This window comes from Streptomyces liliiviolaceus (assembly GCF_018070025.1).
Classification (GTDB): domain Bacteria; phylum Actinomycetota; class Actinomycetes; order Streptomycetales; family Streptomycetaceae; genus Streptomyces; species Streptomyces liliiviolaceus.
Genome location: NZ_JAGPYQ010000001.1, coordinates 1542340 through 1599775 on the forward strand (window position 1 = coordinate 1542340; position 57436 = coordinate 1599775).

Annotated in this window: 47 protein-coding genes and 2 pseudogenes (2 of these 49 running past the window's edge); 26 read left to right on the forward strand and 23 right to left on the reverse strand. The window is 72.3% G+C overall.

Features of this window, described 5'->3' with window-relative positions:
* On the reverse strand, positions 1–60 hold the start of the coding sequence (locus tag J8N05_RS06850) for a helix-turn-helix domain-containing protein (protein ID WP_210881559.1). The gene continues 1284 nt to the left of window position 1, outside the view; 60 of the gene's 1344 nt are visible here — the first part of the coding sequence; it begins with the start codon at positions 58–60; the stop codon falls past the left edge of the window.
* Positions 61–528: 468 nt separating this feature from the next.
* Between J8N05_RS06850 and J8N05_RS06855 the strand changes: the two genes are divergently transcribed.
* Genes J8N05_RS06855 through J8N05_RS06865 form a run of 3 tightly spaced genes read left to right on the forward strand, consistent with a single transcriptional unit; the run spans position 529 to position 2939 of the window.
* Entirely contained in the window at positions 529–1539 is a 1011-nt protein-coding gene (locus J8N05_RS06855; protein ID WP_210881560.1) for a permease, read from the forward strand.
* Between the two features lie 38 nt (positions 1540–1577).
* Positions 1578–2315, forward strand: coding sequence for a TIGR03943 family putative permease subunit (locus tag J8N05_RS06860; protein ID WP_210890049.1), 738 nt, complete (start codon positions 1578–1580; stop codon positions 2313–2315).
* Positions 2316–2372: 57 nt separating this feature from the next.
* Positions 2373–2939, forward strand: coding sequence for a hypothetical protein (locus J8N05_RS06865; protein ID WP_210881561.1), 567 nt, complete (start codon positions 2373–2375; stop codon positions 2937–2939).
* On the opposite strand, the gene J8N05_RS06870 is transcribed toward J8N05_RS06865, so the two are convergent.
* The 3 genes from J8N05_RS06870 to J8N05_RS06880 form a co-directional block, all read right to left on the reverse strand.
* Positions 2923–4773 carry a SpoIIE family protein phosphatase gene (locus J8N05_RS06870; RefSeq protein ID WP_210881562.1) on the reverse strand — a complete coding sequence of 617 codons (1851 nt, stop codon included), beginning with the start codon at positions 4771–4773 and terminating at the stop codon, positions 2923–2925. The genes J8N05_RS06865 and J8N05_RS06870 overlap by 17 nt on opposite strands.
* An 83-nt stretch (positions 4774–4856) precedes the next feature.
* Positions 4857–6704 (reverse strand): transglycosylase domain-containing protein, encoded by a 1848-nt coding sequence (locus tag J8N05_RS06875; RefSeq protein ID WP_210881563.1) that lies wholly within the window; start codon positions 6702–6704, stop codon positions 4857–4859.
* The gene (locus tag J8N05_RS06880; RefSeq protein WP_210881564.1) at positions 6701–7879 is read right to left on the reverse strand and encodes a sigma factor-like helix-turn-helix DNA-binding protein; all 1179 of its coding nucleotides are present in this window, start codon (positions 7877–7879) and stop codon (positions 6701–6703) included. Before J8N05_RS06880 ends, J8N05_RS06875 begins: the two co-directional genes overlap by 4 nt.
* Positions 7880–8064: 185 nt before the next feature.
* Between J8N05_RS06880 and J8N05_RS06885 the strand changes: the two genes are divergently transcribed.
* Entirely contained in the window at positions 8065–8574 is a 510-nt protein-coding gene (locus J8N05_RS06885) for a SigE family RNA polymerase sigma factor (RefSeq protein ID WP_210881565.1), read from the forward strand.
* Entirely contained in the window at positions 8564–9451 is an 888-nt protein-coding gene (locus tag J8N05_RS06890; protein WP_210881566.1) for a L,D-transpeptidase, read from the forward strand. The genes J8N05_RS06885 and J8N05_RS06890 overlap by 11 nt, the downstream gene beginning before the upstream one ends.
* Before the next feature lie 202 nt (positions 9452–9653).
* On the opposite strand, the gene J8N05_RS06895 is transcribed toward J8N05_RS06890, so the two are convergent.
* The 3 genes from J8N05_RS06895 to J8N05_RS06905 form a co-directional block, all read right to left on the reverse strand.
* Positions 9654–10076 carry a luciferase domain-containing protein gene (locus J8N05_RS06895; RefSeq protein ID WP_210881567.1) on the reverse strand — a complete coding sequence of 141 codons (423 nt, stop codon included), beginning with the start codon at positions 10074–10076 and terminating at the stop codon, positions 9654–9656.
* Between the two features lie 82 nt (positions 10077–10158).
* Positions 10159–10992, reverse strand: a complete 834-nt coding sequence (locus J8N05_RS06900; protein WP_210881568.1) for a class I SAM-dependent methyltransferase — start codon at positions 10990–10992, stop codon at positions 10159–10161.
* A 190-nt stretch (positions 10993–11182) separates the two neighbouring features.
* Positions 11183–12169, reverse strand: a complete 987-nt coding sequence (locus J8N05_RS06905) for a hypothetical protein (protein ID WP_247706176.1) — start codon at positions 12167–12169, stop codon at positions 11183–11185.
* Positions 12170–12322: 153 nt separating this feature from the next.
* Here J8N05_RS06905 and J8N05_RS06910 point away from each other — a divergent pair, with 153 nt between their 5' ends.
* The 3 genes from J8N05_RS06910 (at position 12323) to J8N05_RS06920 (ending at position 17018) form a co-directional block, all read left to right on the forward strand.
* Positions 12323–14128 carry a glycoside hydrolase family 15 protein gene (locus J8N05_RS06910; protein WP_210881569.1) on the forward strand — a complete coding sequence of 602 codons (1806 nt, stop codon included), beginning with the start codon at positions 12323–12325 and terminating at the stop codon, positions 14126–14128.
* Positions 14129–14184: 56 nt separating this feature from the next.
* The gene (locus J8N05_RS06915; protein WP_210881570.1) at positions 14185–15165 is read left to right on the forward strand and encodes an FkbM family methyltransferase; all 981 of its coding nucleotides are present in this window, start codon (positions 14185–14187) and stop codon (positions 15163–15165) included.
* 374 nt (positions 15166–15539) lie between these two features.
* On the forward strand, positions 15540–17018 hold the full coding sequence (locus J8N05_RS06920) for a serine/threonine-protein kinase (RefSeq protein ID WP_247706678.1): 1479 nt from the start codon (positions 15540–15542) through the stop codon (positions 17016–17018).
* A gap of 33 nt (positions 17019–17051) precedes the next feature.
* Here the strand turns inward: J8N05_RS06920 and J8N05_RS06925 are convergent, their stop codons facing one another.
* Positions 17052–18113: a PucR family transcriptional regulator gene (locus J8N05_RS06925; protein WP_210881572.1), complete on the reverse strand. Its 1062-nt coding sequence runs from the start codon at positions 18111–18113 to the stop codon at positions 17052–17054.
* A gap of 463 nt (positions 18114–18576) precedes the next feature.
* Here J8N05_RS06925 and J8N05_RS06930 point away from each other — a divergent pair, with 463 nt between their 5' ends.
* From J8N05_RS06930 to J8N05_RS06945, 4 genes are all read left to right on the forward strand, one after another.
* Complete coding sequence (locus J8N05_RS06930; protein WP_210881573.1) at positions 18577–19092, forward strand: hypothetical protein; 516 nt, start codon at positions 18577–18579, stop codon at positions 19090–19092.
* Between the two features lie 105 nt (positions 19093–19197).
* The gene (locus tag J8N05_RS06935; protein WP_210881574.1) at positions 19198–20616 is read left to right on the forward strand and encodes a flotillin family protein; all 1419 of its coding nucleotides are present in this window, start codon (positions 19198–19200) and stop codon (positions 20614–20616) included.
* A gap of 336 nt (positions 20617–20952) precedes the next feature.
* Positions 20953–21438: a cation:proton antiporter regulatory subunit gene (locus J8N05_RS06940; protein WP_210881575.1), complete on the forward strand. Its 486-nt coding sequence runs from the start codon at positions 20953–20955 to the stop codon at positions 21436–21438.
* 3 nt (positions 21439–21441) lie between these two features.
* A complete protein-coding gene (locus tag J8N05_RS06945) occupies positions 21442–22704 on the forward strand; it encodes a cation:proton antiporter (protein WP_210881576.1) in 1263 nt (420 codons plus the stop codon).
* Between the two features lie 590 nt (positions 22705–23294).
* On the opposite strand, the pseudogene J8N05_RS06950 reads toward J8N05_RS06945, so the two are convergent.
* Both J8N05_RS06950 and J8N05_RS06955 read right to left on the reverse strand, forming a co-directional pair.
* Positions 23295–23508, reverse strand: a pseudogene (locus tag J8N05_RS06950) (twin-arginine translocase TatA/TatE family subunit).
* 37 nt (positions 23509–23545) lie between these two features.
* Entirely contained in the window at positions 23546–24121 is a 576-nt protein-coding gene (locus J8N05_RS06955) for a TerD family protein (RefSeq protein WP_210881578.1), read from the reverse strand.
* Between the two features lie 79 nt (positions 24122–24200).
* Between J8N05_RS06955 and J8N05_RS06960 the strand changes: the two genes are divergently transcribed.
* Positions 24201–24590, forward strand: coding sequence for a BlaI/MecI/CopY family transcriptional regulator (locus tag J8N05_RS06960; protein ID WP_210881579.1), 390 nt, complete (start codon positions 24201–24203; stop codon positions 24588–24590).
* 85 nt (positions 24591–24675) lie between these two features.
* Here the strand turns inward: J8N05_RS06960 and J8N05_RS06965 are convergent, their stop codons facing one another.
* Entirely contained in the window at positions 24676–25668 is a 993-nt protein-coding gene (locus tag J8N05_RS06965; RefSeq protein ID WP_210881580.1) for a sporulation protein, read from the reverse strand.
* Positions 25669–25995: 327 nt separating this feature from the next.
* Here J8N05_RS06965 and J8N05_RS06970 point away from each other — a divergent pair, with 327 nt between their 5' ends.
* The 3 genes from J8N05_RS06970 (at position 25996) to J8N05_RS06980 (ending at position 30252) form a co-directional block, all read left to right on the forward strand.
* On the forward strand, positions 25996–27405 hold the full coding sequence (locus J8N05_RS06970; RefSeq protein WP_210881581.1) for a hemolysin family protein: 1410 nt from the start codon (positions 25996–25998) through the stop codon (positions 27403–27405).
* On the forward strand, positions 27402–28433 hold the full coding sequence (locus tag J8N05_RS06975; protein WP_210881582.1) for a hemolysin family protein: 1032 nt from the start codon (positions 27402–27404) through the stop codon (positions 28431–28433). Before J8N05_RS06970 ends, J8N05_RS06975 begins: the two co-directional genes overlap by 4 nt.
* Positions 28434–28599: 166 nt before the next feature.
* A complete protein-coding gene (locus J8N05_RS06980) occupies positions 28600–30252 on the forward strand; it encodes a serine/threonine-protein kinase (RefSeq protein ID WP_210881583.1) in 1653 nt (550 codons plus the stop codon).
* Between the two features lie 28 nt (positions 30253–30280).
* Here the strand turns inward: J8N05_RS06980 and J8N05_RS06985 are convergent, their stop codons facing one another.
* From J8N05_RS06985 to J8N05_RS06995, 3 genes are all read right to left on the reverse strand, one after another.
* Positions 30281–30943, reverse strand: a complete 663-nt coding sequence (locus tag J8N05_RS06985; RefSeq protein WP_210881584.1) for a hypothetical protein — start codon at positions 30941–30943, stop codon at positions 30281–30283.
* Positions 30944–31609: 666 nt separating this feature from the next.
* On the reverse strand, positions 31610–32656 hold the full coding sequence (locus tag J8N05_RS06990; protein WP_210881585.1) for an SCO2400 family protein: 1047 nt from the start codon (positions 32654–32656) through the stop codon (positions 31610–31612).
* A gap of 210 nt (positions 32657–32866) precedes the next feature.
* Positions 32867–33214 (reverse strand): MerR family transcriptional regulator, encoded by a 348-nt coding sequence (locus tag J8N05_RS06995; protein ID WP_210881586.1) that lies wholly within the window; start codon positions 33212–33214, stop codon positions 32867–32869.
* A 223-nt stretch (positions 33215–33437) separates the two neighbouring features.
* Here J8N05_RS06995 and J8N05_RS07000 point away from each other — a divergent pair, with 223 nt between their 5' ends.
* Positions 33438–33857: a hypothetical protein gene (locus tag J8N05_RS07000; RefSeq protein ID WP_210881587.1), complete on the forward strand. Its 420-nt coding sequence runs from the start codon at positions 33438–33440 to the stop codon at positions 33855–33857.
* A gap of 116 nt (positions 33858–33973) precedes the next feature.
* Here J8N05_RS07000 and J8N05_RS07005 read toward each other — a convergent pair whose 3' ends face one another.
* From J8N05_RS07005 to J8N05_RS07020, 4 genes are all read right to left on the reverse strand, one after another.
* Entirely contained in the window at positions 33974–34327 is a 354-nt protein-coding gene (locus J8N05_RS07005) for an SCO5918 family protein (protein WP_210881588.1), read from the reverse strand.
* Between the two features lie 212 nt (positions 34328–34539).
* Positions 34540–36087 carry a DEAD/DEAH box helicase gene (locus J8N05_RS07010; protein WP_210881589.1) on the reverse strand — a complete coding sequence of 516 codons (1548 nt, stop codon included), beginning with the start codon at positions 36085–36087 and terminating at the stop codon, positions 34540–34542.
* A gap of 325 nt (positions 36088–36412) precedes the next feature.
* The gene (locus J8N05_RS07015) at positions 36413–36616 is read right to left on the reverse strand and encodes a cold-shock protein (RefSeq protein ID WP_210881590.1); all 204 of its coding nucleotides are present in this window, start codon (positions 36614–36616) and stop codon (positions 36413–36415) included.
* 423 nt (positions 36617–37039) lie between these two features.
* Positions 37040–38365, reverse strand: a complete 1326-nt coding sequence (locus tag J8N05_RS07020) for a lipase family protein (protein WP_210881591.1) — start codon at positions 38363–38365, stop codon at positions 37040–37042.
* Between the two features lie 362 nt (positions 38366–38727).
* Here J8N05_RS07020 and J8N05_RS07025 point away from each other — a divergent pair, with 362 nt between their 5' ends.
* From J8N05_RS07025 to J8N05_RS07035, 3 genes and pseudogenes are all read left to right on the forward strand, one after another.
* Positions 38728–40938: an MMPL family transporter gene (locus tag J8N05_RS07025; RefSeq protein WP_210881592.1), complete on the forward strand. Its 2211-nt coding sequence runs from the start codon at positions 38728–38730 to the stop codon at positions 40936–40938.
* Between the two features lie 208 nt (positions 40939–41146).
* Positions 41147–42406 (forward strand): annotated as a pseudogene (locus J8N05_RS07030) (sensor histidine kinase); the annotation flags it as partial.
* 257 nt (positions 42407–42663) lie between these two features.
* Positions 42664–43344: a response regulator transcription factor gene (locus tag J8N05_RS07035; RefSeq protein WP_210881593.1), complete on the forward strand. Its 681-nt coding sequence runs from the start codon at positions 42664–42666 to the stop codon at positions 43342–43344.
* Between the two features lie 78 nt (positions 43345–43422).
* Here J8N05_RS07035 and J8N05_RS07040 read toward each other — a convergent pair whose 3' ends face one another.
* Positions 43423–44301 (reverse strand): DUF4394 domain-containing protein, encoded by an 879-nt coding sequence (locus J8N05_RS07040; protein WP_210881594.1) that lies wholly within the window; start codon positions 44299–44301, stop codon positions 43423–43425.
* 234 nt (positions 44302–44535) lie between these two features.
* Here J8N05_RS07040 and J8N05_RS07045 point away from each other — a divergent pair, with 234 nt between their 5' ends.
* Together J8N05_RS07045 and J8N05_RS07050 are read left to right on the forward strand one after the other, a co-directional pair.
* On the forward strand, positions 44536–45795 hold the full coding sequence (locus J8N05_RS07045) for a PucR family transcriptional regulator (RefSeq protein WP_210890050.1): 1260 nt from the start codon (positions 44536–44538) through the stop codon (positions 45793–45795).
* Positions 45796–46251: 456 nt separating this feature from the next.
* Positions 46252–48186, forward strand: coding sequence for a glycoside hydrolase family 5 protein (locus J8N05_RS07050; RefSeq protein ID WP_210881595.1), 1935 nt, complete (start codon positions 46252–46254; stop codon positions 48184–48186).
* Positions 48187–48327: 141 nt separating this feature from the next.
* Here the strand turns inward: J8N05_RS07050 and J8N05_RS07055 are convergent, their stop codons facing one another.
* The 3 genes from J8N05_RS07055 to J8N05_RS07065 are packed head-to-tail and all read right to left on the reverse strand — an operon-like array spanning position 48328 to position 51642.
* Positions 48328–49686, reverse strand: coding sequence for an MFS transporter (locus J8N05_RS07055; RefSeq protein ID WP_210881596.1), 1359 nt, complete (start codon positions 49684–49686; stop codon positions 48328–48330).
* Between the two features lies 1 nt (position 49687).
* Positions 49688–50608, reverse strand: a complete 921-nt coding sequence (locus tag J8N05_RS07060; RefSeq protein WP_210881597.1) for an amidohydrolase family protein — start codon at positions 50606–50608, stop codon at positions 49688–49690.
* An 8-nt stretch (positions 50609–50616) separates the two neighbouring features.
* Positions 50617–51642, reverse strand: coding sequence for an amidohydrolase family protein (locus J8N05_RS07065; protein WP_210881598.1), 1026 nt, complete (start codon positions 51640–51642; stop codon positions 50617–50619).
* 212 nt (positions 51643–51854) lie between these two features.
* Here J8N05_RS07065 and J8N05_RS07070 point away from each other — a divergent pair, with 212 nt between their 5' ends.
* The 4 genes from J8N05_RS07070 to J8N05_RS07085 all read left to right on the forward strand — a co-directional run bounded on the left by J8N05_RS07070 (position 51855) and on the right by J8N05_RS07085 (position 57151).
* Positions 51855–52544, forward strand: a complete 690-nt coding sequence (locus J8N05_RS07070) for a response regulator transcription factor (protein WP_210890051.1) — start codon at positions 51855–51857, stop codon at positions 52542–52544.
* A 10-nt stretch (positions 52545–52554) separates the two neighbouring features.
* Positions 52555–53997: a sensor histidine kinase gene (locus J8N05_RS07075; protein ID WP_210881599.1), complete on the forward strand. Its 1443-nt coding sequence runs from the start codon at positions 52555–52557 to the stop codon at positions 53995–53997.
* Entirely contained in the window at positions 53994–54986 is a 993-nt protein-coding gene (locus tag J8N05_RS07080) for a TAXI family TRAP transporter solute-binding subunit (RefSeq protein ID WP_210881600.1), read from the forward strand. The genes J8N05_RS07075 and J8N05_RS07080 overlap by 4 nt, the downstream gene beginning before the upstream one ends.
* A 209-nt stretch (positions 54987–55195) precedes the next feature.
* On the forward strand, positions 55196–57151 hold the full coding sequence (locus J8N05_RS07085) for a YncE family protein (RefSeq protein ID WP_247706177.1): 1956 nt from the start codon (positions 55196–55198) through the stop codon (positions 57149–57151).
* Positions 57152–57193: 42 nt separating this feature from the next.
* Here the strand turns inward: J8N05_RS07085 and J8N05_RS07090 are convergent, their stop codons facing one another.
* A protein-coding gene (locus J8N05_RS07090) for a hypothetical protein (protein ID WP_210881602.1) crosses the window boundary here: on the reverse strand, positions 57194–57436 show its 3' end. The gene runs 675 nt beyond the window's last position; only the last 243 of its 918 coding nucleotides appear in the window; the start codon falls outside the window, past its right edge; its stop codon occupies positions 57194–57196.

Here is a 57436-nt window from a genome sequence, read left to right on the forward strand (position 1 = left end):
TTCCGTACGCAGTTGCTGCACTCTGCGCCCGATGATTCCCGGGTCGTCGCGCTCGGCCATGGCGTAAGCATGCCAGTAAGCCGACTTACTCCTGTCCGCTATCCAACTTCCTGTTGAAACGGGCAAGTTAACTCTTGCGGGGAGGCCGTCGATCGGCTCAATGCGGCCCTTGCCCCGGAGGCGAACACGCCCTAGGTTAAGCGGCGCGTTAAGCGCACGATGAAGCACGTTTAATACGCTGGCCTACGTTGACGATGCGAGGTTGTCGCCGTGTTCCGACGCATTGCCACGCGCTATCTTCCGGCTCGGTTCATCGCGGCGTTCGGTGCGGCTGTGTTTGCGTTCGCCGCGCTGGTGAGCGCGGCGAACGCGGTTCCTCATTAGGCGCCCGGGCCCCGTCAGGGGCGCGGGGAACTGCGCGGCCGGCCCCCACCGGCCCGCAGCCGAAACAGCGCCCCGGCGCTGACAGGGCTTGCTCAGCTCCCGCGCGGGGCGTGCACAGGACCTGCCGTTAGCCTGCCTCTTCGTATGGAAAACGGACGGAACGCAGCCGACGCGGCGCGCGTGGTCGCCCGGGCGCTCGTGTACACGGTGGTCGGCGGGGTGGCGTTGCTCGCCGTCGTCACCGTCGGGTCGGTGCTCGGGCCGGTGGTCGTGCTCGATCTCGCCACCCCCGCCATGGCCGCCTGGTGGACCGTGTTCACCGCCGTCGCCGTGCAGGGCATCCCCTTCCTGCTGCTGGGCACGGTCGTGTCGGCGGCGATCGGCGCGTTCGTTCCCGAGCGGGTCTTCCGGCGCGTACTGCCGAAGAACCCGGCGCTCGCCGTACCCGTCGCCGGGGCGGCCGGGGCCGTGCTCCCGGGGTGCGAGTGCGCGTCCGTGCCCGTGGCCGACAGCCTGATGCGGCGCGGGGTCGCGCCGGCCGCCGCGCTCGCCTTCCTGCTGTCCGCGCCCGCCATCAACCCGGTCGTCCTCGTCGCCACCTCCATCGCCTTCCCGGGAGATCCGGCCATGGTCGGCGCCCGGCTCGTCGCGTCCCTCGCCACCGCGGTCGCGATGGGGTGGCTGTGGGTGCGGTTCGGCAAGGAGGAGTGGCTGCCGTCCGTACGGCGCGCGGGCGGCGGAGCCTCCGGAGCGGGCGGGTGGCGGGGTTTCCGGGACGGGCTGCAGCACGACTTCCTGCACGCCGGGGGGTTCCTCGTGCTGGGGGCGGCCGCCGCGGCGACGTTCAACATCCTGGTGCCGCGGTCCCTGCTCGACGTGTTCACCGGCTCGCCCTGGCTGTCGGTGCTGCTGCTCGCCGTCCTCGCCGTCGTGCTGTGCGTGTGCTCCGAGGCGGACGCCTTCGTGGCGGCCTCGCTGACCGGGTTCTCGCCCACGGCCCGGCTGGCCTTCATGGTCGTCGGGCCCATGGTCGACCTGAAGCTCGTCGCTCTCCAGGCGGGGACCTTCGGGCGGGCGTTCGCGGTGCGGTTCTCGGCCGTGACGTGGGTGGTGGCCGTGGTGAGCAGCGTGCTGGTGGGCGGGTGGCTGCTGTGAGCGTCCGCGAAAGCCAGAGTCCGCGCCGGCGCCTGCGCCTGCGCCTGCGTCCGCAGGGTGTGCTGCTGATCCTGTGCGGCTCGGCGCTGCTGCGCATCGCCCTCTTCAGCGAGCTGTACCTGCGCTATGTGAAGGAGGGCCTGCGCCCGTACCTCGTGGTCTCCGGCGGAGTACTGATCGCACTCGGCCTCCTCGGCCTGCTCGCCCGAACCCACGACGAGGACGAGGGGTACGACGAAGCCGCCGACCCCGACCGTCAGGACGCCCACGCCCACGCCCACGCCCGTAACCCCCGCATCGCCTGGCTCCTCACCGCCCCCGCCCTGGCCCTGCTCCTCTTCCCGCCGCCCGCGCTCGGCTCGTACAGCGCGGAACGCGAGGAGGCGCGGGTCGCCGCGCAGGGCGCCGGCACCTTCCCCGAGCTGCCCGCCGGGGACCCCCTCGACCTGACCCTGGGCGCGTTCGCCTCGCGGGCGGAGTGGGACACGGGCGCGTCCCTGAAGGGGCGCACGGTCCGGCTGACCGGCTTCGTGACCCGCGACGACGACGGCGCCTGGTCCGTGGCCCGCCTCCGCGTCACCTGCTGCGCCGCCGACGCGCAGGCGTTGAAGGTCGAGATCCGAGGCGAGGACGCCCCGGCGGCCGACACCTGGGTGACGGTCACCGGAACGTGGCACCCCACGGGGAAGCCCGGCACGGACGCGGCCCGCCCCGTACTGGACGCCGTGTCGGTGAAGAGGACGAAGGCACCCTCGGACCCGTACGAGAAACGGTGAGTCGCCGATTAGCCCGTTCGCCGGTTCGTTGTCAGTGGCGGCCTGTTGACTCGGCACATGACTGACAAGGCGAGTCACGGCGATGCCCACCGGGCCGAGGCTCCAACACCCGGAACCGAGATGGTGGAGCCGTCGCGGTTCAGGATCCGTGCGGTACGGATCGACGGCCTGGGCGCCGCGGTGAGAGTGCGGGGAGGCGGTGCGCACCGGGTCGAGTTCGAGGTGCTGCACGACTGCTCGATGTGCGGCAACGCCATCAACCAGGTGATCGTCGGACTGGCCGGCGAGGACCGGGCCCAGGCGTCGGTGTGGAACGGCAAGCAGCGCAGCGGGGGCGGCCTGAAGACGGTCAACGCCGGGTCGAGCGTCGAGGCGCTGGCGGAGGACAACCCGGGCCCGGCGGAATGGGTGGACGTGTCCTGCGAGATCGTCGTCCCCGACGAACCCGGCACGTACTCGGTCCGGGCCCGCTACGCCCAGGCGTACCAGGGCCGCCTGATGACCGCAGAGGGCCGCACGGTCCCCCAGCCGGAATACCCGGACGTCCTGGGCTGGTGGAAGGTCGACCGCCCCCAGGGCCCCGGCCCGGAATCGGCGATAGGCACGATCATCGTGGAGGCATGAGGTCCCGCTCGCCCAGCCAGCCCTGCGGCAGCCACGGCAAGTGGTCCGTGTGTGGGGGTGGGGGGCCCGTGCGGGCCAGGAGGATGGCCACGTCGTCTTCCGAGGTGGACGGGTCCAGGTGGGTGGTGACCGTTTCCAGGAGGGTGGGGAGGGGGGCCGCCGGGTCGATGGGGAGGTCGGCCAGGGTGGTGAGGCCGGTTTCGATGTCGCGGTCGCGGCGTTCGATCAGGCCGTCCGTGCACAGCAGGAGGACCGAGCCGGGAGGGAGGGGGACCGTGGTGGCCGAGAAGGAGCCCAGGCCCACTCCCAGGGGCGGGGCGACCGGGAGGCCGAGCAGGGTGCGGGTGCCGTCCGGGGCCACGAGCAGCGGGGGGACGTGGCCCGCGTTGGAGAAGGTGGCGCACTGCCTGCCGGGGTCCAGGAGGGCCAGCAGACAGGTCGCCACCCGGTCCAGTTCCAGGGTGAGCGCGGTGCGTTCGGCCTGGAGCAGGATGAAGTCCGGGGTGCTGCTCTGGACGGCCAGGGTGCGCAGCACCGAGCGGTACTCGCTCATCGCGGCCGCCGCGCGGATCCCGTGCCCCATGACGTCCCCCACCACCAGCAGGGTGCGGCCGTGGGGCAGCGCGAGCGTGTCGAACCAGTCGCCGCCCACCTCGGCGCCCGCGCCCGCCGGCAGATAGCGACCGAGGGTCTCCACCCCGGGGCCCGTGACGGTCGGCGTGTTCAGGAAGGCCCGCTGCATCTCCAGCGCCGTCTCGTGCTCGCGGGTGTAGCGGACCGCGTGCGCGATGCCCGTGGCGGCCCGGTCGGTGAGGTCGCCGAGCAGTTCCGCGTCCGCGTCGGTGAGGCGGGCGGAGTCACCGGCCCGGAACACGATCACCGCGCCCACCGGCTCCTCGTCGACCGCGAGGGGCAGATAGATCCCGGAGTGCGCGCCCATCCGGCGGAAGTGCTCCTTGCGTTCGGGGGAGAGGGCGAACTGGCGCATGGCCTCGTCGGCCGGGTGGGTGAGGACGAGCGGGCGCCGGTCGGCGAGCACGTGGGCCATGGGGGAACCGGCCGGGTACACGACGAACTCGCCGAGGAGGCCGAGCGGCGAGGACACCTCCGCCAGCTCCGGCGTGGTGGCGAGCGCGATCCGGCGCAGCCGCAGCGGATACCGGTCCGAGGGCACCTGGGGCGTGCCCTCCGGGTCGACCACGTCCACCGCCGCGTAGTCCGCGAAGCGCGGCACCAGCAGGTCGGCCAGCGCCTGACAGGCCTGGCCGAGGTCGAGGGTCGCGCCGGTGCTGCGGTTCGCCTCGTCGAGCAGCGCCATGCGGTTGCGCGCCCGGACGAGGTCCTCGCGCCCGCGCAGCGCGTCGGTGACCTCCATGACGACCCCGGCCACCCCGAGGACCTCGCCGGACGGCCCGGACAGCCGGTGGTAGGCGCCCAGCCACCACCGGTTGTCGCCCGTCGTGTCGGCCGGGGTCTGTCCGCCGACGGTGATGACCTGCGGAACTCCCGTACGCAGCACCTTCGCGAGCAGTTGCTCCGAGGCCTCCAGGTCCGGCAGCACGTCCCGCAGCCGGCGGCCGAGGTGCTCGGCGGCCGGGACGCCGTTGAGCCGCGCGAGAGCGTCGTTGAGGTAGAGGTAGCGCAGCTCGCCGTCGAGTACGGCGATACCGGCCGGGCAGTGGTCGAGGAGCCCCCGGGCCAGCGTCAGCTCGTCGAGCAGCCGCTCCGCGGACTCCCCCACGTTCTCGGAGCGGCGAACGGCGTCCGCGAGCGCCGCCAGTTCCGTCTGGGTCAGCAGCATGCGCGGGTCGGGCTGGACCTGGTCACCGGGCACCCGCCCACCGCATCACGGCCCCGCCCCGCCGACCAACGGGAGGGGCTGTCCGGGTGACCCGCCGAGCCCCTCCCCGAGCCCGTCTAGGGAAGCGGCGCCGCCGTCGGTTCGGGTCTCTGCGGGGACCGGCCGCCGGGGGAGCCGGCCAGGTTCCACACCTCGTCCGCCGTCAGGGCCGCGTACGTGTCGGGCGGGAGGCTGCCGGTGAGGCCCGCGACCCGCACGGGCTTTCCGCCGCGCTCGGCGAACAGGGCGAGGGTGAGGGCGAGCCGGGGCGAGTACACGCTCCGCCAGGCCGTCCGCGCGCCCGGCCCGCTGCCCGCACCGGCCGAATGCCCGACCGGCGTCGCGGGCACGGCCCTGGCCGGGAGGAAGGCCCCGTCCTTGACGCCGGGCACATAGGCCCCGCCCCGGACGCCCTGCCGCGCGTTCAGCAGTTCGGTGACCACCGCCGTCGCCTTGCCGTCCATCGCGGTACGCGTCTTCGGACGTGCGGTGTGGACCGTACGGCCCGCCTTGGTGATCTTCGCGACGGTGTACGGGGCCGCGTAGGTGCCGTCGGCGGCCAGCGTGGCGTACGCCGAGTTCAGCCGCAGCGGGGTGGGAGCCGTCTCCTCGGCGAGCTTGCCCAGCGGGTCGCCGAACCGCAGGCCCTTGTAGGAGAACGGTTCGAGGACCGTGCCCGCCTCGACCGCACCGTCGACGGCGTCGTTGAACGGCTGGTGGGCGTAGTCCGCTCCGCCGTACAGCACCCGGACCGCGCCGTCGCCGGGGACGGTCGCGACGACCGCCGTGTGCAGCCGGGCACCCTTGCCGTCCGCGACGCCCTTGCCGCCCTTGCCGTCCTTGCTGCCCTTGCCGCCCGCGTCACCGTCGGGTGTCCGCTCGCGCACCAGCTCCGCCGTCTCGTCCTGGAGGCCGAGGTCGAAGGTGGTGTGCACCTTGTAGCCGCCGCGCGCCAGCTGGTCCTCCGTGATGCCGAGCCGGTCGGCGGCCTCGGCGGACGCCGTGTCGATCAGGTACTGCCGCTGGCCGTTCGAGCCGCCCGGCGGATAGAAGCGGAAGGCGGGGAAGCGGGCGGCCGTCCGCTCGCGCGCGCTGATCGCGCCCGAGTCCGCCATCGCGTCGAGCACCCACACCCAGCGGCGCTCCAGCGTCCCGGTCACCTTCGCGTCCGCGCCCGCCCGTTCGTAGTACGAGGGCAGGTTGAGGATGGAGGCGAGGGCGGCGCCCTGGGAGACCGTCAGGTCGTGGGCGCCGACGCCGAAGTAGTTGCGTGCGGCCGACTCGATGCCGGCGGCGCCGCGGCCGAAGTACACGGTGTTGAGGTAGCCCCCGAGGATGTCGTCCTTGGACCTCGTGCGGTCCAGTTTCACGGCGATCAGCGCCTCGTGCGCCTTGCGCTTGAGGGACTGCTCGGGCGTCAGCAGGGCGTTCTTCACGTACTGCTGGGTGATGGTGGAGCCGCCCTGGCGGTCGCCGCCCGTCACGGTCGCGAGGGCGGCCCGCAGGATCGCGGAGGGGGCGACCCCCGAGTCCGTACGGAAGGAGCGGTTCTCCGCGGCGATCACGGCGTCCTGGACGTGCCGCGGGACCTGTTTGAGGGGGATGTCCTGGCGGTCGACCGGTCCGCGCCTGCCGAGGTACTCGCCGCCGGAGTCCACGAAGACCGTGCTCTGGCTGACGGTCTCCGGATGCGGCTCGGGGATGGGCGTCATCCGGTACGCGACGACGACCGCGGCGCAGACGAGAAGGAACAGCGTCAGCAGGGCGGCCAGCACACGGCGCAGGCGGCGGGCGCGCGTGCGGCGCCTGCGCAGACGCGTCCGCCGCAGGAACGTGCCGATGCCGCGGAGCCGGGTCCCGCCGCGGCGGAGCAGGGCGCGGGGGTTCACGCGGGTCTTCGTACGGGTCTTCACGCGGGCGTTCATGAGGGGGTGTCCGTCCGTGCGAGGAGGGTGCCGGCGGAGTCGTAGGCCTTCACCGTGATGCCCGGCGAGGACGTGCCGCCGCCGGTGAGCGGGGCGTCCACGTACCAGGCGGACCAGCCGGGGGAGCCCGCCAGGGTGAGCAGGCGGGCGGTGAACGTGCCCTCGGTCGTGCGGACTTCGACGCGCGATGCCTCGCGGCTGCCCCGGTGGACACCGGAGAGGAAGATCCGTTTCCCGTCCGTGGAGTCCGCCCAGAGGGTCAGGGCGGGACTTCCGGCCCCGCCCTCCTCCGAGTCGCCCTTCCCGGCGTCGCGGAACTGGTTCGGCTGTCCCGGCGCCGACAGATGCGTACCGTCCTTGGAGAGCCAGAACTGCACACCGGGCGCGGCGGTCACCCGCTCTCCGGGTGTCACGACCCGGACCGCCGCCCGCTCCACGGAGACCGTGACCCCGCCGGACCCGGAGTCCGAGCCGCGCATCGCCCCCACGACCAGGGGTACGAGGAGCAGGGCGCCCACGGAGGTGAGCACCGCGGTGGTGCGCCGGCGCCGCTTGCGGAGGGTGCGCCCGGCCGCCTCGATGGCGGGCGCGGGAAGTTCCGCGTGCGGGACCTCGGACGGGCCCTCCGCGCGGGGGACTTGAGGGTCACGCCGGCCAGGCGCTCCCTCCCGGTACGCGGCGTGGGCGCGCAGGGCCTTCTCCGCCCGGCGGTCCACCGCCTTCACGGCGCCCCGCGAGGAGTTGAGGAGCGCGGCGATCTCGCGGTGGGTCAGGCCGTCCCAGTACCGGAGCACGGCCACGGCCCGCCGGCGCGGCGGCAGGCCCGCCAGCACCTCGGTGAGCGGGTCGAGCGGATCGGGCACGTACGGCTCCGGCGTGGACCCGGAACGCGCGGAGTGCCGGGAGCGTCCGGTACCCCTGGCGCCTTCGGAACCCCAGGAGCGCCCGAGGAGGGCGACCGGCCGTGGCCGCCGCCGACGCAGAGAACCCCGTACCAGAGCCCGCCGGACGTAGAACTCCGCGTCGTCGCCCGGGACCCGGCGCCGCGCGTACACCTCCGCCACCGCCGCTCTCGCGCGTCTGTCCGCGTCGGCGGAGTTCCCCGTGAGCAGACGGGCCGTGCGCGTGAGCCGGGGCCAGTACTCCCCGGCGCGGGCGGTGAAGTCGTCGTCCATGGTCAGTCGAGCGCGACGATGCGCGCCACTCCCTCCGGATCGGCCCTGCGGGGTGCTTGTGCTTCGATGTACGCGACCTACGCGACCTGTGTTGCGTACGTGACGTACGTGACCTGTACGCACGACAGAGGCAGCCGGGTTGCACGGGACTTCCGAGAACAGCGGCAGGGGGTGTGGCGGGGGGTATGACCGAGGACGAGTTCGACGGGTTCTACGCAGCCGCGTTCCCCCGGCTGACCGGGCAGCTCTACGCCTTCACCGGTGACCACGGTGAGGCGCAGGACGTCGTCCAGGAGGCATTCGTCCGGGCCTGGGACCGGCGGCGGGAGTTCCTCGCCGACGGGGCGCCCGAGGCCTGGATCCGTACGGTGGCGATGCGGCTCGCGGTGAGCCGGTGGCGGCGGGCCCGGCGTTGGCTGGAACTCGTCCGCCGCAATCCGCCGCAGGAGCACACCCCGGGGCCGGGTCCGGAACGGGCCGCGCTCGTGGCCGCGTTGCGGGAACTGCCCGAGGCGCAGCGCATGGCTGTCGTTCTGCACCATCTGTGCGACTTGAGTGTCGAACAGGTAGCCTCCGAAACCGGTGCGCCCATAGGGACGGTCAAGGCCCGGCTGTCCCGTGGCCGGGCGGCGCTGGCGCGGCGGCTCGGCGAGGCCGACGAACTGGGTGAGAGGGAGGACGACCGTGTCCGATGAGCTCACGCCCGGTCGCCGGCCCGAGCACGAGGACCCCGGCGAAGGCGTCGGCCGCTCCGAACTCACCCTCGCACTGCGCGAGTTGGCGCAGGACCACGAGACCCCCGTGGCCGTTCCGGGGGCGGAGATCCGCCGTCGTGCGGTACGCCGCCGCCGGCGCCGCAAGGCCTCGCTGGCCGCCGTCACCACGGCCGGAGCGGGGGCGCTGGCCCTGGTCCTCGCTCTTGTGCTCACTGATGGCGAAAGCGCCCGGTCGGTTCCGCCCGCGGCCAGTTACGGCGTGAAAACGCCCCCCGCGACCGCCAAGCCCTCGCCGGTCGTCGCCGCCGCCCGGGTGGACCTCGACCGGCGGGTGCTGACCGCCGAGGGACGCACCCTGCCCATCTCCGTCGGGACGGGCAAGTCGCCGACCCCGACCGGGCTGATGACGGTCACCGCCAAGTACAAGGCGACGATGGTGCCGGGCCCGGTGTCGGGCTGGAGCACGTACGACGTCAAGGCGACCTGGGTGATGCGGCTGCGCGGCTCCGACGACCGTACGAACTATCTCCTCGCCCTCAGCTGGGACGAGAAGGCGCCCGGCAACTACGACATCACCGGTGGTGCGATCGGTATGCGCACCGAGGACGCGATGTGGCTGTACAAGGTGCTCAGGCCGGGCGCGGTGGTGGAGGTGGTGGGGGCGGTCACGGCCCGGCCGACCGAGCAGCCGGAGCCGTCGCTGGCGGACCGTGGCCCGCAGGCCCCGCCCGCGGGGACGGCGACGGTGACGGCGGATCCGACCGATACCGCGAGGGCGAAGGAGCTGGCGGACGAGGCGCGGGCGACGGCGGAGTCGTCGGCGGCGGTTGCCGGGGGCACGGACACGGGTCCCTGAGGCATCGCGGGCCCTTGCGGGCCACATCCCTTGGGGTGAGCTTTACTGCGCGTTAGTTGCAGGAGCGGTGACATGGCGTGAGGGTGGGGTCAGTTCCACGGAGGCCCGCACGACCGCCTCCCGACGACCACCCCCTCCTCCTGGCGTGCCTCCCTTACTCGGGAGGAGCGGGTGTGGCCTCGTACACCTGCGAAGACGGCCGTCAGTGGTGGGGCATGAGCCGGTCCACCACGCGGCGGGCCGCTCCCGGGCGTGGCCCGGGGACCACCGCCGGACGCTCCCAGTCGCAGGGCGGTGTCGGGCGCCGGAGCGGCACCGCGCCCTGTTCCTTCAGCGCGACGCTCACCAGCCCCAGCAGCAGCTGGACATCGGCGTCGCAGTCGAGGAGCACGGTGATCCAGGAGGCGCCGGGGCGGACTCTGATCGCGCTCGTGTGCAGGAGTTGGGGAAGCAGGCGCTCGACCGCCGTGGGTGTGAGGCAGAGGTCGGCGGAGTCGTCGGAGTGGAAGTGGACGATCTCGTGTCCCGCCGAAGCGAAGGCATGCCCAACGGCGCACCGGGGCGGGCCACTTACCAGGTTCGGCCAGGTCTCCAGAAGAGCAATGGCGCGAGGGGCCGCGGTCATAACCCCATCCTCGCGCACGCTTCACCTGGAGGACCACCCCCAGCAACCTCCGACTACGCGCACCGCACGGCCGGTTACTCGATCACTCCCCGGCGAACCGGAACAGATTGCAGCGGTACGCCTCGACGTCCCGGCGCCTGAGCGTCGCCACGACCGGGAGCAGGAGGCGGTAGCGCAGGGGCAGCCGGTGCGTGACCGGGGCCGGCAGACGGGCCAGCGTGCGGGAGTCCGTGAGGCTCAGGCCCGGCTCCCACTGTTCGAGCGCACCCGGGTTGTCGCAGCTCCAGCGCATCCGGGCCGTCACCTTGGCCAGTACGTCATGGCCGTCCTGGTCGTCGACCACGCGGGACGCGGCGGTCTCCAGGGCGAAGCGGGCCCCGGGCAGCTCCTCCCCGACCTGCTGGAACACCGTACGGACCAGCTCCGCCTCCAGATAGACCAGCACGGCCTCGGCGACCAGGAAGTACGGCCCGGGGCTGCTGCCGCGCACCTGCTCCATCCACCGCGGATCGGTGACCGAGGCGGAGACCATGTGCCGCCGGTCGGTGTCCTCGAAGAAGCCCCGCCGCAGGGCGATCACATCGGGCAGGTCGAGGTCGAACCAGTGGACCGTGCCGTTGTCGAGCCGTTCGAACCGCGTGTTGAGCCCCGTGCCGATCTCGACGACCGTGCCGGACGGGTGCCGCTCCAGGAACTCCCGCACCCACTGGTCGAAGAGCAGGGTGCGCAGATTCGCCCCGAGCAGGCTCCGCGCGCCGTCGAAGCGGGAGAAGTCGTAGTCGAGGGAGTCGACCATCTCCACAGCCTGTGGATCGCTGAGCAGTCCGTGCGCCTTACGGGTCTCGACCGCACGGGCGTAGAGGGGGATGAGCAGGGTCTCCTGGACCTCGCCGAGTCGGGGCGTGCGTTTGTCCACCGGCCCTCTCCTCTCCACCGGCCCGGTCCTCGGGCCGGCCGCGCGGGGCAGGTCTCCCCAGGCAAGCTAACCGAGCCGCCCGGGGCTGACAGCCCCCCGCGTCACCGGCACGGCAGTTCCCGTACCGCCTCGACGACGTCGCGCGGTTCCCCGCGCCCCTGGCGGGCGGTGTGCTCGGCGTGGTCGGGGTTCAGCTCAGCTCATCGGGGTCCGGCGCTTCCTCGTCCTCGGCCTCGTCGGCGCTCTCCTCGGAGGGCCGCGCCGACTCCGGCGCCGGAACGGAAGCCCCGTCCGAGGCGGCCTCCGAAGGCTCCGCCGGCTGTGAAGCCCCGGCCGGTTCCGACGCGGAGGCCGGGGCCGACAGCGCCGCCGCGGGCGTCCGGCCGGACAGGACCTCCTCAAGGCGCCGTGTACCGGCCTCGGCAGCCCGCTCGATGTCCTCGGCGTCCACCTCGTCGAGTCCGCCGTCGGTGAGGGAGAGCGCGCTGTCGCCGACCCGTACGGCCGCGTAGTCCAGGGTGAGCACGGCCGGCCAGCCACCGCCGTCGCCGCTCACGGTCACCCGCAGGCCCTCGGCCGCCTCGCCCAGACCGGGCAGCGGCGCGGCGACCGCCCGGACGGTGAACTGCCCGCCCCTGACATCCGTGGCCGTGAACTGCCCGCAGGTCTCCGGGACCGTCTTCAGCCAGGCCAGCGAGGAGTCCAGCGCGGCCCGGTCGTACGCCCCGACCTGGTACCGCAGCTGTGCCCCGGCGCCCGTGTCGTCGAAGCCGGCCGCCGCACGGGACCCGGCGGGCTCGCCCAGCAGGTTCTCGGCGTACAGGCCGTCGAGCAGCCGCTGGCAGTCGGTGACGTCCGCCGTCCCCTTGAGGAGGGCGTCCCGCCAGGTCGCCGCGCCCTCGGTGCCCTTCCAGCCCTCCCCGAGGTCCGCGGGGGTGACCAGCGCCGACTTCGCCTGCGCCTCGGTGAGCGTGTGCGCGACGGTGACCGAGGGGGAGGGAGAGGGGACCCGCGCGGCCGCGGCGGAGGCCGCCGCGTCGTCCGCGGCACCGGCGTCCTCGTCACCGCCCGAGCACCCGGCCGTCGTGAGCAGCGCGGCCACCGCCAGGACCGGGACGAGGGCCGGCCCGAGGGCGGGGACGGTACGCCGGTGACGGCGGGACGGACGGTTCAGCACGGATGCCTCCTGGGGCTCCCGACGGCGGGGATCTTCCGGATCCCTCCCACGGCACCATCGCGCGGCACCTCCCACCAGCGCACCGGGCCGACCGGGTGAGCCGGCGGACCCCTTCGAGATGCCCCCGTCCGCCCCCGCGGCCACACTGGCCCCATGTCGGGACGGATCGAGGACTACGCCCTCGTCGGGGACCTGCTGACCGCCGCCCTCATCGGCCGCGACGGCAGCCTCGACTGGCTGTGCCTGCCCCGCTTCGACTCCCCCGCGTGCTTCGCCGCGCTGCTGGGCGACGAGAACAACGGCCGCTGGCGGATCGCCCCGGTGGCCGCCTACGACGGCTCCGCTCCGCCGGCCTCCACCCGCCGCTACCGCGGGGACTCCCTCGTCCTGGAGACCGAGTGGGAGACCGGCACCGGCCGGGCCACCGTCGTCGACTTCATGCCGCGCCGCGACGGCGCCCCCAGCGTCGTACGGATCGTCGAGGGCGTGTCCGGCACGGTCGATCTGCGCATGGACCTGCGGCTGCGGTTCGAGTACGGCAGCGTGGTGCCCTGGATGCACCGCGAGCACGGGCAGCTCACCGGGGTCGCCGGACCCGAGTCGGTGCGGCTGTCCACCACCGTCCCGCTGGCCGCGCACGGCCACGCCCACACCGCCGACTTCACCGTCACCGCGGGCGAACGCATCCCCTCCGTCCTGACCTGGCAGCCCTCCCACCTGCCCGCCCCCGGCCCCCTGGACCCCTTCGAGGCGCTGCGCCGCACCGAGGAGTACTGGAGCGACTGGCTGCGGCCGTTGTCGTACGACGGCACCTACCGCGAAGCGGTCGTACGCTCCCTCATCACCCTCAAGGCCCTCACCTACGAGCCGACCGGCGGCATCGTCGCCGCGCCCACCACCTCCCTGCCCGAACAGCCCGGCGGGGTACGCAACTGGGACTACCGCTACTGCTGGCTGCGCGACGCCGGAATGACCCTGGAGGCGCTGCTGCGCAGCGGCTTCACCGCCGAGGCGGACGCCTGGCGCGGCTGGCTGGAGCGGGCGGTCGCCGGCCGCCCCCAGGACATCCAGATCATGTACGGCATCGGCGGCGAGCGCAGGCTCACCGAGTGGACGGCCGACTGGCTCACGGGGTACGAGAGTTCGCGGCCGGTGCGGATCGGCAACGGCGCCGCCGTGCAGCAACAGCTCGATGTACCCGGCGAGTTGATGGACACCCTCGCCCTGACGCTGAGTTCGGGGCTGCGGCCCCACCGGCATCTCATCGCGCTCCAGCGGGCCGTGCTCGACCATCTGGAGAAGGTGTGGTCCCGGCCCGACCAGGGCCTGTGGGAGATGCGCGGCGAACCCCGCCACCACGTCCACTCCAAGGTCATGTGCTGGGTCGCCTTCGACCGCGCGGTCCGGCTGGCCGAGGACCACGGGCGCCCGGGGCCCGTCGACCGCTGGCGCGAGATCCGGGACCGTATCCACCGCGAGGTCTGCGAGCGGGGCTTCGACGCGGCGCGCGGCACGTTCACGCAGTCCTACGGCTCGCGCGCCCTCGACGCGGCGCTGCTGCTCATCCCGCGCACCGGGTTCCTGCCGCCGGACGACCCGAGGGTCGTCGGCACGGTCGCCGCCGTCGAACGCGAACTGTCGACCGGCGACGGCCTGGTCCGCCGCTACTCGACGAACGCCGGCGGATCCGCGGGCCCCGACGGGCTGGCCGGCTCCGAGGGCGCCTTCCTGGCCTGCTCCTTCTGGCTCGCGGACGCCCTGCGGCTGACCGGGCGCGAGGACGAGGCCCGGAACCTGTACGAACGGCTGCTGCTCCTGCGCAACGACGTCGGCCTGCTGGCGGAGGAGTACGACCCCGTCGCCGGACGCCAACTGGGCAATTTCCCGCAGGCGTTCACGCATGTGCCGCTCATCAGGGCGGCCTACGAACTCGACCGTCACGAGACCGGTCACCGGTGAGGATTCATTCCGTGAAGTACGGGTGAATCCGAGGCGACTTCTGCGAGGCTGACCCGATGCCGACCCTTTACAGAAGACTGCTCGGAATCCTTCCCCGGATAGGCGTGAAGGTGGTCGATCTCGGTCCCGGTACGTCCCTGCTGTTCCGGCGGGGCGAGCGGACCGTCGTACCGGTGGGAGGCGGCGCCGATCTGGTGACCCGCGGCAGGAGCCGGTACGTGGTCACGGACGCCGGCGCGGACACCTGGGTGGTGGCCCGCGGGGCCGCGCAGCGGAGCGTGAAGAGCGTGCCGCTCGGTGACACGGGCGCGCGTCTGCTGCTCGGCAAGGCGGTGCCGGCGGAGGGGGAGCGGGAGTTCCAGCTCGCCGCCGCGCACTATCTGTGCACCCAGCACGTGGCCGCGCTGCTGGAACTGAACCGCGTGAACTGCGTGTTCGACGTCGGGGCCAACAGCGGGCAGTACGGGAAGGGGCTGCGGCGCTTCGGCTACACAGGGCGGATCGTGTCCTTCGAGCCGGTCTCCGCGACGTTCGAGAAGCTGCGGAAGTCCGCCGAGAACGACCCGGACTGGCATGTCTACAACTTCGCGCTCGGCCGCGAGGAGGCCGTGCAGTCCATTCACGTGGACTGGAAGTCCATGAACTCGCTGCTGCCGCCGAGCGAGTACGGCAAGGAGCGGTACCGGCGGTTCGCCAAGGGGCGCACGGAGGAGATCGAGATCCGGCGGCTCGACGGCGTCATGCAGAAGGCGCTCGAAGGGGTCGAGGACCCCCGGCCGTATCTGAAGATGGACACGCAGGGTTTCGACATGGAGGTGTTCGCCGGGGCGGGTGAGCGGATCTCGGAGTTCGTCGGGATGCAGTCCGAGGTGGCGGCTCTGCGGCTGTACGAAGGCAGTCCCGCGATGGGGGAGGCTGTCGCCGCGTACGAGGCGGCGGGGTTCGGGGTCACCGGGATGTACCCCGTGACCCGCGACCCCGCGACGGGCCGAGTCGTGGAATTCGACTGCGTGATGGTCCGAGCGGCCCCCAACTGATCGCGCCGTTCCCCGCGCCCCTGGGGGGTGGGGGTTGCGTGGGTTTTCGGCTGCGGGTTCGCTGTGGCTGGCCGCGCAGTTCCCCGCGCCCCTGAAAAGCGGGGCTGCGCCCCTGCTTTTCGTCTTTCAGGGGCGCGGGGAACTGCGCGGGTGACCCCCACCGGACCCGCACCCGACATCCCCCACGGCCGCAGGGCGTTCAGGTCGTCGGGGGATCGGTACGCTAGGGGGACTGCGAGTCCCCCCATCTGCGCGCTTCCGTCACGCCGAAGTGCCGTTCGCGGTCCCCGTGTTGGCCTTCTGCTGTTGAGGATGATTCGCTGGTGCTCGTCGCGGAGCGGTATCGGTTGCAGGCGTCCATCGGCCGAGGCGGCATGGGCGAGGTCTGGCAGGCCACCGACGAGGTGCTCGGCCGCGCCGTCGCCGTCAAGCTGCTGCTGGGGGACGAGGCGGACAGCGCCGCGTCCGCCCGCTTCCGGCTGGAGGCCCAGACGGCGGCCAGGCTCAGCCACCCCTACGTCGTCGCCGTCTTCGACTTCGGCGCCTGGGAAGACCGGTTCTACCTGGTCATGGAGCTGGTCGAGGGCCAGAGCCTCGCCCAGGAGCTGACCGCGTCCGGCACCCTCGGCGCGGACCGGGTGGCCACCATCGCCGCCCAGGCCGCCGCGGGCCTCGCCGCCGCGCACCGCGAGGGGATCGTGCACCGGGACATCAAGCCCGGCAACCTCCTCGCGGACGCCCAGGGCACCGTGAAGATCGGCGACTTCGGCATCGCCCGTTTCGTCGACGACCCGTCGTCCGCGCTCACCACGGCCGGCCAGATCGTCGGCACCAGCCTCTATCTCGCCCCCGAGCGCGCCCTGGGCCGTCCGGCGTCCGCCGCCTCCGACGTGTACTCGCTGGGCTGCGTGCTCTACCAACTCCTCACCGGCAGACCGCCGTTCCAGGGCGAGAGCGCGACGATCACCCTGCACCAGCACATCGACATGGCACCGGTGCCGCCCCGCGAGCGCGGGATCCAGTTGCCGCCCGCCTTCGAGAACTACCTCCTCGGTCTGCTCGCCAAGCAGCCCGAGGACCGGCCCACGGCCCAGGAGGTCGCGGACTGGTTCGGCACGGGCGCCTGGCAGGGCCGGGCCGAGCCCCTCCCGGTGGCCGCGCAGCAGCCGCGTACCCAGGTGTCGTACGCGTCCGCGCCCCCGCAGCAGCAGCCCGGCGGAGCCGACAGCGGGGCCCCGACGACGTACCGGCTCCCGGCGACCGCCGCGCAGCCGACCGGACGCTCCGCCCGCGCGGCCCGCTCCGGTCCGCTGCCCGCCCCGGCCCCCTCCTCGCACCCCTCGCACTCCGCCCGTTCCGGGCCCTCGCGCCGCGCACGGCCCTCCGGCGGCGGAGTCGGCGGCGTGGGGACCGCCGTCCGCCGCAGACCCCGGGTGTTCGGCATCCTCGCCGGTGCCGTGATCTTCGTACTGGCCGTGCTCGCGGGCATGTCGATGTTCTCGCCGGACGACACCGCGTCGAAGGACGGCTCCAAGGACGGGACCCCCTCCGCCGGTGCGAGCGCGGGCACGTCCGGCGGGTCGGCCACCGGGGCGCCCGTGGCCGGAACGGTGGACCAGGAACAGGGCGGAGAACAAGGCGGGGACCAGGGCGGGGAGCAGGGGCAGGAGACCGGGACCGCGCCCGACGTCAATACGGAGCCCTCCGCCTCACCCTCCGTCACTCAGGAGGATCCGGAGGGCGTACCGGACCCTGCCCGGGACGCGGAGAAGCCGCGCAAGCCGGGCAAGGGCGGGGACGACCGGCCGGACGACAGCGACGACGAGGACGACACGGACGACGGCGAGGAATGAGCGCCGGCCGAGGAGGGTGTTCCTCGGCAGCTCTCAGAAGTCCTTCTCCGGCCAGTCCAGCAGCCGCGCCCCGATGACCGCGGTCTGCAGGGTGTACCGGTGCACGGGGTCCGCCGGGTTCGCCCCGGTCAGCCGGTGGATGCGCTCCAGCCGGTAGGTGAGCGCGCGGACGCTCAGCGCCAGCCGCCGGGCGGCCTCCGCGGCGACGCAGCCCGAGTCGAAGTACGCGGTGAGCGTGTCGAGGAGCGGTTCGGCGCCGCCGCGCGCCGCGCGCAGCGGTCCGAGCGCGCTGACCACCAGATCGGCCATGGCCTGCCGGTCCCGGGTCAGTACGGGATAGACGAGCAGGTCGGCGGAGCGCAGTACCGGGGTGTCGAACTCCAGCCGCTCCGCCAGGTCGAGGGCGTTCAGTGCCTCCTCGTAGGACTGGACGACCCCGCCGGGCCCCGGCTGGGACCGGCCGATGGCGACCTGCCCGCCGTCGGTGGCCGCGTACGCCTGCTTGGCGAAGAACGCGAGTACGTCGTCCTGGTCGCCCGGCGCGATGCACACCAGGCGGCCGTCCTTGGTGGTGACGAGGATGCTGCGGTCGCCGAACCTGGTGATCAGCGCCTGCTCCACCTCGCGGGGCACGGCGTCGCCCTCGTCGTAACCGTCGTGCCCCATGCTGCCCCGGGCCACGGCGACGGCGTGCGCGTGCGAGAGGCGCAGCCCGAAGCGTTCGGCGCGTTCGGCGAGCAGACCGAGGTCGCTGCGGCCGTGCAGCAGGTCGTCGATGAACTCCCGGCGCGCGGCCTCCTCCTGGCGTACGGCGAGGAGCTGCGCCCGCTCGTACCCCTCGGCGAAGGCGTCGACGGCCTGCTCCACGGCGGCGAGCGTGTGCTCCCCGGCGGTGGCGGGCCAGTGCACACGGGCGGCGGTGAGGTGGGCGCCGACCAGGGCGCGCAGTCCGAAGCCGGCCTCGGCGGCCCGTTCGCCCAGCGCCCGCCGGGAGTCGAGTTCGTCGCGGGTGAGCCGGCGGCCGGTCGCGGAGGTGTCCGCGAGGATACGCGCGTACCCGTCCAGGTACTCGTCGGGTACGTCCCGCCCCGCCATGCGCGCCCCTCTTCTCCCGCTGAGCCGTGTTACGTCGATGAGCTGGTGACGCCTTTCTAGCGCATGGGGCGGGGGTGTCGCGCGGTGAGGGTGGGGTTCGCTGCCGGAAAACGGCAGGGGCGGGGCCCCGGTACCGGCCGTCGTCAGACGGTGTCCGGCACCGGGGCCCCTATCCGTCCCCCGTGGCAGGCCCACGTGGATCCCCCGTGCATTCCGCGTGGTTCCTTGTTTCCGCCCGCTCATCGTGCCCGTGGGAGGGAGACTTCCGCATTGCCGGATCCCGGCAGTCTTCGGGCGTTCCCGGTGCCGGGCGGTGCCGAGGTCCCGCGACGCATGGGGCTGATGTGTCAAGGCGGCACCAAGAAAGCGTAAAGACTGCCGGGACCCGGCAATGTGTATAGCGCACGCATCTGACACAATGCGGGTCCGCCGAGGTGATCGGCGCAGTCGGGGAGGTGACCGGATGAACGTGTTTCTCGGTCTCGGCATCGCAGGTGTCGTGCTGCTGCTTCTGACGCTGGTCTTCGACGGCGTCCTGGAAGGGCTGTTCGGCGGGGCGAGCTTCCTGGACGGGCTCTTCGACGGGCTGCTCTCGCTGCCGGTCATCGCCGGATTCGTGTCGATGCTCGGCTTCGGCGGCGCCCTCGTGCTCGGCACGACCGGACTCGGAGTCCTGCCCGCCACCGCCGTGGGCATCGGCGCCGGGGCCGCGGCGGGCGCACTGACCTGGCGGTTCAGCCGGGCCCTGATGCGCGACGAACCGTCCGCCACACCGCGCGGCACCGACCTCGTCGGCAGCTCGGGGTCGGTGGTCACCCCGATCCCGGTCGGCGGTTACGGCGAGGTGCTCGTGTATCTCGCCGGGCAGCCGCTGAAAATCGCGGCGAAGAGCCCCGAAGCGGTGGCCCGGGGCACGGAGATCTGGGTCGAGGAGTCCCTGTCACCGACCTCGGTGGCGGTCCGCCCGGTCCAGCGCTGAGCGGTCCGAGGTTCCTGATTCCTCGTCATTGGTTCTTGGTTTTTGGTTATTGGTTCTGATCCGTACCGATCTGCCGCCTTGGGGGTGGCAAGGGGGGAATTCAACATGAGTCCAGTGCTCGTCGCGGTCGTGGGAGTCGTCGTACTCCTCGTCCTGCTCGCACTCGTCGTCGTCACGCGGTACAAGGTGGCCGGGCCCAGCCAGGCCTTCATCGTCACCGGGCGGCGCGGCAAGAAGTCCACCGACCCGGAGACCGGCCGGGTGTTCACCGACAACAGCGGACAGAAGGTCGTGGTCGGCGGCGGAGTCTTCGTCGTCCCCTTCGTCCAGCAGAAGTTCACCCTCGACCTGTCCAGCCGGCACATCCCGATCACGGTGCGCGGCGCGGTCACCCTGCGTGGCGTCAAGGCGAACCTCGAAGGGGTCGCCATCGTCAAGGTCGGCGGCACCGAGGACTCCATCCGCGCCGCCGCCCAGCGGTTCCTGATGCAGCAGAACGGCATCGTCGGCTTCACCCAGGAAGTGCTCTCCGGCGCGCTGCGTTCCATCGTGGGCCGCATGTCGGTGGAGGACATCATCCGGGACCGTGCCGCGTTCGCCGGGCAGGTCGCGGAGGAGGCCGAGGCGAGCCTGTCCGGGCAGGGTCTGGTGCTCGACGCCTTCCAGATCCAGGACATCACCACCGAGGGCTCCTACCTCGCCGACCTCGGGCGCCCCGAGGCCGCCCGGGCCAAGCAGGAGGCCGACATCGCGGAGGCGGTGGCCCGGCGTGCCGCCGAGCAGGCGCGGCTGAAGGCCGAGGAGGAGATCGCGGTCGCCCAGCGGACGTTCGCGCTCAAGACCGCGGAGATCAAGGCCGAGACGGACGAGGCGGCGGCGCGTGCCGCGGCGGCCGGTCCGCTGGCGCAGGCCGCCCGCAACCAGGAGGTCCTCGCCGAGCAGGAGAAGGTCGCCCAGCGGCAGGCCGCGCTGACCGACCGCGAGCTGGACACCAAGGTCCGCAAGCCGGCCGACGCGGCGCGCTACCAGGCCGAGCAGGAGGCGGAGGCCCGCCGGGTCGCCCTGGTCAAGCAGGCCGAGGCCGACGCCCAGCGGTCGCGCCTCACCGGTGAGGGCGAGAAGGCGCACCGTGCGGCGCTCGCCGACGCCGTACGCATCGAGGGTGAGGCCGAGGCCGCGGCGATCGGGGCGAAGGGGGCCGCCGAGGCGGAGGCGATGCGGCTGAAGGCCGACGCGTTCGCGCAGTACGGCGACGCGGCGGTGCTGCAGATGTTCGTCGAGGTGCTGCCGTCGGTCGTCGCGAAGGCGTCCGAGCCGCTCAGCGCGATCGACAAGATGACGGTGATCTCCACGGACGGGGCGAGCCAGTTGTCCCGCACGGTCGCGGACAACGTCGCGCAGGGGGTCGAGCTGCTCGGCTCCACGACGGGGGTGGATCTGCCGGAGCTGTTGCGGCGGGTGACGGGGGCGGCATCCGCACCGACCGCGTCGCCCGCGAACGGCAAGGTCGACGTGACCGACTGACGGTACGGGCGCCTTGGGTGGGGCCGTGGGGGGCGTGGGGGTTCGGCGGGAATTCGGCTGCGGGTCCGCTGTGGCTGGCCGCGCAGTTCCCCGCGCCCCTGAAAAGCGGGGCTGCGCCCCTGCTTTTCGTCTTTCAGGGGCGCGGGGAACTGCGCGCTCAGCCACAGCGGACCCGCAGCCAGGAACGTGCCCCGGCCCCTCCCCCCCAGGGGCGCGGGGAACTGCGCGAACGGCCCCTGCCGGGCCGTGGACGGAGACGGGCCGTAGAGGAAACCATTCCGCAGCCCGCCGTAGGGTGAACGGATCAGCAGATCGACATCGGACAGGGGACCAGCCATGGGCACTCCACGCCTGAGCAGTACGCCGTTGCCGGGAATCGGGGTGCGGTACGACCTCACCACCCGCGAACAACGCCGCATCTCCGTGGTCGCGCACCGCGACGGCGGCCGCACACTGAGCGCGTACCGCAAGGACGACCCGGACGCCTGCGCCCTCTCCGTCCGGCTCTCCGCGGGAGAGTCCGACGCGCTCATCGACGCCCTGATGCCCGCCCACCACAGCCCCAGCCTGCTGTCCACGACCGAGCTGGGCCTGGTCGCCGAACGCATCGAGCTGTCGTCGACCTCGTACTGGAACGGACGCCTGCTGGGCGAGACCTGCATGCGCACCGAGACCGGTGTGTCGATCGTCGCCGTGCTGCGCCGCGCCGAGGCCATCCCCTCGCCGGCGCCGGACTTCCGCCTCGCGGGCGGGGACACCCTCATCGTGATCGGCACCCGCGAGGGCGTGGAGTCGGCCGCGACCATACTCGGAAGGGAGTGACAGGTGCATTCGTCCGCGGTCTTCCTGATCGAGTTCGGCGCGATCATCCTCGGTCTGGGGCTGCTCGGCCGGTTCGCCGGACGGTTCCAGTTCTCGCCGATACCGCTCTACCTGCTGGCCGGACTGGCCTTCGGTGAGGGCGGGCTGCTGCCGCTGGGCACCAGCGAGGAGTTCGTCGCGATCGGCGCCGAGATCGGCGTCATCCTGCTGCTGCTGATGCTCGGGCTGGAGTACACGGCGACCGACCTGGTCTCCAATCTCAAGACCCAGTACCCGGCGGGCCTGGTCGACGCCGCGCTGAACGCCCTGCCCGGCGCCGCGATGGCGCTGCTGCTCGGGTGGGGGCCGGTGGCCGCCGTCGTCCTCGCCGGCGTCACCTGGATCTCCTCCTCCGGTGTCATCGCCAAGGTCCTCGGCGACCTGGGGCGGCTCGGCAACCGTGAGACCCCGGTCATCCTGAGCATCCTGGTCCTCGAAGACCTCTCCATGGCGGTCTACCTGCCGATCATCACCGCGCTGCTGGCCGGTGCGGGGCTGGCGGCGGGCAGTGCCACGCTCGCCATCGCGCTCGGTGTCGCCGGGCTCGTCCTCGTCGTCGCGGTGCGGTACGGCCGCCACATCTCCCGGTTCGTGTCGAGCGACGACCCGGAGAAGCTGCTGCTGGTGGTGCTGGGGCTGACCCTGCTGGTCGCCGGTGTGGCGCAGCAGCTCCAGGTGTCGGCGGCCGTGGGGGCGTTCCTCGTCGGCATCGCGCTGTCGGGGGAGGTCGCGGAGGGGGCGCACGGGCTGCTGTCGCCGCTGCGGGACCTGTTCGCCGCCGTGTTCTTCGTCTTCTTCGGGCTGCACACCGATCCGGCGAGCATTCCGCCGGTGCTGCTGCCGGCGCTGGCGCTGGCCGTGGTCACGGCCGGGACGAAGATCGCGACGGGGTACTGGGCCGCGAAGCGGGCCGGGATCTCGGCGAAGGGGCGGTGGCGGGCCGGGGGGACGCTCGTCGCGCGCGGCGAGTTCTCGATCGTGATCGCGGGGCTGGCGGTGACGTCGGGGATCGAGCCGCGGCTCGGGCCGCTGGCCACGGCGTACGTGCTGATCCTGGTGATCGTGGGGCCGCTGACCGCGCGGTACACCGAGCCGGTGGCTGCGCTGTTGGGTGGGCGTGGGCGGCGGACGGCCGGGCCGTCGGAGTCGTCGGATCCGGAGTCGGAGTCCGACGTGGCGCAGGACCGCGACCTGGTCCCGAGCCCGGACGCTCCCGCGGAGAAGTAACGAGGCGCGGCACGCTGTCGCGTGACCGCGCCGCGGGGGTTCGGCCGTGTGTCCGGTGCGGGCCGGTGGAGGCTGGCCGCGCAGTTCCCCGCGCCCCTGGGGTGGGTGGGGGTTCGGCCGTGCGTCGGGTGCGGGCCGGTGGGGGTTGAGCGCGCAGTTCCCCGCGCCCCTGGGGGTGGGCGTTTGCCGGGATGTCGGGTGCGGGCCGGTAGTGGCTGGCCGCGCAGTTCCCCGCGCCCCTGGGGTGGGTGCGGGCCCGTTGTGGCTGGGTGCGCCGTTCCCCGCGCCCCTGAAAGCCGGGCTGCGCCCAGGCTTTTGTGCGCGCGTACCTCAACCGGCACAGAACGAACAACCGAGCCACCCACGCACCTAAGGGGCGCGGGGAACTGCGCGCTCAGCCACGACCGACCCGCAGAGGACGAGCAACGGGTCCCCCCACCCCCTCAGGGGCGCGGGGAACTGCGCGACCAGCCACGACGGACCCGCACTGGACCGACGACCGCCAGGTCCCCCACCCCCTGAGGGGCGCGGGGAACTGCGCGGCCAGCCCCCACCGACCCGCACCCCCCTACGGGGCGCGGGCGCCCCAGTCAGCCCCGCGCGTCAGGCCCCGTCGGCCCCTCCGGCGGCACGACCTCTCCCGGGACCACCCGCGGAGCGTCCCCCCTCCGCCGCCGCCCTCTTCTCGGCCTTCAGGATCCGCGCGGACTTCCCCGCCGAACGCGCCAGTTCCGGCCCCTTCTTCACGGCCAGGACGACGATGACGACGACGAGGATGACGGCGAGCTCGCTCAGTCCGAACATGTGCGTCCTCTCCCCTTCCGTTTCCGCCCCGCCGCCGTCAGACGCCGACGCCGAAGTCGGAGGCGATGCCCGCGAGCCCGGAGGCGTATCCCTGGCCCACCGCGCGGAACTTCCACTCCGCGCCGTGGCGGTACAGCTCGCCGAAGACCATCGCGGTCTCGGTGGCGGCGTCCTCGGACAGGTCGTAGCGCGCGATCTCGGCGCCGCCGGCCTGGTTCACGACGCGGATGAAGGCCCCCCGGACCTGCCCGAAGCTCTGCCCGCGGGCCTCGGCGTCATGGATGGACACGGGGAAGACGATCTTCGCGACCTCGGCCGGCACGGCCGCCAGGTCGACCTTGACCGACTCGTCGTCACCCTCGCCCTCACCCGTGAGGTTGTCACCGGTGTGCTCGACCGAACCGTCGGGGCTCTTCAGGTTGTTGTAGAAGATGAAGTGCTGGTCGGAGAGGACCTTGCCCGACTCGTCGACCAGCAGCGCCGACGCGTCGAGGTCGTAGTCCGTGCCCGTCGTGGTCCGCACGTCCCAGCCGAGGCCGACCAGCACGGCCGTCAGGCCCGGCGCCTCCTTGCTGAGCGAGACATTGCCGCCTTTGGAAAGGGAAACTCCCACGCCGATCTCCTTATTGGTGCGAACGTTCCTCGTGGGGCAGAATCTACAGCACTGTAGAAAATAAGGAAGGAGACAGGACGTGACGGACCGGCGGCAGCGTCCCCCGCGGCGGGGACAGGGTGAGCTGGAGGCGCAGGTCCTGTCGGCCCTGTGCGCGGCGGAGGGGCCCGCGACGGCGGGCTGGGTGCAGGAGCGCCTCGGTGGTGATCTCGCCTATACGACCGTCATCACGATCCTGACCCGGCTGCTGGCGAAGGGCGCCGTGACCCGGGAGCGCGTCGGCCGGTCCTTCGCGTGGACCCCGGCGTCGGACGAGGCGGGTCTGGCCGCCCGCCGGATGCGCAAGGTGCTGGACGGGGAGCGGGACCGGGAGGCCGTACTCGCCAGCTTCGTGACGTCCCTGGAGCCGGACGACGAACGGCTGCTGCGTGAACTGCTGGCCCATCCCGGCGCGGAGAGGAACGGCTGAGCGGCGACGCGCCTCCCCGCGCCGGGATGGAGGGACGGAGGGATGGACTTCCTGGGGGACTGGGCGGCTGGGCGACTGGGAGCCGTCAGCCCTCTTCCTGCTCTTCCTGCTCCCCCTCGTCCCCCTCGAAGAAGTCGCCCGCCTCGTCCACGACCTCCGCCGCCACCAGTCCGCCGGCGACCCCGAGCGCGAGCCCCGCCGCGCCCGCGGCGACCCCCGCCCCGATGCCGGGACGCGACCGCTCGTGCAGCTCGTGCCGGTCGTGGCCGTACGCCGCGTCGGGGTCGTACGACTCCCGGTGTTCGACCAGTTCCCGGACCCAGCCGTCGACCACGGCGTTCCAGTCCTGGTGGCCGACGCCCTCGTGGGAGACGGTGAACCGGGTGAGGGTGTCGTCGCCCGAGGAGGGGAGGCCGCCGCGCTTGTCGGCCTCCAGGACCACCTCCATGCCGGTGGGGGCGGCGAGGAAGGTCACCTCGATCTCGTTGACCGCGTGGGCGTACGCGGGCGACGGGGTGAGTTCGAGCTCCTGGTAGAAGGGGAGCTGCTGGCCCGTGCCGCCGATCCGGCCCAGTTCCAGGTCGGCGGACCTGAAGCCGAAGCCGAGCTGTCCGAAGGCCTCCAGGATCGCCTCCTGGGCCGGCCGGGGCGTCACGGTCAGCCGGTCCAGGTCGCCCTTGTCCCGCACGCCCGCCACCGAGAGTTCCGTACGCAGGCCGAGGACGATGCCCAGCTCCTGCCCGTACAGCTCGGTGACCGGGGTCTCCCAGGGGAGTGTGACCGTGAACGGGACGGTCCGCTCCTCGTCCTCGGCGAGCCGGAACCCGCCGCCGACGGTGAACCGTTCGAAGACGACCCCGCTCTCGCTCTCCCCCTCCTCGTGCTCGTCCTCGTGCTCGGCCTCGACGCCCGCGACCAGTTCCAGCGCGATGTGCTCGATGTCGGCGTCCGAGCCGCCGCCTCTGAGCCGGATCTCGCCGGAGAGGGTCCCGCCGGGCAGGGCGGGGGCGGGGCTCAGGACCGTTTCCACCGTGGGGCCGCCCACGCCGAGTGATCCGAGCAGCCGTTTGAACACCATTGAGGGGTCCACTCCTTCATGTGCGGGTGGTCGTGCCGGGCCGTGCTCCGCGTATGTGTACGCGGTCCTGCTCTACGTACATGTAGAGGTTAAGGGCGGCCTCCCGTACCGTGATCGGGTACCCCCGGCCCATGTCCCACCTGGGAGAACGTGAGCTGCGCCACTCGTGTCCTGCGCCTCTGGACTACGTACTTTGCGATTCCTTTACACTGGGTGGAACGCTTGACGACGACGAAGGAGCAACGGTTCCACCATGGGTGAACCTCCTAGTACCAGCCGTGCCACCCCCGGCCCGAGACGTGTGCATGCGGGAGCGGGGGTGGCACGGTGACCGAGATCCTGCTGCTTCTGCTCGCCCTGTCGCTCACGCTCGCCTGCGCCGTGTTCGTGGCGGCCGAGTTCTCGCTGACCACCGTCGAGCGCGGTGATCTGGAGCGGGCCGCCGAGGCCGGCGAGCGCGGCGCGGACGGTGCGCTGAAGGCCGTCCGGAAGCTGACGTTCCAGCTGTCCGGCGCACAGCTGGGCATCACCGTCACCTCCCTGGTGATCGGCATGCTCGCCGAACCCTCGCTGGCCGTCCTCCTGGAGGGCCCGCTCAAGGCCGTGGGCCTGGGCGGCGCTGCCTCCACGACGGCGACCCTGCTCGGCGTGGTGCTCTCCACCGTCGTGCTGATGGTGGTCGGCGAGCTGGTCCCGAAGAACTGGGCGATCTCCCGCCCGCTGGCCGTCGCCAAGGTGGTCGCGGGACCGCAGCGCGCCTTCACGGCCGCGTTCGGCCCGTTCATCCGGCACCTGAACAACACCGCGAACCGGTTCGTACGCCGCTTCGGACTGGAGCCCGCCGAGGAGCTGGCCTCCGCCCGGGGTCCGGAGGAACTGGTCGCGCTGGCCCAGCACTCGGCCGCCCAGGGCGCCCTGGAGCCGGACTCCGCCGAACTGTTCGTCCGTACGCTGCACCTGGGCGAGCTGACCGCGCAGAACGTGATGACACCGCGCGTCGACGTGCGGGCGCTGGAGGCGCACGCCACGGCCACCGACGCCGCCAACCTCTCGCACGCTACCGGCCTGTCCCGCTTCCCGGTCTACCGCGACAGCCTGGACGAGGTCGTCGGCACGGTCCACATCCGTGACGTACTCGCCCTGGAACCCGGCGAGCGGGCCACGACCCCCGTCACCGAGCTGGCCACGGCCCCGCTGCTGGTGCCCGACAGCCTGCCCGCCGACCGTCTTCTGGAGCGCATGCGCACGGCCCGCACGATGGCCGTCGTCATCGACGAGTACGGCGGCACGGCCGGTGTGGCCACGGTGGAGGACATCGTGGAGGAGGTCGTCGGCGAGGTCCGTGACGAGCACGACCCCGTCGAGATCCCCGACCTGCTGCCCGCCCCCGCCACGGCCGACGGCCGCCCGGCCTGGGACGCGGACGGCGGTGTACGGCTGGACGAGCTGGCCGCGATAGGACTGCGCGCGCCGGACGGCCCGTACGAGACGGTCGCGGGGCTGGTCGCCACCCGGCTGGCCCGCATCCCGGCCGAGGGCGACGTCCTCGACCTGGGCGGCTGGCGGCTGGACGTCCTCGCCGTGGAGCACCACCGGGCCGACCGCGTCCGTATCACCGGACCGGCCGCCGGGCCGGACGGCGATCACGACGACGGCCACGACGGAGACCACGACGGCGGTCACGACGGTGGTCACGACGGCGAACCGGTCGGTCAGAGCGCGCGGGAGTCACGATGAGTACATCCACCACGATCCAACTGCTCATCGGCGCCCTGACCCTGCTGACCAACGCGTTCTTCGTCGGCGCCGAGTTCGCCCTGATCTCCGTGCGCCGCAGCCAGATCGAGCCGCTGGCCCAGGAGGGCAACAAGCGGGCCCGGATGACCCTGTGGGGTCTGCGGCACATCTCGGCGATGATGGCGACCGCCCAACTCGGCATCACCGTCTCGTCGTTGGTGCTGGGCGCGGTCGCCGAACCGGCCATCGCGCATCTGCTGGAGCCCGCCTTCGAGGCGGCCCACATCCCGCACGGCCTGGTGCACCCGATCGCCTTCGTGATCGCGCTGACCGTGGCGACGTATCTGCACATGCTGTTCGGCGAGATGGTGCCGAAGAACATCGCGCTCGCCGCGCCCGCGCAGACCGCGCTGCTGCTCGGCCCCGCGCTGGTGGCCCTCACCCGGGCCCTGCGGCCGTTCATCTTCGGGATCAACGCCTTCGCCAACGCCCTGCTGAAACTGCTGCGCGTCGAGGCCAAGGACGAGGTGGAGTCGGCGTTCACGGACGACCAGCTCGCCCGGATGGTCGTCGACTCCAGCGAGGCCGGGCTCCTGACGGCCGCCGACGGCGAACGCCTGCGCGACGCACTGGAACTGGGCACCCGCCCGGTCGGCGAGATCCTCGTCCCGGCCCAGCGGATGCGCACGGTCGACGACACCGTGACCCCGGCGCGGCTCGAACGCGCGGCGGCCGAGGCCGGTTTCTCCCGGCTGCCCGTGACCGGCGGGGACGGCACGCTGCTCGGCTACCTCCACATCAAGGACACCCTCGGCGTCGTCGAGCGCGACCGGCCGTTCCCGCGGAGCGCCCTGCACCCGGTGACCCGCGTCCGTATCGACACCCCGCTCGACGACACGCTCACCGCGCTGCGGGCCACGGGCAGTCATCTCGCGGCGGTCACCGGTGAGGGGGGCAAGGTCCTCGGCTTCGTCACCATGGAGGACGTCCTGTCGGAGCTGGTCGGGCCGTCCCCCGCGGGGGTCTGACCGGGGGCCGGCCGGGGGTCTGACCGGTGCCCTGTTGACCACTGCGACTATCGTGGCGATTCATGTTCGAAATTGCGGCACTTCGAACATGAATCGCTTCGAACGCGCTTCGCTTCCTAGGTGAATCGCTTCGAACGCGACGTCGGCGGAGGTCTGCGAAAGGTGCGTGGTCTCGGACGAGGGGCGGCTGATCGCCGGACGGTACCGGCTGATCGAGCGGATCGGCCGCGGTGGCATGGGCACCGTGTGGCGGGCCGAGGACGAGACCCTCAGCCGTGAGATCGCGCTCAAGCGGCTGCACGCCCAACACCACCTGACCGACGACGAACTCGCCACCGTCCACGAACGCACCCGCCGCGAGGCGCGCAGCGCCGCCCGGATCGCCCACCCGAACGTGGTCGTCGTCCATGACGTCGTGGACGACGACGGACTGCCCTGCATCGTCATGGAGCACGTCCCCGGCACCGACCTGGGCTCGGTGCTCAAGGACGGCGGAGCCGTACCGCCCGCGGAGGCGGCCCGGGTCGGCCTCGGCATGGTCGCCGCACTGCGGGCGGCGCACGCGGCCGGGGTGCTGCACCGTGACGTGAAACCGGGCAACGTACTCCTCGACGCGGCCGGCCGCGTGGTGCTCACCGACTTCGGCATCGCCCAGGCGACCGGCACCTCGACGCTGACCAAGACCGGCGAACTCGTCGGATCGGTCGACTACATCGCGCCCGAACGCATAAAGGGCGGGAAGCCGGGCCCCGCCACCGACCTCTGGGCCCTGGGGGCGACGCTCTTCCAGTCCGTCGAGGGGCGGCCCCCGTTCCGCAAGGACACGGCGGTGGAGACCGCGTACGCCATAGCCGTCGACCCGCTCGTCCCCATGCGGCGGGCCGGGCCGCTCGAACCCCTCATCGCGGGGCTGCTGGCGAAGGACCCGCAGGAGCGCCCGTCGGCGGACGAGACCGAGCGGGCGCTGCGGGCGGTGGTCTCGGGGGCGGTGCCGGTGGTGCCGGAGCCGCGGTCGGCATCGGTGGACGCGGCGGCGGAGGCCGTGACCGGACCCGTTACCGGACCCGTCACGGGACTGGCGACCGGACCGGTGACCGGGCCGGTGACAGGACCTTTGACCGGGCGGGCGACCTCGGTCGATGACACGCTCCCCGCCGGACACGGGAGCGGACACGGGAGTGGACGCGCGAGCGGTGGCGGGGGCGGGAGCAGGAGACGCACGGTCGTCCGGAGCGCGGTGGCCGTGACGCTGGCCGCTGCGGCCGTGGCGGGCGGGCTCTACGTGATGTCGGCCGACCACGGGGACGGTACGCGGGACTCGGCCGTCTCCCCCGCTCCCTCCCCCTCGCCCACCGCCTCCCGGCCGCCCGCCGTGCCCGAGGGTTTCCACCTGGTCGAGGAGAAGGAGTTGGGCGCCTCCTTCCCCGTACCGGACGGCTGGCGGCGAGGCGACGCGAAGGCGACGGCCGAACAGGTCACCTACACCGACGAGTCGGGCCTGGTCGGCCTCACGATCAACACCGTGAACCCGGCGGGCGAGAACCCCGAGACGCACTTCGAGAACATAGAGGCGAACACCAAGGTCAACTACGACACGTACCGGAAACTGCGGATGCTGCGCACCACGTTCCGCGGGCTGCCCGCGGCGGTGTGGGAGTTCACCTTCGAGGGACGGGTACGGGCCTTTCGCGCCATCGACCTCGGGTTCGGGGAAGAGGGCGGCACCGAGTACTACATCTACCTCTCGGCGCCGGAGGCCCAGTGGGACACCCACCGGCCGGTGTTCGACAAGGTCAAGGCCGGCTTCCGCGTCCACTGACGGCAGCCGGCCGTCGGGCGGGGTGAAGTCACCGCAGCGGTCTGCGGATCCAGACCTCCCCGGCCATCGAGCCGGCGCCGGGACCGGCGCCGAAAGCGGTCTCCGGGAAGCCGCGCGGTCCGAGGACACCGAACCGCGACCATCCCCAGGAGCGGAACGCCTCCGCAGCGGCGCCCGGCGACCTGTCGGCCCCGTCCCGGTCACCGTCCGCGTCGTTCCCGTCCCCGCCTCCGTCCGCGCCGTGGTCGGAGGCGCGGTCCGTTGCCTGGCCGGTGGCGGCGACGACCAGATCGGCGTCGAGCCGGATCAGCAGCCGTTCGACCAGGCGCGTGGCGATGCCGCGGCGACGGTGGACCGGCAGCACCATCAGTTCGGCGAGCAGGAACGTACGGCCCGAGGCGGTGAGTTCCTCGATGTCCGTCGGCAACTCGCCCTGGAGGTCCGACCACCACTCGCCGCTGCGCGGCACCCGGAACCCGTACGCGCAGCCGACCGTCCCGGCCGTGTCGGCGACCATCATGTCGAAACCGGTGTGCTGCACATGCTGCTCAAGCCGGCGCAGGAAACCCTGGCGGTCACGGTGTTCCGCCCCCGCCGCGCCTCGGTACGCGCCGACGTACACGTCCGCCACGGCGTCCCGCTGTTGCTCCGCCTGCCACCGGGACAGTCTGCGCAAGTACACCTCTGCCATACGGGCCTCCCCCCGGCCGCGGGACGGGTATCCCCGGACTCGGCATCATCACAGCAGGAGCCGCCGTGGTAAACGGGGCCTGCGCAACGGCCGGTGATGATCCGTCATGTCCGCCGCCGTCCCCGGGCCGTCCGCGTGCGGCCGGGCAAGGGGGACGGGGACGGGAGGGGAGTGAGGCGGGGGGACCCGTGGAACACCCGTGCCAGGGGTCGTGCGGCCGTGGACGCATCGTCCGACGGCCGACGGTTCACAGGGCTGTGCAGGGCCGCCGGTCTCGCCTACGCTCGGAACAGAATGTGAGTGAGGCTCACCTGGACCCCGTGGTCAGGACCCGAGCCCGCCGATGATGACGAAGCCGTGGTCGACGGCTTCCCTCGCGCTCCCGGCCCCCGGACGCACCAGCCCCTGATTCCCGGGTGCCAGGACGAGGCGATCGAGAACGCCCAGCCGATTCACCTTCCCGCCGCTTCCCTTGCGAGCGGGCCCCTGTCCACATGTCCCTTGGACCTGACGGCGGTGCACTCCCGCGTGCCGCCGCGACCCGCCGAGGGATCTCAGGCCCTGACACCGCTGCCGGGGGGCGGCGTGGCAGGGCGGTGCGGTCGCCGCCGGTGGGCACCACACCGGCGGCGACCGCCACACCCCGGGCCGTGCGGGCCGCGGGTGTCAGCCGATGCAGAGCACGAGCAGGCAGAGCTGCGACGGCGATGTCGCCGACGGCGAGGGGCTGGCCGGTGGCGTCGCCGTTTCCGAGCCGCCCGTGCCGTCCGAGCCACTCGTCCCTTCGGTGTCGGCGGGTGCGGACGGCTGCTGTGACGCGCTGTCGGTCGGGTCCTGGGAGGACGACGACGAGGACGAAGCCGAGGTGGAAGCCGAAGAGGAGGGCGAGGACGCGCTGTCCGACCGCCGGTCGGACGCCGATGCCGTGCCCGGCGCGGACGCGTCCGGCCGGGAGCCCTGCGGGGCGACGGAGGACGGGGCGACCGTGCCCCGCTCGGCCGACCGGCCGGTCGCGGGCGACCGCGTGGACGCGTCCGCCGAGGACCGCCGGGTGTCGTCGGGCCGTGGCGCCGAGGGACGCGTGTACTCCGGCACCTCTTCCCCCATGGAGCCCGCGCCCGTCTTCGTGTTCGCGCCCGGGCCCGCGGCCTCCGGAGCCGACGCGGCCTCCGCGCGGTCGGCCGAGAGCCGGTCCATCGCGGTGAAGGTCAGACCGCCTCCGACGAGCGCGACGGCGGTCGCGACGACGGCCCGGCGCTGGTTCTTCTTCCAGCGGGCGCGCTGGCGGCGGCGCGCGGCCCGTCCCTGCGGTGCGGGCGTCGCCCCCTCGAAGCCGTCGAAGCCCTCGTGGTCGTACGCGCCGTCGTGGCCGTACGCGTCGGCGCCGTCCGTGCCGTGACCGGACGGGGCGGTGGCGGACGCGGCGAGGGCGGGCAGGGCGGAGGCCGAGGGCTCCCACACCGAGACGTCCGGCACGTCCGGCGCATCCGAGGTGTCCGGGACATCGTCCGGCGTCGTGCCCGCGGCGGCCAGGGTGACCCGGGGCTGGACGGGGTGGCGGCTGACGGTGACCGGGGCTATGTCGGGGGCGTAGGCGCCGCATCCGGGGCACACCAGGGCGCCGTTGAGATGCCGACGACACGAGGAGCAGTAGTCCATCAGCGTCTTCCTGAGTTGACTGGGCGCCGCCCCGCCGGTTCCCTGCCCGGTCATGGTCGTACGTGGGTACGTGGGGTCGAACGCCAGCCACGCTAACCAGGCCGCCGAGGCACTGTGTGCAGCCTGTGTGACGCTCCTGCGCAAATTCGCCGGGGGCCCGAGGGCAATGCCGCGCGCATCAGGACATCGCGCCCGCCCGCCTCCGGAGGGGTGCGGGGAACCGCGCGGCCGGCCGCCGCGCACCCGCGCACCCGCGCGGCCGGGTCAGGGCGTCCCGGGGCCGTCCGGCGCCGCATGACCCGCCGCGCGCCGGTACTCGGCGTTGATCCGCTGTGCTTCCTCCAACTGGTCCTCAAGGATCACGATCCGGCAGGCGGCCTCGACCGGGGTGCCCCGGTCGACCAGCTCGCGCGCACGGGCGGCGATCCGGAGCTGGTAGCGGGAGTACCGCCGGTGCCCGCCCTCGGAACGCAGTGGAGTGATGAGCCTGGCCTCCCCGATGGCCCGCAGGAAACCAGGAGTGGTGCCGAGCATCTCGGCGGCCCGGCCCATCGTGTACGCGGGGTAGTCGTCGTCGTCCAGTCGATCGCCCAGCGGATTCTCTGCTGTCATGTCACCTCGTTCTGCAACGCGTCCAGGGGCCCCGGTGCCTTACGGCACCAGGGCCCCGAGGGAAATTGAACACCATCCGCCGACGCCGCCGTCGCGCCGACCTTCTGTACCGCCGCCCGGCCCGGGAGAGGGCGGGGAGTACGGGGACCGTGCCCGCGCACGTGCCCTCGTGCCGTCTCCATGGGAGGTGGGCAGGAGCGGGCGCTGGATAGAATCGGCTTCCATGTCGAACCCTGACGAACTGCTCGTCGGTATCTCAGCCCTGGTGGAGTCCGGGCAGAGCAATCGGATGTCGCTGACCGTGGTCGCCGGTGGTGCTGTCATCACCGGCAGACTGGCTCCCGAGGCCGTGTGGCGGGAACGGGTCTCCGAGGTGCTGAAGGACTCCGACCATCTGGGCGCCTTCTCCGGTGTCTTCCTCGCGGACCGGCCGCAGGACCGTACCGGCTCCGCCGACCCTGACGGCTCCGCCGGCCCCGACGGCCACGCCGGGCGTGGCGGGGCGCCCACCCATCTGCACTTCCATCTCGCCCGGATCCTCCAGGGCAATGTCGGGATTCCCGAGACCGGCGGGATGTACCGCGTCGCGATCACCGATGTCAGCGCCTGGACCGTGGGCGACTTCAGCTACTCCGACCACTGAGCCACCGGTACCCGCCGTACCCCCCGACAAATGACGAAGGGCCCTGCCGACGTGCGTCGGCAGGGCCCTTCACCGTTCTGCGGTTCTGCGGGGCAGCAGATCAGCAGGTCAGTGGTTCAGCGGGTGACGCCCGCGTCGGTGCTCGCGGGAGCGGGCGCGGACGGCTCGGCCTCGCCGAGCATCGCCGAGGCGTTCTGCAGCGGGGTCAGGGCGGGCGGCGCGGCGGGCGCGGGCTCCTGGAGGCTGCGGCAGGTGAAACCGAGCCGGGTCATGGCCCGGGTGACCTCCGCGCCGGTGAAGTCGCGGCGGTCCTGCCGGGTGATGATCTCGCCGACCTGCTTGACCGGGTACTGGCGGCGGCCGATGAGCACGGACTCACCCGTGATGGCCTCGGGCTTGACGCCCTTCATCGAGTCCAGCACCCCGTTCTTGGTGAGGTCGAACGGGAACCGGGCGATGACACAGCGCATGATGCCTCACAGACAGAGAGGGAGGAGGGGCCGACCCGGGACGGGGGCGGGGTGGAGCAGCCGGACGGGGCGAGGGCTTCCACTGGGGGCTTCCACCGGGGGACGGTACCCGCCGCGGAGGCCGGCCGGGGCGGCGGGCTGCCGTGACCGCGTCACGTGCCCGGCCGGCCCCACCGGTCCGCGCGAGCGGCACCGCGCCCCGGGCGGAGCGCTCAGGCAGCCGCGTCGACGGCGGGCGGGCGCGGCGCCGAACGGCGTGCCGCGTCGCCCGTGGAACGGCTCCGGCCGCCGCGCCCGCGCCGGCCGCGGGACGCCGCGCCGGGTGCGGAGGAGGTGCTGCGCCGGGTCCGCTCGGAGGCGGGCGCCGTGATGGTGACCGGGATGCCCGAGGGGGCCTGGGCGCCGGTGATGCGGCTCAGCTCGGCTTCGCCCGAACGGACCTGGGTGGTCGTCGGGTTGATGCCCGCGGCGGCCATCAGACGGCTCATGTCGCGGCGCTGGTTGGGGGTCACCAGTGTGACCACGCTGCCGGACTCGCCCGCGCGGGCCGTACGGCCGCCGCGGTGCAGGTAGTCCTTGTGGTCGGTGGGCGGGTCGACGTTCACGACGAGGTCGAGGTTGTCGACGTGGATGCCGCGCGCCGCGACGTTGGTCGCCACCAGTACCGTCACATGCCCGGACTTGAAGCGGGACAGGGTCCGGGTGCGCTGCGGCTGGGACTTGCCGCCGTGCAGGGCCGCGGCCCGCACCCCGCTGTTCAGCAGGTGGTCGGTCAGCCGGTCCACCGCGTGCTTGGTGTCCAGGAACATGATCACGCGGCCTTCGCGGGCCGCGATCTCGGTGGTCGTGCGCTGCTTGTCCGCGCCGTGCACGTGCAGGACGTGGTGCTCCATGGTGGTCACGGCGCCCGCGGACGGGTCGACGGAGTGGACCACGGGGTCGGTCAGGTAGCGGCGGACCAGCAGGTCGACGTTGCGGTCGAGCGTGGCCGAGAACAGCATCCGCTGGCCGCCGGGCCGTACCTGGTCGAGCAGCGCGGTGACCTGCGGCATGAAGCCCATGTCGGTCATCTGGTCGGCCTCGTCCAGGACCGTGACGGCGACCTGGTCCAGGCGGCAGTCGCCACGGTTGATGAGGTCGGTGAGCCGGCCGGGCGTCGCGACGACGACCTCGGCGCCGGCGCGCAGCGCACCGGCCTGCTTGCCGATCGACATGCCGCCGACGACGGTGGTCAGCCGCAGCCGCAGGGAGCGGGCGTACGGGGTGAGCGCGTCGGTGACCTGCTGGGCCAGCTCGCGGGTGGGCACGAGGACCAGGGCCAGCGGCTGCCTCGGCTCGGCGCGCAGGCCCGCCGTACGGGCGAGCATCGCGAGGCCGAAGGCGAGGGTCTTGCCCGAGCCGGTGCGACCGCGGCCGAGCACGTCACGGCCGGCGAGGGAGTTCGGCAGGGTCGCGCCCTGGATCGGGAAGGGCACGGTCACGCCCTCGTGGGCGAGCGCGTCCAGCAGCTGCGCCGGCATGTCGAGATCGGCGAACGCCTCGACGGCGGGCAGGGCCGGGGTGATCGTCTTCGGCAGCGCGAACTCGCCCTGGGGCGCGCTCTGCCGGCGGCCGTAGCCGCCGCCGCTGTAGCCGCTGTGGCCGCCGTTGTCGGAACGGCGCGGGGAGCCGGAGCGGCCACCGCCACCGCTGCGGCCGGCGCTCGGATTTCCGGCGCCGCGGGTACGGGAGTAGCGGTCGTTCGTGCGCGTGCGGTTCACGTGGAACCTTCCTTGACATGGCACGTATCAAGGAATTCCCGCGGGGAACGAACAGCGCAGAGAATTGCAAGAACGAGCCGAATTAATGGGGAGCCGAATCGGTTGGAATATCGAAACGGCGGGGAATGTACGCGAGAGGCCTCGCCGGAGCGCGTTGCGCGTTTCCTGGGACGGGGCCGGTCGTTCCGTGCGGGTGGCTCCGACGGATTTTCATCCGGAGCTCGGACGGAGGACCCCGTGGAGCGGGTCGCGAATCCCCTGGAATGCAGCGAGCTGGGGCCCGCACCCCAAGGTGCGGGCCCCAGCTGCGAAGTGCGTGCCGACGTCAGGCGGGAACGATGTTCTCGGCCGTCGGGCCCTTCTGGCCCTGCGCGATGTCGAACGTGACCTTCTGGCCCTCGTTCAGCTCGCGGAAGCCCGAAGCCGCGATGTTCGAGTAGTGGGCGAAGACGTCGGCGCCGCCGCCGTCCTGCTCGATGAAGCCGAAGCCCTTTTCGCTGTTGAACCACTTCACGGTACCGGAAGCCATTTTGTCTCCTTCGGGGCGGTGCGTCGGGGCGCACACCGTGTGCGCTCCGTGTCGCCGTGATGATCACCCCACCGGAAATGCAACCGGAGCCATAAAGGATCCCCACCCGTACTGAACTGGTGGGGATGCCTGTCAAGATTTTCGGGAACCACAACATGCAACTGACATCGAGAGTAGCACGCTGCGATCGGGAGTGCGGGATGAGTTATTTCACTCAGCCTGTCGAGTAAGTAATTGTCATCGCGCGTGGGGGTCAATTCTCATGTGGTCGGCACAGGTATTGGACTGCCCGGGGGCATGGTTTCCGTGCCGCCGCCGGGTGGGGTTTTGGCCGCGGGCCCGGTGGGGGCTGGTCGCGCAGTTCCCCGCGCCCCTGTCTCAGGGGCCTGCGGCCCTGAGACAGGGGTCTGCGGGCGTCTCTCGTCAGGGCTGGACCGGGAGTGTTCGGCAGTTGGAGGTGGTGGGGGTGCCCGACAGGCGGTCCGTGAGCCAGTCGATGGCGGCCCCCTGGTCGGTCAGGAGCGGGGCGAAGTGGTTGAGCAGCGCGCTGCCCACGCCCGGCAGGATCACCGGCTTGTACGTGACGTCGGCGCCCTTGCCGCACCAGTCGACGGCGAGGTCCCGGGACTGGCCGTGCGGGACGAGGTTGTCGCTGACGCCCGTCGCGAGCCGGACCGGACCCGACGGCTTCAGCCTGCCGATGCGCTGACCGTCCAGGAACGTCTTGAGTTCGGGTGTGGTGGCGATGATGTCGCTGATGGAGCGGCCGTCGGTCGTCCATTTGGTGCTCTTGGCGTAGCCGTAGCCGAAGAGGGCGTCACCGACGCACATGGTGGACAGATCGGTGAGGGCCGCCTTCCCGGCCGCGTTCAGATGCGACTCGGCGATCGGCTTCAGCTCCGGGTCGGACTGGAGGAAGCCGTTGAGGGACCAGCCCAGCGCACCGGCCAGCTCACTGCCGTCGATGGCCTTCGTCACCGCGGTCAGGTCGGCGGGCGGGGCGCCCGCGTAGGTTCCGGCGAGGGTGATGTCGGGGGCGTACGAGGACTGCAGTTCGGCGGCCGCGGCGGTCGCCCCGCCGCCCTGGCTGTAGCCGAACAGCCCGACCGGGGAGTCGGCGGTGACCGAGGCGCCGCCGAGCGAGCGGGCCGCGCGGACGGCGTCGAGGACCGCGTGCGCCTCGTCGACCCGGTCGACGTAGGTGTGCAGCCGGTCGGTCGCGCCCAGGCCGGCGTAGTCGGTGACGACCACGGCGGCGCCCTTGGCGAGGAGCCGGTAGATCGACAGGTCCTCGTAGCCGACGGAGACCGTCTCGCCGTTGAACGACAGCGGGTGTTCGAGACCCATGGACGCGGCGCACTGGTCGCCCTGGCCCAGGGTGCCGGGCGCCAGCGCGACCAGGGGCCGCGGTCCGCCGCCCTTCCAGCGGGCCGTCGGTTCGATGTACGCCCCGGTGACGGCGACCGGCCCGCCGTTCGAGTCGGTGGACTTGTACATCAGCCGGGTCGCGGTGCCCGGCAGCGGTCCGTGGAGGCTGGGCAGGCTCAGGGCGAGCGGGAGCGGTTCGCTGCGCACGAGCGCGCCGTTCGCGGCGGGCAGGGTGGCCGGCGGGTTGTAGAAGGCGGGGATCGTGACGCCCCGGGAGACGACCTCGTCCGTCGCCGTGGCGGCGGTGGCCGTGAGTGCCTGGGCGGTGAGGCAGGCGGCGGCGGTGACTGCCGCGGCCAGCAGTTTTCTGCGTGCGGGCATGGCGAACCTCCTGTGGAGCGGCCGACAGGTGAAAGTCCGCCTGGAACTTACCTGCCAGTAAGTTACTCGTGGTAGCAGCAGGAAGGTTACGGTTCGGTAACTTGACGGGCTGTCTAATAGCGGGCCCGTTCCGGTCGCCCCGGAGGCCCGTCCGAAGCTGACGGGACGCGGACCGGAAGCTGACGGGAGCCAGACCAGAGGCTGACAGGACGGCCCCGCCCGTCGTCCCGAAGAGGGAGCCGGGAGCCTGTTCCTACTGCGTACCGAGTAGCGAAATGTGTCGGCAGACGCACGACGACAGGACGGGTCTCCACCGGACAGCCTGGAGGGACATTCGGCACCAGATGTGGAGACCTCCTGCCGTGGCTACTTTCCTGTACCGATTGGGCCGTCTGGCCTTCCGGCGTCGCTGGTACGCCGCCCTGGTCTGGGCGGCCGTCCTGGCCGCGGTGGGCCTGGGCGCGATGAAGGCCCCGGCGGCGGCCGAGGAGGCGTTCTCCATGCCGGGCATCGAGTCCCAGAAGGCGTTCGACCTGATGGAGCAGCGCTTCCCCGGGACGTCCGCCGACGGCGCGACCGCGCGGGTCGTCTTCGTCGCGCCGGACGGCGGGAAGGTCACCGCCGCCGAGAGCAAGGAGACCGTCGAGAAGACCGTGAAGGAACTGGGTGACGGCTCGCAGGTCGCGAGCGCCGTCGACCCCTTCCAGGCGAAGGCGGTCAGCAAGGACGGCACGACGGCGTACGCGACCGTCACCTACAAGGTCGGGCCCGAGGAGCTGACGGACGCCAGCAGGTCCCAGCTGGTGAAGGCGCTCGACGAGGCCCGGGACTCCGGGCTGACCGTCGAGGCCGGCGGGACCGCCATGGAGGAGAACGGCGGACCGGGCGGAGCGGCCGAACTGATCGGCGTCGCGATCGCCGCGGTCGTCCTGCTGGTCACCTTCGGTTCCCTCGCCGCGGCCGGACTGCCGCTGCTGACCGCCATCATCGGCGTCGGCGTGAGCATGGCCACGATCCTGACCCTGGCCAGCACCCTCGGCCTGTCCACCACCACCGGCACGCTGGCGATGATGCTGGGCCTCGCGGTCGGCATCGACTACGCCCTGTTCGTGGTCTCCCGCTACCGCGAGGAGCGCGCCAAGGGCCGTACGCCCGAGGAGGCCACCGCGCTCGCGACCGGTACGGCCGGTTCCGCGGTCGTCTTCGCCGGGCTCACCGTCGTCATCGCGCTGGCCGGACTCGCCGTCGTCGGCATCCCGATGCTCACCAAGATGGGCCTGGCCGCGGCCGGCGCCGTCGTCGTGGGCGTCTTCATCGCGCTGACGCTCGTACCGGCGCTGCTCGGCTTCTGGCCGAACGCCGTGCTCACCCGCAAGGCCCGCAAGAGCGGCCGGGTCGAGAAGGAGGCCGAGAGCAACGGCGGCACCCGCTGGGCGCGGTTCGTCCTGCGCCGGCCCGTACCCGTACTGCTCCTCGGCGTGGTCGGCCTCGGCGCCCTCGCGGTGCCGATGGCGGATCTGCAGCTGGGCATGCCCGGCGACGAGGCGAAGTCGACCTCCACCACCGAGCGCCGCGCCTACGACGCGCTCGCCGACGGCTTCGGACCGGGCTTCAACGGTCCGCTGACCGTCGTCGTGGACGCCAAGGGCGACGCCGACGCGAAGGGCGCCGTGGAGACGATCTCCAAGGAGATAGGCGCCACCGAGGGTGTCGTGTCAGTGTCCCCGGCGCGCTTCAACGAGGGCGGCGACACCGCCGTCTTCTCGGTCGTGCCCTCCACCGCGCCGACCGACCAGAGGACCACGGACCTGGTGAACACCATCCGCGGCGAGCGGACCGGGGTCGAGGCCGAGACCGGCGCGACCTTCGAGGTCACCGGCACCACCGCGCTGAACATCGACATCTCCGACAAGGTCTCGGGCGCCCTGGTCCCGTACCTGATCGTCGTGGTCGGCCTGGCGATCATCCTGCTGATGGTGGTCTTCCGGTCCCTGCTCGTCCCGCTGAAGGCGGCCCTCGGCTTCCTCCTGTCGGTCCTGGCCTCCCTCGGTGTGGTCGTCCTGGTCTTCCAGCAGGGCCACGGCGCCGACCTGATGGGCGTGGAGCAGACCGGCCCGATCATGAGCCTGATGCCGATCTTCCTGGTGGGCATCGTCTTCGGCCTGGCCATGGACTACGAGGTGTTCCTGGTCTCCCGGATGCGCGAGGCGTACGTCCACGGGGAGTCGCCCGCCCAGGCGGTGACCAGCGGATTCCGGCACAGCGCCCGGGTCGTCGTGGCCGCCGCGCTGATCATGATCGCGGTGTTCGCCGGCTTCATCGGCGAGAGCGAGTCCATGATCAAGATGATCGGCTTCGGGCTGGCCACCGCCGTCCTCTTCGACGCCTTCGTCGTCCGGATGGCGATCGTGCCCGCGGTCCTGGCCCTGCTCGGCCACAAGGCCTGGTGGCTGCCGGGCTGGCTCGACCGGCTGCTGCCCCGCGTCGACGTGGAGGGCGAGGCACTCAGCCGCAGGGCCGACGCGGACCCGGCGCCGTCCGACACGGCCGACCTGGAAGTGGCCCGCACCTGAGACCCATCCGGTCCACCCGGGACCCCTGAGGTCCGCCTGAGACCCCTGAGGTCCCATGAGGTCCACCTGAGGCGACGGCCTCCCTCCCCCCGGACGGGGCCGCCCGTGGCGAACGACACGGGCGGCCCCGTCGGCCGTTCGCGCCTCTCGGCGTCACGATGGACGACACGCAGCACGAAGGACCCAGTCCAGCCAACCGGAGAGCCCGATGTCCACCAGCCTGGAGCGCTACACCGACCGCTTCGAGCAGTACGCGGACCGCTACCCCTACGTCATCGACGCGGGGGTGGTCGTGGCACTGATGGGCTCCGCGAGCCTCGGCGCCTCGCTCACCATGCCCGGCGCCGACCCGCCCGACCAGGACAAGGCGGCGGTCATCCTCATGGGGGTGTCCTGCCTCGCCCTGCTCAAGCACCGCAGCCACCCGCGCACCGCCGTCACCGTCACGGCGGTCTGCACGGCGATCGCGATCTCGCTGGACTATCTGCTCACGCCCCTGCTGCTGGCCCCCATCATGGCGGCGCTCTACTGGATGGCCACCATCAGCGACCGGAAGACGACCCGCGTCTACGGCATCACCACCATGCTGGCGCTGATGGTCGCGACGGCGCTGTCCGACTCGATGGACGGCATCTCCCTGCTGCTGCGGACCATCGGCCCCTTCTTCTGGCTGCTGCTGCCGATCGCCGCGGGCAACATGACCCGGCTGCGGCGCGCCTATCTCACGGCCGTGCAGGCCCGTGCCGAACACGCCGAGCGCACCCGGGAGGAGGAGGCGCGGCTGCGCGTCACCGAGGAGCGCATGCGGATCGCCCGCGAACTGCACGACGTCGTCGCCCACCATCTGGCCCTGGCCAACGCGCAGGCCGGCACCGCCGCCCACCTCGCGCTCAGCAACCCCGAGCAGTCACGGAAGATCCTCACCGATCTGACCGGGACCACGTCGTCGGCGCTGCGCGAACTGAAGGCCACGCTGGGGCTGCTGCGCCAGAGCGACGACCCGGCCTCCCCCTCGCTCGAACCGTCCCCCGGCCTGCACTGCCTGCCCGATCTGGTGGCGGCGTGCGCGTCCGCCGGGGTCGCCGTCGCGGTGACCACGGAGGGCGTGCCCCAGCCGCTCTCCCCGGGGGTGGACCTCACGGCGTTCCGGATCGTGCAGGAGGCGCTGACCAATGTGACCAAGCACGCCGCCGCGGAGAGCGCGCACGTGCGGCTCGGTTACGCCGACTCCCGGCTGCTCATCACGGTCACGAACGACGGTCCGGCGGCGGTCGCCGCGGCTCCCGCAGGGGTGACGACCGCCACGACCGCCACGACCGCCACGGCGGCCCGGTCCGGCGGGCCGGGCCGGGGCTTCGGGGTCATGGGCATGCACGAACGCGCCCGGTCCATCGGCGGGGAGCTGCGGGCGGGCCCCCGCCCGGAGGGCGGCTTCGAGGTCACCACGGCGTTGCCGCTCCAGCCGCAGATGACGGGCGCGGGCCCGGGTGCGGGCCCTGGTACGGGGGTGACCGGGGTGTCGCGAGGGGGCGGGGAAGCCTCCGGAGCGGCCGACACCTCCGCGGCGGCCGACACCCCCGGCGCCTCCGGCACCGCCGACGCGGAGAAGTCCACGATGTCCACCATGTGCTCCAGCTGCTTCGCCTCGATCACCTCCTTCACCTCCTTCACCTCTGTGACCTCCGTGACCTCCGTGACCTCTTCGACCGCGGAGGGGGAGAAGTCATGAGCATCAAGGTGCTGCTCGCCGACGACCAGGCCCTGCTGCGGGCCACGTTCCGGATCCTGATCGATTCCTGCGACGACATGGCGGTGGTCGGCGAGGCCTCCGACGGCGCGGAGGCGGTGGACCTGACCCGCGCCCACCACCCCGACATCGTTCTCATGGACATCCGCATGCCGGGCGCGGACGGTCTCACGGCCACGGCCGAGATCTGCGCGGACCCGAAACTGTCCGCCACCCGCGTCCTCATCCTCACCACGTTCGAGACCGAGGACTATGTCGCCCAGGCGCTGCGCGCGGGGGCCAGCGGGTTCCTCGGCAAGGACGTCACGGCCGACACCCTGCTGGACGGGCTGAGAACCGTGGCGTCCGGCGAGGCCCTGCTGTCACCGGGCGCCACCCGCACGCTCATCACCCGCTTCCTCACGTCGCCCGCGCCCGGGGGCCACCTGGCTCCCCCGGAACGGCTGGCCGAACTCACGGTCCGCGAACGCGAGGTGATGGCCCTGGCGGCGGAGGGCAAGTCCAACACCGAGATCGCCGAGGACCTCACGGTCAGCCCGCTGACCGTACGCACCCACATCCACCGGGCCATGACGAAGCTGGGCGCCCGGGACCGGGCCCAACTCGTGGTCATCGCCTATCAGACGGGCCTGGTGCAGGCGGGGCCGACGGCGCTCTGAGGGCGACGCACACGCAGGCGACCCGCCGCGGTCCGTGGAATGCGGTCCGCGGCGAGTCGGTGGGTCCCGGCAGGCAGGTCAGGTCCCGGTCAGGCTGATGGCGATGTCCGTGACGTTCAGGGGGAACTGGCCGATGGACGTCGGCTCGCCGGTGAGCACGTTGACGCTGTAGAAGAACGCTCTGGTCGAGCCGTACGGCAGGAGCGAGGCGAAGGCGTCGTTCGAGGTCGTCTTGCCGTTCGTCAGGGTGCTGTAGATGTCGAGGCCCGCGTCGACACCGGCGTCGAAGCCGAGGAGGCCGGTCGGGACGAGGGTGCCCGCGTTGGGCGGCGACTGGATGACGACCTGGTCGTTGTACGTGTCGATGTCGAACAGGGTCGTCGCGGTGGACCCCACCAGGTCGTTGTTCGTGTAGCCGGCCGCGGTCACGCCCTGGGCCGCCGTGGTGAGCGGCGGGACGGTCAGCGCGCTGTCGGCGACCGTGGTGCCGTCGTTCAGGTTGTGCCGCAGGTTCTGGCCGTAGTTGCTGATCACCCGTAACCGGTCGGCCGCCGGGTTGAAGTCGATGTCGAAGACGGTGCCGTAGAGCGAGACCGCGAGCTGGGAGACCTTGGTGGCGACCACGGTGTCGGGGAGCGCCGGTGGCATCTTGATCGTGTAGATGCCGCCCTTGTCGCCCACGCCGTACAGCAGGCCGTTCTGCACCCGGAAGTCGATGCCGATGATCTTGGTGTCGCCGACGAGTCCGTCGATGACCAGCACCCAGTTGAGGACCTTCGGGTTGTCCGTCCAGAACGTGGACAGCAGGGTGCCGTCGCCGGCGAGGCCGTACGCCCGCAGGCTGGGAGTGGCGTCGGGGGCGGCGGAGCTGGAGCCGGGCGCGCTCAGGGTGAGCGCGGTTGCCGCGCACACGACCGCTACCGCCGCCGCGATTCTCTTCTTGACCGCTGCTTTCATTGTTTTCCCTCCCGTTTGAGCCGTACGAAACAATTCCGCTGCGCGGTCTCCATTAAGCCCAGGCGGGATCGGCCCGACAAGCCGATCGAGCCACAAGTAGGGCCGGATCAAGGAACTTTGCGCACTGTGACAAATGCGGGGTCGGTATATCCTTCATCGATTCACCCGGAGTGATAAGCGCCCGTCCGGATTTCATCTGTCGGCGCCCTCGCCTGCGGTGACATGCTCATGGCTATGGGGAGCCTCTTCGCCGAGCTGGCCCGGCAGGCGTCGGCCAACGCGCGCCGCGAGGTCGAGACGTACGTGCGCGAGATACCGGAACTCGGATCGTTGGACCTGAACTCACGGGCCAGGGACGAGACGCTGGAGTACTCGGTGTGGTTCAGGCGCCGCACGCTCGAACTGGCCCCGGACAACGGCGTGCTGACCGACGCCGACCTCGGTTACATCGCCTCCATGGGCGAGGCGCGGGCCGGGGCGGGCATGTCGCTGGACTCGCGGCAACGGGTCCTGCGCGTGCACACCGAACTCATGCTGCGCGAGATCAACGAGGCCACGGAGGCCCAGCGCGGCGGCGACGTCGACGAACTCATGCGCATCATGAGCTGGTTCGCCCCGCAGGGCGAGCGCGGCATCGGCGCGTACCGGCAGGGCTTCGTGACGGCGATGCGACGCCGGTTGCCGTACGTCGAACAAGTCGGCCTGCTGGCCCGGTCGATGCTGGCCGAGGACCCCATGGCGGCGGAGCTCGCGCTGCTCACGGGCCTGGAACTGGCCGAGCACTACGAGGTGACGGTGATCCGGGTGCCCGACTGCCCCGTCGGCGACCGTGACCTGGAGAGCGGCATCGAGACGCTGGTGAAGACCCACCGGGTGCCCGTCACCTGGCGCCCGGAGCGCGGGGGCAGGGGCGGTGAGCTGATCGCGCTGGTGCCGGGGGGCGCCGGGAGCGGGCGGGCGGCCCCCGCCGCCCCTGATCCGCTGTCGGCACCCGACGCGGCGGTGTCGGGAGTGGCCGGGCCCGACGCGGCCCTGTCCGGTCTCCTGCGGGATTTCGCCCAGGCGCTCGGCCGTCTCTGTGCCGTCGGGACCGCCGGAGCGCCGCGGTCCGAGCTGGCCGGTGCCCTCGACCGGGCCCGGCGGATCAGCAGGGCGGCCCCCCTGCGGCCTACGTCCGCGCGGTTGCGGGCGCACACCATGGCGGACGTCTTCGTCGAACTCGCGGTCGCCGACGTGCCGTTCGTCGACGACTGGCTCCGCGCGGTGGCCCGGAGCCTCGAACCCGGCCCGGACCTCCTCCTGACCCTCGACGCGTACTACCGCCACGACATGAACCGCGGTGCCGCGGCGGAGGCCCTCAACATCCATCCGCGCACCCTGGACTACCGCCTCCGCCGGGCGAGGGAACTCACGGACATCGACCCTGGCTCGACGCGGGGCGTACGCATCCTCAGCTCGGTCGTCACCCGGAGCCTGTCGGGAGCATGGCGGTGACCGGTCGGCCGGTGACCTCGGCGGCGGTCGCTCAGGGCACCGGCGAGCGACGAGACGGGAATGCGCTCGGACTTGGACATGGATATCCCCCCGGACCGGACCGGACCGAATTGCACGGCGATTGTGCTTGCGATTGCGATCACGATTGAGATTGCGGTTCCGTCGGGTCGGGGCGGTACGCGCATTCCCTTCCCTCGGGCGGGTTTCCCTCGGTGTATTTCCTTCGGCGGGCCGCCGCTCTCCCGATGTGTTCAAGACGGGGTCCGGGGGTGTCCCACGGTCGTCGCGCCCCTGAAGGGCTGAAGGGCTGAAGGGCTGAAGGGCTGAAGGGTCGAAGGGTCGGTGGCCGTGGCGGTCGTTCCCTGGGATTTCCCTCGTCTTCTCTTCGCAGGCCTGGACCAACCATCACCGGACCGTCCATCATGATGACGCTGCCATGACAACGTAGTCCTCGGGATGGTGACCGTGCGCGGATCCTTCGGCTGGGCGACCCTGGCCGCCGTTCTTCTCCTGGTGCCCTTCGCTTCCACTCCCGCTCAGGCGGCCCCGGCCGGACCGGAGCCCGCCGCCCGTGCGGACGCCACGGCGGCGGCGGACTGGACGGGGCCGCTCAGTACGCGGGGCCGCTGGATCGTCGACGCGAACGGCGACCGGTTCAAGCTGCGGTCCGGCAACTGGCACGGCGCCAGCGGCACCTGGAACGGCTCCGGGAACGTGGACGACGACGCGAGCCATCACGCGGGCGAGAACTCCGGGCGGATACCCCTCGGGCTGGACCGGGCGCCCATGGCCGAGATCGTCGCCGGGTTCCAGGAGATCGGGATCAACAGCATCCGGCTGCCCTTCTCCAACGAGATGGTCCACGACAGCCGCCCCGTCACCGACGACGCCGTCGCCGCCAATCCCGGACTCCGGGGCAGGACCCCGCTCCAGGTGTACGACGCCGTGATCGGCGAACTCACCGGCGCCGGACTCGCGGTGATCCTCAACAACCACACCAACACGACCCGTTGGTGCTGCGGGGTCGACGGCAACGAACGCTGGAACGCCAGCCAGTCCGTCCAGACCTGGGAGGACGACTGGCTCTTCATGGCCCGCCGCTACAAGGACAACAAGCGGGTCGTCGGCGCCGACCTCTACAACGAGGTCCGCCGCAACATCTGGGACGACCCCAACTGGGGCCTCGGCGACGACCACGACTGGTTCGCCGCCTCCCAGCGCGTCGGCGACCGCATCCTGACCGAGGCCAACGCCGATCTCCTCATCGTCGTCGAGGGCATCAACTGGACCGGCATCCCCGTCGACGGCTTCGCCCACGGCCGCCCCACCCTGGAACCCGTACGGAACCTGTCCCACACCCTCGTCGACTCCGGCAAGCTCGTGTACTCCGCCCACTTCTACGACTACACCGGCCCCAACCACAGCGGTGCCACGGGTACGGGCGAGACCACCGACCCCCGCTATCGCGACTTCAGCCCCGCCGAGCTGATCGACGTACTGAACCGCCAGGCCTTCTTCGTCACCGCCGAACAGGACCAGCACTTCACCGCGCCCGTGTGGATCAGCGAGTTCGGGGTGGGCGGCCGGGCGGAGACGAACGCCAAGGCGCGGGCCTGGTTCGAGAACTTCGTCGACCAACTGGTGCGCACCGACGCCGACTTCGCGTACTGGCCGCTCGTCGGCTGGCACGAGAACCGCACCGGCAACGGCTGGGCCCTGCTGCACTGGGACGCGGCGGGCCACCGTATGGGCGTGTACGACGGTGACGACTGGCGGGCCGCGGCGTGGAGCCGGCTCGTCGGGGCCTCCGGGCGTACCGGGCAGGTCGCCCCCGTCACGGAGTGGTCGATGCTCAGCCCCGACCACGGGGACTTCATCGCCTCGCGGCGGATGCGGGCGCTGCCGGACTTCGACTCCGGTGCGCGCAAGGCCGTGTGTCCCGACGGGCAGCGGCTGCTCGGGCTCGGGCACACGGGGAACCGGGGGCTCTGCTCCGACGTGACCACCGGGCCGCTGGCGAACGCTGCCGGGGCGCCCGAGGTCGTCAAGGACGAGCGGTACGTGCCGCCGGGCGGGGACTGGGCGTCCGGGTACACCAAGCTGCAGTGTGCCGACGGGCGGTTCGTGTCGGGGTACGCGGTGCGGGGGGCGGCGGTGTCGTCCGTGCTGTGCGCTGCCGCGCCGGGCGGGGTGATCACCGGTACGGCGGGTCGTACGGTGTGGTTCGACCGGGGGGACAACCGGGGGGCCGCGCCCAAGGGTGGGGACTTCGCGAACGGTCGCTACAAGGGGCAGTGTGCGGATGACGAGTATGTGGCGGGGGTCGCGTACACGGGTCGTATCGGGTCGTCCCGCACCCCGGACGCGCTGTTCTGCCGAAAGCTCCGCTGAGGTTTGCGTGTCGGGTGCGGGCCGGTGGGGGTTGCCCGCGCAGTTCCCCGCGCCCCTTAAAAGCCAAAAGATTGCGCAGTTCCCCGCGCCCCCATTCAGGGGCGCGGGGAACTGCGCGGCCAGCCACGGTGGGCCCGCGCCTTACGCCGGGACGTGGACCCGCTGGGACTTCGTCTCGGAAAGCCGCGCGGCCCGCGTCCGCGCACCGAACGCGGCCAGCGTCACCGCCCCCACCAGCCACGTCCCCGCGATGAAGTAGAAGACGCTCCGATACCCGTGCCCGGTGTACAGCGCGGCGACGATCAGCGGACCCGCCGCGTTCGACAGCCGCCCCAGCCCGTAGGACACGCTCGTGCCCAACGACCGGGCCCGCGTGTCGAACAGCTCGGGCGAGTACGCGTACGCCAGCGCCGTGTAGCCCCGCTCGAAGAGGTTCACGAGGAAGCCGAACACGATGATGAGCACGGGGTTGAAGGTGAGCCCGTACAGCAGCCCGCACACCGCGATCACCGTGCCGAAGGCGACCAGGCACCACTTGCGCTCGAACCGGTCGGTGACCAGCGACGCGAGATAGCAGCCGAGCGGCGCTCCGACCGTCGTCAGCGCCACGTAGAAGACGGACTTCTCGACGCTGAACCCCTCCTTGGCCAGCAGCGTCGGCGCCCAGCTCGAATAGCCGAAGAAGCCGATGGTCTGCGTCATCCACAGCACGGAGAGCAGCAGGGTCGGGAGCAGGTACTTCTTCTGGAGCAGCAGCCGCAGGGGCGCCTTCGTCGACGGTGTCTCGGCGACCGGCGGCGCGGGCTCGGGCAGCGGCCCCTTCTCCGCCGCCACGGCCGTCTCGATCTCCGTCAGGACCGCGTCGGCCGCCGCGTGCTCGCCCCGGCTCTCCAGCCAGCGCGGTGACTCCTTGAGGCGGCCGGAGAAGAGGACGAGCAGGACACCGAGCGAACCCCACAGGTAGACCAGCCGCCACGACCAGTCGTTGAGCGGGACGACCGCGCTGGCGATGAGGTTGGTGACGGGTGTGCCGCAGATGCCGATGGCGATGGCGTACGCCTGGTACTTGCCGCGGATCGCCGACGGGTACATCTCGTTGACGTAGACGACCCCGACGACGGTCATCGCCGACAGGCCCGCCGAGGTCAGGACGCGGAACACGCCGAGCGAGACCAGGTCCCAGGAGAACACCGCCGCGAACGACGAGATGCCGAAGAACAGCGTGGTCCAGATCAGGGCCCGTTTGCGGCCCCACCGGTCGGCTATGGACCCGGCGACGATCGCCCCGATGAACATGCCGACGAACGAGAGCGAGGTGACGTAGGCGACCTGGTCGACGGTCAGGCCCCACAGTTTGATCAGTTTCGGCGCGGTGGTGGCGAAGCTGTTGATGTCCGCGAACTCGAAGAAGTACGCGAAGGCGACGGCGAGCAGGGTGACCTTGTGGAACCGGGACACCGGCAGCCGGTCCAGCCGGTTCAGCGCGTTGGATTGCCGCATGTCAGAAGTCCTCGCCGGGCCAGTACAGGCCCATCGGATTGGCGACCAGGAGCTTGTGCCGCTGCTCGGCCGTGACCGCCACGTGCGGGATGTGGTCGACGAGCAGCCCGTCGTCCGGCATGTGGTCGGTGAGGTTGGGGTGCGGCCAGTCCGTGCCCCACAGCACCCGGTCGGGGAACTCCGCCACGACCCGGCGGGCGAAGGGGACGACGTCGGTGTAGGCGTGGCGTTCGCCGTGCAGGGCGGGCGGGCCCGTGACGGTCAGGCGTTCCGGGCAACTCACCTTCACCCACACGTCGTTGTGCTCGACGAACCGCAGGAAGCGGGTGAACTGCGGGCCGTCGACGGGCTCGGTCACGTCCGGCCGGCCCATGTGGTCCACCACGAGGGGCACGGGCAGCGACGCGAAGAAGCCCTCAAGCTCGGGCAGGTCGGCGCTCTCGAAGTAGAGGACGACGTGCCAGCCCAGCGGGGCGACCTTCTTGGCGATGGTGAGCAGGTCGTCGGCGGGCGAGGTGTCCACCAGACGGCGTACGAAGTTGAAGCGCACCCCGCGCACACCCGCCGCGTCCAGGGCGAGGAGTTCGCTCTCGCCGATGTCCGGGCGGACGGTCGCTATGCCGCGCGCCCGGCCGCCCGCCGAGCGGACCGCGTCGACCATGGCGCTGTTGTCCGCGCCGTGGCAGGTGGCCTGCACGATGACGTTGCGGGTCACCCCCAGGTGGTCGCGGAGCGCGAACAGGTCCTCCTTGCCGCCGTCGCAGGGCGTGTACTTGCGCTCCGGCGCGAAGGGGAACTCGGCCTGCGGGCCGAAGACATGGCAGTGCGTGTCGACGCTCCCCGGCGGCAGCCGGAAGGCGGGCGTGGACGGACCCGCGTACCAGTCCAGCCAGCCGGGGGTCTTGGGGGAGAGGGAGGTCATCGGCCGCCTCACCGCCCCTGTCGCTTCAGCAGGGCGTCCAGCCGCGGGTACACCGCGCGGGCGTTGTGCTCCTGGACCGCCGCCAGGTCGTCCGGGGAGAGGTCGGCTGCCTCCGCGTACCGGCGGGTGTCGTCGAAGTGGTGGCCGGTGCAGGGGTCGATGTCGCGGACCGCGCCGATCATCTCCGAGGCGAAGAGGAGGTTGCGGGCCGGGATCACGTCGTACAGGAGGTCCGAGCCGGCCTGGTGGTAGACGCAGGTGTCGAAGTGGACGTTGCCCAGAACGTGTTCTTCGAGCGGGGGTTTGCCCAGTGCCATCGCCAGGCCCCGGAAGCGGCCCCAGTGGTAGGGGACCGCGCCGCCGCCGTGCGGGATCACGAAGCGCAGCGTCGGGAAGTCGGCGAACAGGTCGCCCTGGACGAGCTGCATGAACGCCGTGGTGTCGGCGTTCAGATAGTGCGCGCCGGTGGTGTGGAAGGCCGGGTTGACGCTCGTACTGACGTGGATCATCGCCGGGACGTCGTACTCGGCCAGCTTCTCGTAGAGCGGGTACCACGAGCGGTCGGTGAGCGGCGGGGCCGTCCAGTGGCCGCCCGACGGGTCGGGGTTCAGGTTCACCGCGACCGCGCCGTACTCCTCCACGCAGCGGGTGAGTTCGGGGACGCAGGTGGCGGGGTCGACGCCCGGTGACTGCGGGAGCATCGCGGCGGGCACGAAGCGCTCCGGGTACAACTGCGCGACGCGGAAGCAGAGTTCGTTGCAGAGCGCGGCCCAGGCCGCGGACGTCGTGAAGTCCCCGACGTGGTGGGCCATGAACGACGCGCGCGGTGAGAACACCGTGACGTCGATGCCCCGCTCGTCCATCAGCCGCAACTGGTTCGGCTCGATGCTCTCGCGCAGCTCGTCGTCACCGATGCGCAGGTCCGCGGGGTCGGGCGCGGCCGATCGGTCGGTGAGGGCGGCGATCTGCCGATCGCGCCAGGCTCCCAGGGCGGGAGGGGCGGTCGTGTAGTGACCGTGACAGTCGATGATCATGACGGGGTCCTTCGCAAGCCGAGCTGCACTGCTGGGTGCCGTGCAGCCTCACCCCGGCCCGCGCCGCCGCACGAGAGGACCGGACACAGAACTAACGTCCCCTTAACACTCCGGCGGGTGCGGGGCCGGTGTGGTCTACATTCGGTTGCGTGGCTACGGGGAGTGGCCGCATGTCCCGTAGGGGTCGGAGCGGCCTCAAGGAGGTGGACCGGGTGCAGGTACTGCTGGCCGAGGACGACGACGGCGTGGCCGCGGCGCTCGTCGAGGCGCTGTACGACCACGGCCATGAGACCCGGCGGGTCCGCTACGGCCGGGACGTGCTCACCTACCACCGAAGCTCCGACCTGCTCCTTCTCGACCTGGGGCTGCCCGACACCGACGGCCTGGACGTGCTGCGCGCGCTGCGGGCGGTGAGCGACCTGCCGGTGGTGGTGCTCACCGCGCGCGGCGACGAGCGGTCCGTGGTGCGCGGGCTGCGGCTCGGCGCCGACGACTATCTCGTCAAGCCGGTACGCCTCGCCGAGCTGCTCGCCCGCATCGACACCGTCACGCGGCGTAACACCGCGAGGAACGCGCCCGCCGCCCCCGCCGTACGGACCGTCCGCGCCGCCGACGTCGAGGTGGAGCTGGACGCGCGCCGGGTCCGGGTCGGCGGGGCGGAGGTCGAGCTGACCACCAAGGAGTTCGACATCCTCGCCGTGCTGGCCGGCCGCGCGGGCACGGCGGTCAGCCGCGAGCAGCTGCTCGACGAGGTGTGGGGCGACGCCCACCACGGTGTGTCCCGCTCCCTGGACGTCCATCTCACCCAGCTGCGCGCCAAGCTGCGCCGCCCCGACCTGCTCACGACGATCCGGGGCTTCGGCTACCGCTTCGGCGCCTCGACGAGGGCCGACGAGGACTGAGGGGCGAGGCGTGCGCACGAGGGTCCAGGCCGCACTGCTGCTGTTCGTCGTGATCGCGGTGGCCGCGTTCGCCGTACCGCTGCTGCTGTTCACCGCGTCCGACCGCACCCAGCAGCTCGTCCTCGCCCGCAGCGCCGACCTCGACCGGTTCGCGGCCCTCATGGACCAGGCCGCGGCGACCGGCGACACCTCGGCCGTCGCCGCCGAGGCCCGGCGCTACACCCAGCTGTACGGCGAACCGCTCGTCGTCACCGACACGCGCCGCCGGACCGTCGTCCAGACCGGCGGTATGCGGGCCGCCGACCCCGCGGTGGCCCGGCTGCTCGACGCGGCCCTGCGCAACCAGACCGAGCATCCCTCGGCGGCACTGCGCCCCTGGTCACGGGGGTACCGGATGTTCGCCGAGCCCGCCGGCACCGGGACCCGCGTCTCCGGGGCCGTCGTGCTGCGGGCCTCGGTCGGCACCGCCGCCGACGAGATCACCCGGCGCTGGGCCGCCGTCCTCGCCGGGGCCGCGCTGGTCGCCGTCGCCTGCGCGGTCCTCGCGCGGGCCGCGACGGGGTGGGTGGTCAGCCCGCTGCGCCGGCTCGACCGGGCGGTGGGCCAGCTCGCCGCCGGACTCCCGCCCGAGCAGACCCGGGCCGGCGGCCCGCCCGAACTGCGCCAGCTCGCCATCGGCTTCAACCGCATGGCGCGTACCGTCACGGCGGCCCTGGAGCAGCAGCGCAGGCTCGTCGCCGACACGTCCCACCAGATGCGCAACCCGATGGCGGCGCTGCGGCTGCGCGTCGACGCCCTGCACACGCACCTGGCCCCGTCGGGCGAGCGCACGTACACCGGGGTCACCACCGAACTCGACCGCCTGGAGACCCTCCTCGACGATCTGCTCGCCCTCGCCACCGCGGAACACCGGGCCGGGGAACTGACCGTGACCGACGGCTCGGGCGGCCACTGCGACGCGGCGGCGGTGGCGGCGGACCGCTACCGCCTGTGGAAGCCGGTCGCCGAACGCGCCGGAGCCCGGCTGACCCTGACCCCCACCTCGGCCGCGCACCCGGTCCCGGCCGCCTGCACGGTCCGCGAACTGGCCCAGATCGCGGACATCCTGCTGGACAACGCCATCAAGTACGCGGGCGAGGGCGCGGAGATCACCCTCGACTGCGCCACCGAGCCCGGCTCCGGTTCCGGCTCCGGGGCGGGCTCCGGTTCCGGCTCCGGGTCGGGCTTCGCGGTCCTCACGGTGACGGACGACGGTCCCGGCCTCGGCGCGGACGAACTCGCCCTGGCCACCACCCGCTTCTGGCGCTCGGGCAGCCAACGCGAGAACCGCACGTCGGGTACGGGCCTGGGCCTGGCCATCGCCGAACAACTGCTGGCGGGCCGGGGCGGACGCCTGGAACTGACGGCGGCCCGACCGCGCGGGCTGCGGGCGAGGGCGGTGGTGCCGAGGTGAACCGCCCCCTCGACCGCCGCACCCTCCTGCACGCCGCCCTCGGCACGGCCGCCGTCGCCGTTCTCGGGGGTGCGCTCACCGCCGACGCCTCCGGGCTGCGCCCCGGGCCGAGCGGTGTGCTGCGCATCGCGACCGGTGAACCGACCGCGTTCTACGAGGCGTTCGGCCGCCTCCTCACCGCGGAGCTGGAGTCGGCGTACCCCCGGCTGAACTGCCGTGTCCGCACCACCGCGGGGAGCCTCACCAACATCGAGCTGCTCCGCGACCGCCGCGCCGACCTCGGACTCGTCCTCACCGACACGGCGCTGGCCGCCCAGGGCACCGACCTCTTCCCGCGGCCCGTGCCCCTGCGCGCGATCGGCCGGGTGTACGAGACCTACCTGCAGTTCGTCGTGCGCGCCGACTCCCCCGTGCGCGAGGTCGCCGACCTGGCCGGGCATCCCGTCTCGCTCGGCGCGACCGGATCGGGCGCGGCCGTGCTCGGCGACCGCATCCTGCACGCCGCGGGCCTCACCCCGGGCACCGACGTGCCCGTGCTCCATCTCCCGCTGGCCGACGCGGCCGAGGCGATGCGGGCGGGCTCGGTCGACGCGCTGATCGTCGCGGGCGGGGTGCCGCTGCCCGACCTGTCCGAACTCGACGAACGGCCCGGTCTGCGGTTCCTGCCGCTGGCCGGGCTGCTGCCCCGGCTGGGCGGTCGTGAGGGCCGGGCCGGTTCAGGCCTGGAGGTGGTGTCCCTGCCGCAGGGCGCGTACCGGTCGGCGGGCGGAGTGGCGACCATCGGGGTGTCCAACCTGCTGGTGTGCCGCCCCGATCTGCCGCACGCCGTCGCCGAGGCGCTGACCCGTCTGCTGGTCCTGCGGGCGACGGCCCTCGTCCCCGACAACGCCGTCGGCACCCAGTTCCTCGACGTCGGCAGCCTGATCGGCACGGGCGGGATCGCCCTGCATCCGGGGGCGGCCGAGGCGTACCGGGCCCTGCACGGCTGAGCCGCGACCCCGCCCCCTGCTCCGGCGGGCGCGTCGGCGGGTGCGGGGCATTAACCAGGTCACCTTTGTCACTGCCATGCCATACGCTGCGTCTTCGGCCGCGGGTACGCACCGTCGACGGTGCGAGGGGAACACGCGGCCGCTTCAAGCACGCCCGGCACGTACCGGGCTTCTTCGTGGGGGGTCACATCACTGTGCGCAGGCGCAGCATGTCGATCGCGACGACACTCGCGGTCGTCCTCAGCTCCGCGGCTCTGGCCGCGGGCACAGCGGGTCCGGCGTCGGCCGACGCCGCGAAGGTTCTACCGGTGGCGTCCGTGGGGGACATCGTCGTGGACGGCGCCCACCGGCGCGTGTACGTCTCCGATCCCACCGGCGGCAAGATCGTCGTCACCGACTACACCGGTGCCGTACGGGCCACCCTGACCGGGCTCTCCGGCGTGAGCGGCCTCGCGCTGTCCGCCGACTCCGGGCAGGTGTACGCGGCCGTCAAGAACGGCAACCGCATCGTCTCCGTGGAGACCGGCACGTACACCCAGACCGCCAGCTATCCGGTGGGCGCGGCCCCCGTCGACCTGGAGGTGGTGGACGGCCGGATCTGGTTCGCCCACGGCACCGACTTCGGCTCGCTCGACGTCTCGGGCGCCGAGCCCGTCGTGCACCTCGCCCAGCGCGGGGACGTCGGCTTCTCCGGCGGCTTCGGCATGTACCTGGCCTCCGACCCGGCCGTCCCCGGTGTCCTGGCGGTCGGCAACGGCGGCGACCTCGCCGTGTACGACGTGTCCGCCGACGGGGCCGCCCTGCGGGTCAAGGGCCGTATGGACACCGCGGTGCGGCAGATCGACCTGACGCCCGACGGCGGCCAGGTCCTCACCTCGTGGGGCGACCCGGAGTACGGCTACGGCATCGGCGCCTACGCGGCCACCGACCTGACCGAGCAGACCGGTTACCCCATCGACGCCTACCCGAACGCGGTGCGCGTCGCGCCCGACGGCAGCGTGGCGGGCGGCAGCAGCTCCTGGTACGACCCGGACGTCCACATCCACCGGCCCGGCGACCAGGTGCCGGTGCGGGAGTACGACTTCCCCAACACCGGCAACAGCAGCGGCGCCGACACCCTCGTGGACGGGGCGCTCGCCTGGGCGCCGGACGCGAGCCAGGTCTTCGCGGTCTCCGTGAACACCTACGGCACGTACACGCTGCGCGCCCTGTCCGACCCGACGAAGGAGCTGCCCACCCTCAAGGTGTCGGCCCCCACCAAGTCGGACCGCGCCAAGAAGCTCACCGTCACCGGCAGGCTGACCTCGAAGTCGGCGCTCCCCGCGGGCACCTCCCTGAGCGTGACCCGTACGGACGTCGAGTCGCCGGGCGGCAAGGCGCTGGCCGCCGTCAGGACGAAGGCGGACGGCAGCTTCTCCTTCGCGGACACCCCGCCCGCCGGCGGCAAGGTCACCTACAAGGTGTCCTACGCGGGCGACGCCACGCACGGTGCCGCCACCGGCTCCGACGCGGTGGAGGTCTCCCGCAAGGCGACCACGCTGACGCTCGACAACAACGGCAAGGTGTACGGGTACGGCAAGGACGTCTCCTTCACCGCGCACCTCGGCACGACGTACAAGAACCGTACGGTCGCCATCTACGCGGACCCCTTCGGCTCCGACAAGCCGAAGAAGCTGCTGAAGACGGCCAAGGTCAACTCCCGCGGCAACCTGTCGGCGACCGTCGACATGACCCGTGACACCACCGTCTCCGCGGTGTTCGCGGGCGACGCGCGCTACGCCGCCAAGACCGTGAAGTCCACGGCGTACGCCAGGGCGAAGGTCTCCACCACCGTCTCCAAGCACTACAGGACGGCGAAGATCGGCTCCACGACGTACCAGTGGTTCCGCAAGAACACCGACCCGAAGTTCACCACCACGATGAACTACTACGCGGGCCGCAAGCAGCGCTTCCAGCTCCAGGTGTACTACCAGGGCTCCTGGTACGACTCGGGCTCCGAGTACTTCGCCGTCGGCACCAACGGCAAGTCGGTCGTGACCCTGGAGGCGCCGGGCGAGTCCGGCATCCGGGCCCGCGTCCGCTCGTCGTACATCAACGGCTCGTCCGGCGACACGGTCAACTCCACGACCCACGGCGCCTGGAAGTACATCACCTTCACCAACTAGGGGGTCCGGTCCGGCGCCTGGCCGTGTCGATCGACCGGCCGGTCAGGCGTCGGGCAGGGACGCCGCCAGGTGTTCCCACGCCGTGTGCACGTCCTCGCCGACCATCCCGAACTGCGTGACGACCGCGACACAGCGCCCGTCCCCGTCGTCGAGTTCGAGCGCCGAGGTCGGGCCGTGCGCGGCCGTCGAGCGCACCAGACGGCAGGCCCGGACGCCCGCGAGGTCGATCTCCACCGAGCTGTCCGCGATCGCCGCGAACACCCGCCCGCCGACGGTCCGGTCGGT

Excerpts from the sequence above, each read along its gene's own strand:
- J8N05_RS06855 (WP_210881560.1), top strand. The coding sequence starts at position 529 with ATGGAAAACGGACGGAACGCAGCCGACGCGGCGCGCGTGGTCGCCCGG.
- J8N05_RS06865 (WP_210881561.1), top strand. The coding sequence starts at position 2,373 with ATGACTGACAAGGCGAGTCACGGCGATGCCCACCGGGCCGAGGCTCCA.
- J8N05_RS06875 (WP_210881563.1), bottom strand. The coding sequence starts at position 6,704 with ATGAACGCCCGCGTGAAGACCCGTACGAAGACCCGCGTGAACCCCCGC.
- J8N05_RS06880 (WP_210881564.1), bottom strand. The coding sequence starts at position 7,879 with ATGGACGACGACTTCACCGCCCGCGCCGGGGAGTACTGGCCCCGGCTC.
- J8N05_RS06885 (WP_210881565.1), top strand. The coding sequence starts at position 8,065 with ATGACCGAGGACGAGTTCGACGGGTTCTACGCAGCCGCGTTCCCCCGG.
- J8N05_RS06895 (WP_210881567.1), bottom strand. The coding sequence starts at position 10,076 with ATGACCGCGGCCCCTCGCGCCATTGCTCTTCTGGAGACCTGGCCGAAC.
- J8N05_RS06910 (WP_210881569.1), top strand. The coding sequence starts at position 12,323 with ATGTCGGGACGGATCGAGGACTACGCCCTCGTCGGGGACCTGCTGACC.
- J8N05_RS06915 (WP_210881570.1), top strand. The coding sequence starts at position 14,185 with ATGCCGACCCTTTACAGAAGACTGCTCGGAATCCTTCCCCGGATAGGC.
- J8N05_RS06920 (WP_247706678.1), top strand. The coding sequence starts at position 15,540 with ATGGGCGAGGTCTGGCAGGCCACCGACGAGGTGCTCGGCCGCGCCGTC.
- J8N05_RS06925 (WP_210881572.1), bottom strand. The coding sequence starts at position 18,113 with ATGGCGGGGCGGGACGTACCCGACGAGTACCTGGACGGGTACGCGCGT.
- J8N05_RS06930 (WP_210881573.1), top strand. The coding sequence starts at position 18,577 with ATGAACGTGTTTCTCGGTCTCGGCATCGCAGGTGTCGTGCTGCTGCTT.
- J8N05_RS06935 (WP_210881574.1), top strand. The coding sequence starts at position 19,198 with ATGAGTCCAGTGCTCGTCGCGGTCGTGGGAGTCGTCGTACTCCTCGTC.
- J8N05_RS06940 (WP_210881575.1), top strand. The coding sequence starts at position 20,953 with ATGGGCACTCCACGCCTGAGCAGTACGCCGTTGCCGGGAATCGGGGTG.
- J8N05_RS06965 (WP_210881580.1), bottom strand. The coding sequence starts at position 25,668 with ATGGTGTTCAAACGGCTGCTCGGATCACTCGGCGTGGGCGGCCCCACG.
- J8N05_RS06975 (WP_210881582.1), top strand. The coding sequence starts at position 27,402 with ATGAGTACATCCACCACGATCCAACTGCTCATCGGCGCCCTGACCCTG.
- J8N05_RS06985 (WP_210881584.1), bottom strand. The coding sequence starts at position 30,943 with ATGGCAGAGGTGTACTTGCGCAGACTGTCCCGGTGGCAGGCGGAGCAA.
- J8N05_RS06990 (WP_210881585.1), bottom strand. The coding sequence starts at position 32,656 with ATGACCGGGCAGGGAACCGGCGGGGCGGCGCCCAGTCAACTCAGGAAG.
- J8N05_RS06995 (WP_210881586.1), bottom strand. The coding sequence starts at position 33,214 with ATGACAGCAGAGAATCCGCTGGGCGATCGACTGGACGACGACGACTAC.
- J8N05_RS07000 (WP_210881587.1), top strand. The coding sequence starts at position 33,438 with ATGTCGAACCCTGACGAACTGCTCGTCGGTATCTCAGCCCTGGTGGAG.
- J8N05_RS07005 (WP_210881588.1), bottom strand. The coding sequence starts at position 34,327 with ATGCGCTGTGTCATCGCCCGGTTCCCGTTCGACCTCACCAAGAACGGG.
- J8N05_RS07015 (WP_210881590.1), bottom strand. The coding sequence starts at position 36,616 with ATGGCTTCCGGTACCGTGAAGTGGTTCAACAGCGAAAAGGGCTTCGGC.
- J8N05_RS07020 (WP_210881591.1), bottom strand. The coding sequence starts at position 38,365 with ATGCCCGCACGCAGAAAACTGCTGGCCGCGGCAGTCACCGCCGCCGCC.
- J8N05_RS07035 (WP_210881593.1), top strand. The coding sequence starts at position 42,664 with ATGAGCATCAAGGTGCTGCTCGCCGACGACCAGGCCCTGCTGCGGGCC.
- J8N05_RS07040 (WP_210881594.1), bottom strand. The coding sequence starts at position 44,301 with ATGAAAGCAGCGGTCAAGAAGAGAATCGCGGCGGCGGTAGCGGTCGTG.
- J8N05_RS07045 (WP_210890050.1), top strand. The coding sequence starts at position 44,536 with ATGGGGAGCCTCTTCGCCGAGCTGGCCCGGCAGGCGTCGGCCAACGCG.
- J8N05_RS07050 (WP_210881595.1), top strand. The coding sequence starts at position 46,252 with ATGGTGACCGTGCGCGGATCCTTCGGCTGGGCGACCCTGGCCGCCGTT.
- J8N05_RS07055 (WP_210881596.1), bottom strand. The coding sequence starts at position 49,686 with ATGCGGCAATCCAACGCGCTGAACCGGCTGGACCGGCTGCCGGTGTCC.
- J8N05_RS07060 (WP_210881597.1), bottom strand. The coding sequence starts at position 50,608 with ATGACCTCCCTCTCCCCCAAGACCCCCGGCTGGCTGGACTGGTACGCG.
- J8N05_RS07065 (WP_210881598.1), bottom strand. The coding sequence starts at position 51,642 with ATGATCATCGACTGTCACGGTCACTACACGACCGCCCCTCCCGCCCTG.
- J8N05_RS07085 (WP_247706177.1), top strand. The coding sequence starts at position 55,196 with ATGTCGATCGCGACGACACTCGCGGTCGTCCTCAGCTCCGCGGCTCTG.